This window comes from Microbacterium foliorum, from assembly GCF_003367705.1.
GTDB classification, from domain to species: Bacteria; Actinomycetota; Actinomycetes; order Actinomycetales; family Microbacteriaceae; genus Microbacterium; species Microbacterium foliorum.
In genome coordinates this window covers 3,509,326-3,565,648 of the sequence record NZ_CP031425.1, presented here as the reverse complement: position 1 = coordinate 3,565,648, position 56,323 = coordinate 3,509,326, and the positions used below count along the sequence as shown (strand labels likewise).

Below are 56,323 nucleotides of genomic sequence, written 5' to 3'. Positions count from 1 at the left end.
TGATCCTCGACATCGGGGGCTCGCGCGACGCGCGCCGGGCACAGCTCGAGACCCTGGTGAACGCGGCCGCCGCGAAGCTGGATGAGGGTGCCACGCAGGCATCCCTTCCGGCGATGTCGAGCTATGAGCGCAAGCTGGTGCACGACATCGCTGCCGATCAGGGCCTCGTTTCCGAGTCTTACGGTGAGGGCGCGGACCGTCACACGGTTCTCCGTCGCCGGTGATGTTCCACGTGAAACATCGGGTCGGACTCGCTCGGTGAGCGTTCTCGAGCCGGAACCGGCCGTCGCGGCCGAGTTGTTCGGCGACCGGATCGACATCGCCCGTCAGTTCACTGCGGCGCTGGCGGATCAGGGCGAGGAGCGAGGGCTCATCGGTCCTCTTGAGCTCCCGCGTCTGTGGACGCGACACATCCTGAACAGCGTGATCGCGGCCCCGCTCTTCCACGGTTCTGTTGCGGACATCGGTTCGGGTGCAGGATTACCCGGGCTGGTTCTGGCGATCGCGCGCCCCGACGTGCACTGGACTCTCATCGAGCCGATGGAGCGACGGATCACCTGGTTGAACGAGCAGGTGCGAGAACTGTCTCTCGACAACGTCGAGGTGGTGCGCGCCCGCGCAGAAGAGGTCGATCGTCCCGGCGGATTCGATGTGGTCACCGCTCGTGCTGTCAGCGCACTGCGAACCCTGCTGCCTCTGACCGCGCCACTCGTGCGCGATGGCGGCGAGCTCGCTGTTCTCAAGGGCATAAACGCTGCGAACGAGATCGACGCGGCGCAGAAGCAGATCAAGAAGTACCGGCTGTCGAATGTGCGCGTCGAGGTGCTCGGAGAAGGCGTCTTGCCTGAGATCACCAGAGTGGTGCGCGCCACCGTTCGGTGATCTGCGTCGTGACATGCACGCGTCTGACGTGCGAGTCGTCATGTGAGCGCCCAGGGGTGACTCCCCCTCAGTCCATCGCGTTCGCGTACTGTGCCGGTGATGGAGGGTGGCGCTCGCTCTGGGCAGAGGGACGAGTGGCGCGGAATCGTCGATCGGTTGATCCGGTTTCCGCCGTCGGCAGGTACTCATTCCCCTTGTGGTCTCAGGAACGATGCGGATGGATGGTGGCGTGACTGTCGCAGAGGCAGTGGGTCATGGTGGGGATCACTGACGGGGAGACACCGTGCTGTACCGGCCGCTTCGGTGAAGTGTCCGGCTACTACCGCGTGTCTCGGGGGAGCGGTGGAAGGACTGCTATCGCGGATGTTCCATGGCATCCCCGCGACACGAACAGGTACCGGTGAGGGATTGCTCAGCGGGAGGAAGTCAAGACTCCGAACGTCACGATGTTTCACGTGGAACATCGACTGCCAGTCGAGGTTCATGTTTCACGTGGAACATCACTTGCTCTGCTCGTTAATGATGTTTCACGTGGAACATTCAGTGGTGATGCGGCTGTTCGGAAGGTGCCGAACTAGTTTGACTACGCTGTCCAGCCATCCGAAGTACCTGGTCCGCAGTGATCCCCCGGTCGGTGTGGCCGGCGGATGCACCGCGCCGCACTCTGCTCGGCATCTCGCCGGCGGTGCAATCCGACATCGACGTCGTGTCGCTGTGTCGCCGACGAGTGCACACCACGTGGAGGGGGCGCGTTCCGTCGGGTCGCTGAGATAGCGGTTGGGATCCTGGGATGTATGCGCGCCTACGACGGCAGCGCACGACGCACGTGATCCTGCTCTGAAGATGGAGCATGCGCGAGCGCACGCCGTCACTCCGCGAGGGTTCCGAGGATCATCCGCCCCCGGCATGGTGACCTCAGACGTGCTTCGCGGTGGAAAGAAGACCGGGGATGTGTGTGACTAGCGACACCCAGGAGTTCGCCGTGGCGCAGGTGATTCCCTGGTCCGGCACCGGTCTGGGTCAGACGGCAATCGGTCTGTGGTGGCCTTTGGGCCAGGGCGGTGCCGCCGGCAGGTCTCGGTCCCGAGTCAGCGGAGCGTGAGGGACACGACCAGGGCTGTGGTTTCGACTTCTCATCGCGCTCACCGATCGGTTCTCATCCGATCGTGCAGGCGTGCTCCCGCAACAGACAGGAATGTTCCACGTGAAACATCCGGGTCGAGGTCGATAGTTCGGCGCGTCATGACATCGAGGGCGTGCGCTGAGGCCGAGGCCCACCGAAATGCGCTGTGATCGCGGCGCCGGCATCACCGCACCATGTCGGGAACACCGACAGCGCGTCGCACTTGCTGCACATCGTCGCCGTACGGCCGAGATTGCCTGTGGGTGTGCCGCGGATACTGATCACAGGGATGTCGGGAGTAGGCAAGTCGACGCTGCTCTCTGCGCTGGGGGATCGCGGCCATCGGGTGATCGACACGGACTATGGACCGTGGAAGACCGCAGATGGGTTGTGGGATGAGCCCCGAGTCTCTGAGCTGTTGGACTCTGTCGCATCTGTCGTCGTCGCGGGAACGGTGGAGAACCAGGGGAGGTTCTACGATCGACTCGATCACCGGGTGCTGCTGTCTGCACCCGAGGAGGTGATCCTTGCACGTGTCGCACATCGGACGAACAACCCCTACGGCCGCACTGAGAGTGATCGCCGAGACATCCGGCTCAATCTCCGCATGATCGAGCCTCTGCTCCGCACGCGCGCCACAATGGAACTCGATGGGACGGACCCCGTCGAGCGCCTCGCGGATCGCGTCGAAAAGCTCCTTCTCGAGTAGGTGTTTCACGTGAAACTGGTCGAGTGGGTCCAGTCGATTCGTCGCGCCGGCAGGACAACGCAGAGGCGCCGCCGTAGCCGACCACACCGCCTCCGCGCATGCACTCAGTTCTTCGTCCGATGAGACCGAGAGAGACATCCGACATGCCGGGAGAACAGTCAGCGGGGTGCGCTGCGAACCGATTGTCTCGGACAACGGCTCGCTGCCCCACCGATTTCACAGGTTCACCCTCGGTGTCTCAATCCCCGATCAGGGGAGGTTTTCCTGCTTCGTCGAAACCGACATGATGTAGGCGCCTTCTCCCGACGCGGGCCGAGAATGTCACGATGCACCAGGGCGCTCACAATCACTGTCGGCCGCAGCGATTAGAGTGGAAGGCGGCCCCGAAAGGAGTGGATGTTTCACGTGAAACAGCCCGAAAAGGCATCACCGAAGAGCGATTTCGGGATGGATACACCCCTCGCGCGGGAGATCGCCGACCTGTCCGCTCGTCGACGCGCTCTCGAAGGTGTGCAGCTCCACTTCGGGGGAGAGACTCGCATCCTCACCGTCTCGAACCAGAAGGGCGGGGTCGGCAAGACGACGAGCGCGGTCAACGTCGCAGCCGCTCTCTCCGGTCTCGGCGCGAAGGTTCTCGTCATCGACCTGGATCCTCAGGGGAACGCATCCACCGCCCTCGGCGTCCCGCACAACGCGGAGACTCCGAGTGTCTACGACGTGCTGATCGAAGACACCCCACTCGCTGACATCGTGCAGCAGAGCCCAGAGGATGAGAACCTCTTCTGCGCCCCCAGTACCATCCACCTCGCCGGCGCCGAGATCGAGCTCGTCGCTCAGGTCGCCCGTGAACACCGCCTTCGCCGGGCACTCGATGTGTATCTCATCGACAGCCCGATGGACTTCGTCATCATCGACTGCCCGCCGTCGCTCGGACTCCTGACCATCAACGCCTTCACCGCAGCGCGTGAGGTCTTCATCCCCATCCAGTGCGAGTACTACGCTCTCGAGGGACTGAGCCAACTGCTGGGCAGCATCCAGATGATTCAGAAGCACCTCAACCCGGACCTCCACCTCTCGACCATCCTCCTGACGATGTTCGACGGGCGCACCCGTCTCGCGCAGCAGGTCGCCGATGAGGTCCGCACCCACTTCCCGCAGCAGGTTCTGGACACCGTCATCCCGCGCTCCGTGCGGGTGTCGGAGGCACCGAGCTTCGGACAGACCGTGATCGCCTACGACGGGCAATCCGCCGGCGCCGTCGCCTACCGCGAGGCCGCCGTCGAGATCGCGTCGCGCACAGCGACGCAGAGCAAGGAGAAATGATGGCGAAGCGCACTGGACTGGGTCGGGGCATCGGCGCCCTCATTCCGACGGCTGATCAGTCGGAACGCCCCGTGGACGTCTTCTTCCCCGGAGCGAGTCTGCGCCCGAACCAGACGACCGCACCGGTCGAGCCCGCCGCGGACCTCGAGGCGGTGCCCGGCATCCACCTCATCCAGATCGACCCTCAGAAGATCGTGCCGAACCCGCGGCAGCCCCGCACGCACTTCGACCCCAACGATCTCGCGGAGCTCGTGCACAGCGTGCGCGAGTTCGGTGTGCTGCAGCCGGTGGTCGTTCGCAAGAACGCGGATGGCGAGTACGAGCTGATCATGGGGGAGCGGCGCACGCGCGCCGCGCGCGAAGCGGGATTGGACGCGATCCCCGCCGTCGTCCGCGAGACGGCGGACGAGGATCTGCTGCGTGACGCTCTTCTCGAGAACCTGCACAGGTCTGAGCTGAACCCGTTGGAAGAAGCCTCCGCCTACCAGCAGCTGCTGGAGGACTTCGGCATCACTCAAGAGGAGCTGGCCACACGCATCGGCCGTTCCCGCCCGCAGATCAGCAACACGATCCGCCTGCTCAAGCTGCCGGTTCCCGTGCAGCAGCGCGTTGCAGCCGGCGTGCTGACGGCGGGCCATGCCCGTGCGATCCTCAGCCTCGATACGCCGGAAGCCATGCAGCGCCTCGCCGACAAGGTCGTGAACGAGGACCTCTCGGTCCGCGCCACCGAAGTCGCCGCCAAGACGGAGCCGGCCACGACGACGCGCACCGCCAAGCCGACGCCCGGTGCTCGCCGCGCGTACCTCGACGAGGTCGCGGGCAACCTGGGCGATCGTCTCAACACGCGGGTCAAGGTCTCGTTGGGTGCGCGAAAGGGGCAGGTCATCATCGATTTCGCATCGATTCAGGACCTGAACCGCATTCTCACCGAGCTCGGCGAATCGGGCTACGGTTCGGCGTGACACGCCCCTGCAGGAGCTGACGGGACGTAGACTCCCGACATCGCGATGATGAGAGGGATGCCATGGCCACTGCATTGAATCCGGAAGGCGTCCGGCGCCGCGTCATCGCGGTCAGCATCGCCGCCGCCCTCGGCGGTTTCCTGTTCGGCTTCGACACGGCCGTGATCAACGGTGCGGTCGACGCTCTTGCGGGCACGACGTCGGGCTTCGACCTCGGCGTCGGGCTCAAGGGCTTCGCCGTCTCGTCCGCGCTGATCGGCTGCGCGGTCGGGGCGTGGTTCGCCGGGCCGATCGCGAACAAACGCGGACGCATCCCCGTGATGGTGGTCGCGGCGGCGATGTTCTTCGTCTCCGCCATCGGCTCCGGTCTCGCCTTCAGCGTGGTCGACCTCATCATCTGGCGGGTGATCGGCGGACTCGGCGTCGGAGCGGCATCGGTCATCGCGCCGGCCTACATCGCCGAGGTCTCTCCCGCGGCCATCCGTGGCCGGCTGGGATCACTCCAACAGCTCGCCATCGTCACGGGCATCTTCGCGGCCCTGCTGTCGGATGCCCTGCTCGCGAACCTCGCCGGCGCGGCGGACCAGCCGCTGTGGGGGCTCACCGCCTGGCGATGGATGTTCATGGTCGCGGCGATCCCCGCGCTCGTCTACGGGCTCATGTCCCTGAGGCTTCCCGAGTCGCCGAGGTACCTCGTGCGCAAGGGCGACCTGAAACGGGCGGGGGAGGTCCTGCATACGGTGACCGGCGCCGTCGACGTCGAGGCGAAGATCAAGGAGATCACCAGCACGATCGACACGGAGCGCAAGGAGTCCCTGAGCGATCTGCGCGGCAGCCGCCTGGGCCTGAAGCCGATCGTGTGGGTCGGCATCCTTCTCTCGGTCTTCCAGCAGTTCGTCGGCATCAACGTCATCTTCTACTACTCGACCACGCTGTGGCAGTCCGTCGGATTCGACGAGTCGAGCGCGCTGCTGACCTCCGTCATCACGTCGGTGACGAACATCGTGGTGACGATCGTGGCGATCCTGCTCGTCGACAAGGTGGGCCGCCGCATCATGCTGCTCGTCGGCTCCGTCGGAATGACCGTGACGCTGGGTCTGATGGCACTCGCGTTCTCGTTCGGCACGCTGGATGCCGAGGGCACGGCGACGCTGCCCGACCCCTGGGCCACGGTGGCCCTGATCTGCGCCAACGGGTTCGTGGTGTTCTTCGGAGCCACCTGGGGCCCGCTGGTCTGGGTGCTTCTGGGAGAGATCTTCCCGAACTCGATCCGCGCGGGGGCCCTCGCGGTCGCCGCGGCGGCGCAGTGGGCGGCGAACTTCTTCATCTCGACGACGTTCCCGATCTTCGCCGACATCGGCCTCACGTTCGCCTACGGCTTCTATGCGTTCTTCGCTCTGCTGTCGTTCTTCTTCGTCTACTTCAAGGTGCCGGAGACCAAGGGCAAGGAGCTCGAGGAGATGACGGACGAGTTGAAGGTGGAGCGCCGGGGCACCCGAAAGGCCACGTAGGCTGGAAGCATGACCGAGTCCGTTCCCCGTCGCGCCAGCCTCGAGGTGCTGAGAGCCGAAGCCTCGGACGAGCTCGCCGTGCTGATCCAGGAGCGCCTTCTCGGGGGCGAGGATCCGTGGGACTTCATGGAGGAGCTCCCCAGCGTCGATGAGCTCGTGGTCTTCCTTCTGCGGGCCGACAACATCACCGCGAACGACGGCGTGCGGCCCAACGCGGCTCGTCACTATCGCGTGCTGCGCCAGATCGCTCTGGAGTATCCGGAACTCACCCCGGCGGTCTGGCGTCTGCTCGACGAGACACAGCGTCACCGCCGTTGGGATCCCACGGTCGCCGACGCGTCCTGATCCGTCCGATGCCGCGCATGCTCGTCTCGTACGACCCGTCATGGCCTGCGCGTTTCACGTCGTTCGCCGCGGATCTGCGGCAACTCACCGGCGCGGACTGGGCCATCGAGCACATCGGGTCCACGGCGATCCCGGGCATGCGCGCGAAGCCGATCATCGACCTCGCGGTGAGGATCCGGGACATCGATGACTTCGACGCGCACCAGCCGGCGCTGGAGGCCGGAGGGTGGCGGCGCGGGAGCGCTGTCCGCTCGCATCCGGTCATGATCCGCGAGCGTGAGGGCGCTCGGGTCGCGATCGCGCACTTCTTCACGGCCGGGGACTGGGATGCCGTGCACCAGCGCATCCTGCGTGACTGGCTGCGGTCGCATCCCGACGACGCCGACCTCTACGTGCACGCGAAATGCGACGCCGTCGCGGCCGCAGCCCGAGGGACGTCGGAGTACAACGCCGCGAAGACACCGGTCATCCAGGAGATCGTCGACCGCGCTCGCGCGGCTCAGGGACTGCCCTCCGTGCCGGTCTCCGACAAGTAGCCGCGGCGGCCGCTCCCGGAGGACGGGAGCGCGAAGCAGCGTCCGCGCACGAGGGACGGGCGGATCCGCATACAGGAAAGGCCGCCACCCTCGGAGGGTGGCGGCCGTGAAAGATCCTGATCAGCCGATGAAAGCGGCGAGGTCCTTCTCGAGAGCGGGCTTCGGCTTGGCGCCGATGATGGTCGTCTTGACCTCACCGCCCTGGAACACCTTCATCGCGGGGATCGAGGTGATCTGGTACTTCATCGCCAGCTGCGGGTTCTCGTCCACGTTCAGCTTGAGGATGGTGATCTTGTCGGGGTTGTCCGCCTGGATCTGGTCCAGAACGGGGGCGACCATGCGACACGGTCCGCACCACTCGGCCCAGAAGTCCACGAGGACGGGACCTTCGGCCTGCAGAACGTCCTGCTCCCAGGTCGCCTGGCTCGTAGCCTTTGCACTCATCAGAGTTTCTCCTTGTTCGAGGTTCGCCTACTACAACAGCAGGCGTCGTGAAACTGTTCCCGACCGCTCAGGCCGTGAGGATCTCGGCGGCTTCCGCGGCCGGGACCTCGACGGAGGCGTCTTCGAGATCGGCGAGGAAGTGCTCGGCGTCGAGAGCCGCGACCGTGCCCGATCCGGCAGCGGTGATCGCCTGACGGTAGGTCGGGTCGATCACGTCGCCGGCCGCGAAAACCCCGGGAACCGAGGTCTTCGACGAGCGGCCGTCGACCCAGATGGTCCCCTCGGCGGTCAGCTCGAGCTTGTCGTGCACGAGGTGCGTGCGCGGGTCGTTGCCGATCGCGATGAACAGGCCGTCGAGGGCCAGATCGCTGAGTGTGCCGTCGACCGTGTTGCGCAGCTGCACTCCCGAGACGGCGTCACCGCCGAGGATCTCGGCGACCTCGCTGTTCCAGACGAACTCGATCTTCTCGTTCGCGAAGGCGCGCTCCTGCATGATCTTCGAGGCGCGCAGCGTGTCCTTGCGGTGGATGACGTAGACCTTGTCGGCGAAGCGGGTGAGGAAGGTCGCCTCCTCCATGGCCGAGTCCCCGCCGCCGACGACCGCGATCGTCTTCTCGCGGAAGAAGAACCCGTCGCACGTGGCGCACCACGAGACGCCGTAGCCGGACAGGCGCTCTTCGCCCTCGATGCCGAGCTTGCGGTACGCCGAGCCGGTCGCGTAGATCAGCGTCTGGGCCTCGTGCACCGTTCCGCTGCCGAGCGTGACCTTCTTGACGGTGCCGTCGAGATCGAGCTCGGTGACATCGTCGTAGACGACCTCGGTGCCGAACTTCTCGGCCTGCTCCTGGAATTTGGCCATGAGCTCCGGCCCCTGGATCCCCTCAGGGAAGCCCGGGTAGTTCTCGACCTCGGTGGTGTTCATCAGCTCTCCGCCGACCTCGACGGTGCTCGCGATGAGCAGCGGCTTGAGGTTCGCGCGCGCCGCGTAGATGGCGGCGGTGAATCCGGCGGGACCGGAACCGATGATGATGACCTGACGCATGTGCTCTCCGTCGTAGATGCTGAGACGCCGAAAGACGTTCGACTGCTTCAACCAATGGTAACCGCGCGACATTCCCGCGCGTGGGCGGTCAGCGGCCCGGCAGGAAGCGGCGCAGCATCGAGCCGGCGACCGTGAGCTCCGGAGCGCGCATCAGGGCCAGGATGCCGATGTAGACGACCACGACCACGGCTCCGATGATGCAGGTGCCGATCGCGCCGAGGAGCTGGCCGCTCATGGTCCAGCCTGCGGTGCCGCCGAGCAGCAGGAAGACTCCCCATCCGGCCAGACCAGCAGGTACGGCAGCCACCGCGAACCGGCCGATCGCGCTCATCCACGAGCCGATCTGCAGACCCCCGATCTTGCGGTGCAGCAGCCAGATGGCGATCACGGTCTGAACTGCGCTCGCGATCGACTGTCCGAGTGCGACCCCGGCGGCGAGCAGTGTCACGGGGATGACGTCAAGAGAGTAGAGCAGCGAGGCCAGCAGCGCGGTGCCGACGACGAGAGCGCACTGGAAGATCGTGAACCAGAACGGCGTACGCGTGTCGTCGTAGGCGTAGAACGTCCTCTGGACGATGAAGAGGATCGTGAGCGGGAGCAGGCCGATGAGATAGGCGATGAGCACCGGCGCGGCGCCGAAGGCCTCGTTCAGATTGCTCGAGAAGACGCGAGACGCCGGGAAGGTGGCGGCGGCGACCGCGGCGATGGCCGCCATGATGAAGAACACCAGAGTGCGGATGCTGCGGGTGATGTCCGCGCGCACCTCGTCGTGGCGGCCGGCCGCCGCATGCTCGCTGATCTGCGTGAAGTACGGAGTGCCGATGGACAGCACGATGACCGAGTACGGGAGCATGAAGACCAGCCAGGCGTTCGCCAGGACGGTGGAGGACGCCCCGGCACCGGAGGCGGTGGTGGCGACGCTGCTCTGGAAGAAGCCGGCGGCGATCCCTGCGAGCGCCATCAGCATCGTCCACCCCGCGAGCCGACCCACCGTGCCGAGACCCGCGCCGCGCCAGCGGAAGTCGGGACGGAGGGACAGTCCCGTACGTCTCCAGAACACCAGGAGCACGAGGGCCTGGAGAGCGATGCCGAGCGTCGCTGTGCCTCCGAGCATCGCGACCATCTGGGGAGTCCAGGAGGCGGCGCTCCGGGGCACCTCGTGGAACACGGCGCCGAGGGCGAGGAAGCCGGCGATCGACACGATGTTGTTGATGACAGGTGCCCAGGTGAAGGGGCCGAAGACGCGGCGGGCGTTCAGAGTCTCACCGAGGAGCGCGTAGACGCCGTAGAAGAGGATCTGCGGCAGACACCAGTAGGCGAAGGCGATGGCCAGCGCGCGTAGCTCCTGCTGCTTTTCGGATGTGGCGAGCCACACCAGGCCCGGTGCCGCGACCATGGCGATCGCGGTGCAGACGAGCAGCACCACGACGCCGAGGGTGAACAGCTTGGAGATGAACGGACCGCCGCCGTCGGGCTTCGCTGTGGCCTTGACTATCTGCGGGACGATGACTGCGGTCAGCACGCCGACAGAGATCAGTTGGAAGACGCTGTTGGGGAGCTGGTTGGCCACCGTGAATGCGTCGGCCGCCTGGGAGATGGAACCCAGCACTCCGACCAGGACGATGCTCCGCAGCAGACCCGTGACTCGAGACACCATGGTGCCTGCGGCGATCACGGCGCTGGCACGGCCGAGGCTACTCATCGCGCTCCTCGCGGGCTCTGCGCCCATCGACGTCGTCGACGTTCTCGACACTGCCGACCGTCTCGGGCACGTCGTCGGCCTCGTGGGGATCGGCGGCATCCGTCTCGACGCCCGCCTCTGCGTCGCTCTCGCGACGACGGCGGCGCACCGTGCGGATCACGCCGACGCTGAGCAGAAGCACGATCAGTCCGCCGAACAGGGCGAGGCCGATGGTCTCCCATTCGGCCCGCACCGAGACGCGGACCCGCTCGGGCTGGCTGATCTGCACGCCCGTCGGGCTCGACAGTTCAAGGGTCAGCGTGACCTCACCGCTGCCCACTCGCGCCGATACGGGCACCTTCACTCTGCCGTTCGAATTGGGCTGGATGGTCGCCGCCGTGACCTTCTGCACGTCGAGACGCGGATCGCTCGGACGCACCGAGAGCATCACGTTCACCGGCCACGGCAGATCGTTGCGCACCGAGAACGGCAGATCGGCGTTGGCCGTGAGCAGCTGGATGGTGCTGGACGGCGGGATGTCCACGGCGTCGAGCGTGGCGGTCGTCGCGATGTGCACCGCAGCGGTCGCCTCGTCGAACTTCTTCGCGGTCAGGCCCACGGCGGTCGCACGGAGGATCTGGATGCGCTTGGGGCTCAGCAGCAGCTGCCGATCGTCGAGGATCGAGGCGAAATCGTCGAGGACGACCTCGTCGGCGAGCATCCGCTGCAGGGCGGCGCCACGCGAGGTGTCCGGTTCCGCCACGAGAGAGACGGGGACGCTGGGCGTCGCGAGGACCTCGGTGAGCCCGAAACCGGGGGAGTCGACGGCGGCGATCGCCTCGCGCAGGGCGTCGGCCGAGCGGGTGTCGTCGCGATCGAGCCCCACGAGGAGGGGCGTGGCGGGGTTGGGGAGCGCCGAGAGGTACACCTGCGCGGTGGCCTCGGAGAGCAGTCGCTGGCGGGACGCGGCATCGTTCTCGCTCGCGGCGTCGGAGAGGGCGTCAGACGCGGCGGTGTCCGAGACGAGGATGTCGCTGGTGCCTGCGGTGGCTCGAGCTCCGGCAGCGCCGCCGAGACTGGCGGAGGAGAGGATCGTGACGCCACCGTCTCCGACGTAGCCGGCGAAGGCGTCGAGATCGGCCGCGGTGACGTCGCTGCGCGGCCACAGCACGCCCGCGGTCGCTCCGTCGACCGCACGCAGATCGGCATCGCTGGGGATGCTCGGGCTGCCGGGCGACGGGCTGGGCGTGCCCGACGACGAGGGCGAGGGCGTCGGGGCGTCGGAGGGCGTCGCGCCCGCAGGGGTGACGAAGTCGCTCGGGTTCACGAACGGCAGCAGCGAGGTCGGCTGCAGCAGTGAGGGGAGTCCGGCCTGCGCCTGAGTGGTCGCATCCGCGTCGCCGAACTGCAGGGCGAAGCGGTCGTTGGGCAGTTCATCGAGCTGGCGCAGCCATTCCCGGGCGCTCTGCGGCGCCGTCGAGCCGAGCACGTTGACGGCGGCGGTGATCGCGGGGTCGATCGCGAGGATGGCGCCTGTGCCTCTGACCCCGTCGATCGCCGCGGTGAGCGCACCGTCGGGTGCGGTGAGCACCGTCAGCTCCTCCGAGGTCAGCAGGGCGCCGCGGGCGGGGGTGGCCGTGATCGGCACGATCACCGCGATGGGAGGATTCGGCGTCGCGGTGACCACCAGCACGGAGGTCGATGTCACGGCATCCGAGTCGCTCTGTCCCTGCGTCTGCGCGCCGCTGAGCGTGGCACGCAGCGGGTAGACGCCGGGTGCCAGGTCGGCCAGTGCTTCGGGGGGAACGGCGATGGTCGTGGTCGCTGCTGACTCGGCGTCCACCGCTCCCGTGGCGTCGGTGCCGAGCTCGTCGAAATCGCCCGTCACCTCGTCATCGTCGAGCCAGGAGGTCACTGCGGCGGGGCTCGACAGAGCGGTGCGGTTGATCTCGACGGTGACGCGACCGGCAGAGAGCGACGACGACTCGTCGTTCTGCACGGTCAGCGACGCGGTGGTGCCGCTGCCGGGGGCGATCGCGCCACGCACGCCCGCAGAGAGGATCAGTTCGATGGCGGGCGCGTCGTCCGCGTCGGCATCGGTCGCAGCGACCGCGCTGCCCGTTCCCGTGGCGCACAGGCCGAGAACGATCGCCGGGATGACGGATCCGCTCGCGACGCGCTGCAGGCGCGTGCGGTGGCCGTTCTCGGGGGTGGTCGCGGTCATGGAAGTCTTCCTCGAACGCCGGGGATCTCAGGCTGCTCGTGAGTGTTGACCTTGTGATTCTAAGTGGCCCGCGGGAGGAGAACCCTGAAGACGCGTAGAGTGACGGCCGTGTCCGACACCCCGTTCCCTGTGCCAGATCCGATCCACAGCGCCGCGCTCGCGGCCGACCTCGACGCCGCAGACCTGCGCTCGGAGCCACTGCGCCGGCTGTGGGGAGAAGAAGAGGACGACGCGCTCGCGCGCGGCCTGAGGGAGCCGATCCTGCGCTCGATCGCGCAGGACGACGGACCTCTCGCGACCCTCGGCCGCCTGCTGGTGCTCGGGATGCCGCAGCCCCTGGCGGCGGTCGACGCGGCGCTGCCGACCCTCGGCGTGGACGGCCTCGTGGCTCTCGGACTGGCGCGGGTGGACGCGGCATCCGTGATCCCGACCGCTCTGCTGCGACCGCAGTCGTTCGTGGATGCCGACGGTTTCGGCGAATGGTGGATCGCCAGCGATCTCGATGAGGCGGCACTCGACGGTGCCCTGCCCGCCGACCACGTGCTCGGCGTCGGCGGCGCTTCTCGCACGCTCGCCGAGATCGTGATGCCGATCGAGGTCGACCGCGCGCTCGATCTGGGCACCGGATGCGGCATCCAGGCCCTCCTGGTCGCCCGGCACGCCCGCTCGGTCGTCGCCACCGACATCTCGGCGAGGGCTCTCGCCTTCGCGGAGCTGAACGCGCAGCTGAACGGGGTGTCGAGCATCGAGTTCCGCCTCGGCAGCATGTTCGAGCCGGTCGCCGGAGAGACCTTCGACCTGATCGTGTCGAACCCGCCGTTCGTCATCACCCCTCGCGCCGAGGGTGTGCCGGAGTACGAGTACCGTGACGGCGGCCTCGTCGGTGACGCTCTGGTGGAGCAGTTCATCGCCACCGCTCCGCAGCACCTCACGCCCGGCGGCTCGGCGCAGCTGCTCGGCAACTGGGAGTCCCGCGGAGGGCAGCGGGCGCTGACCGGTCGAGCGGGACTCGATCGGGTGTCGTCCTGGGTTCCCGACGAGCTCGACCTGTGGGTCGTGCAGCGCGAGGAGCTGACCCCTCTCGCGTACGCCGAGCTCTGGATCCGCGACGGCGGCACGACGCCACGGGATGCCGCCTTCACCCCGCTGCTGCGCGCCTGGCTCGACGACTTCGCCGCACGCGGGGTGACCGCTGTCGGCTTCGGGTACATCCTGATCCGACGTCCCGCGTACGCCGGTGCTCGGCTGCGCAGGCTCGAGCGGCTGCCGCAGCCGGTGTCGAACGTCGGGAGCGCGCTGCGCGACGGCCTCGCCGCACACGACCTGCTGGCCGGAGGCATCCCGTCGATGCTGCTGACCGCGGCGGATGTCACCGAAGCCCGCCACCTGCTGCCGGGCAACGACGACCCCAGCATCATCGAGCTGCGCCAGGGCGGGGGGTTCTCGAGAACGCTCACGGTCGACCCTGCGCTCGCCGCGTTCGTGGGCGCGTGCGACGGCGACCTCACCGTCATGCAGATCGTCGCGGCGCTCGCCGACCTGTTCGAGGTGCCGCTCGCCGACCTCTGGGCGGACCTCGAACCGCGCATCCGACAGCTCATCCTCGACGGCCTTCTCGTGGCGGGTGGTCGGTAGGGAATACCCACCGACATCCATGCGTTCGAATACACCATGAAGGCTTTCGGATTCCTCTCTTTCGGGCATTACGCCGATGTGCCTGGTTCAGCGACCCGCACGGCCGGCGACATGCTGAAGCAGACCATCGAGATCGCGGAGGGCGCTGACGAGATCGGCGTCAACGGCGCATCGGTCCGCGTGCACCACTGGGCCCGCCAGGCCGCCTCGCCCATGCCGCTGCTGTCGGCCATGGCCGCGCGCACGAAGCGCATCGAGGTGGGAACGGGCGTGATCGACATGCGCTACGAGAACCCGTTCCAGTTCGCCGAGGAGGCGGCCGCCCTCGACCTCATCGCCGACGGGCGCGTCGCGCTCGGCGTGAGCCGTGGGTCACCCGAGACCGCACTGCGCGGGTACGAGACCTTCGGTTTTCACGATGAAGAGGACCCCGAGCGCGGCAGCGTGATCGCACGCGAGAAGTTCGACCTCTTCCTACGGGCCATCGACGGTGAAGGCCTCGCCCCGGGAGATCCCCGCATGGTCGGCGCCGGACGCTACCTGGCGATCGAACCGCAGTCGCCGACGTTGCGCGACCACATCTGGTGGGGTTCGGGATCGCGCGCCACGGCCGAGGAGACCGGACGCAAGGGTCTCAACATGATGAGCTCGACGCTGCTCACCGAGGCGACCGGCGTGCCGTTCCACCAGCTGCAGCGCGAGCAGATCGATCTCTTCCGCGCCGCCTACAAGGAGGCCGGTCACACCGGCACTCCGCGCGTCTCGGTCAGCCGCAGCGTCTTCCCGCTGGTCTCCGACATGGATCGGGCCTACTTCGGTCTGCGCAGCGAGGAGAACGCCGACCAGATCGGTATCATCGACGGGTTCCGGTCGACCTTCGGCAAGACCTACGCGGCGGAGCCGGACGTGCTGATCCGGCAGCTCCTCGCCGACGAGGCGGTGATGTCGGCGGACACCCTGCTGCTGACCATCCCGAACCAGCTCGGGCCGGAGTACAACCTGCATGTTCTCGAGGCGTTCGCGACGCATGTCGCTCCCGCACTCGGGTGGAAGCCCAACACGGAGGGCCCGGTGCAGGGAGAGGCGATCTAGCGCGATCCGTTCGTGGTGTGGATCACCCTGAGCCGCTCGCACACGACCGGCATGGACGGGTCGAAGCCGCGCGGATCCTCCGAGTGCGCACGCCAGAACCGCTCATGCGTCTCGCGCCAGTACGCCAGAGTGCGGTCGCCCTCTCCTTCGGCGAAGGCGTGCGCCTCGGAGACGTCGCCGAAGGGGATGACGTCGACCGACACGGTCTCCACGAGAGCACGCGGTGCTCCGCGTCCGTCGAGAACGATGTTCAGCAGGCCGGGTTCGGGAACGGGGTCGTGCGCGTACTCGTAGTCCCAGAGGGAGGATGCCGTCGCGGTCTTCGTGCCGTCGAGCACGAGGGCCAGGAGATCGTCGGCCTGCGCCGGCGTCGCCCCGAACGCCCAGGCGTCGGGGGTGGCCTCGGGGAGCCCCGGCACAGCGGCGCGGCATTCGCGCCAGAACTCGTCGATGGCGAGAGGGTCGTTCATGCGGTCAGCCTATTCGTCGCTAGGGTGCAGGCTATGACGAACGAGCGCGGACCGGAGGAGGGGTGGGACTACTCTCCGCGTCCCGCCGACATGCGACTCTACGACGCGCGCACCTACACCGACCTCGGGACCCTCGACGTCGACGGTGAGACGTTCGCGATCCGCTGGAGTGACGACGGCGCGCATCACTACGACTGGATCTCCGGGCCCAACCCGGGGTACGGCTTCACGGTCGGCGGCGGTTCGTCGCCGCGCAGCCGCGAGCGGCACGTGGCAGAGATCCGCGACTTCCTGGCGGCCGTGGATCCGGCGACGGGATATCTCTGAGTCGGAGGGCATGCCCAAGGACTCGCGCGCAGCACCGTCTTCGCGGGCGGGGTCAGGCCGGTCCGAAGAGCTCCTCGCCGTGCTCGTGCAGCAGCCGGTAGGCGTCGGCGAACGTCTCGGGCTCGGGCTCACCGGGCGCGCCGTACTTCGCGATGAGCAGACCCAGCAGGCCGCGGGCGGGCGGAGTCAACGGCTTCAGCTCGGAGGGGTCGCCCGGTGTCGGCTCACGCGCCTCGGGATTCGGCGGCGTGTAGGCGGGCGTGGTGATCGGCCAATCGGCGGGGTGCCGCGGCTTGTCGAGGTTCACGACCTCGAAGAGCGTTTTCGCCGACTGATCCCTGTCGTTGAGAGGCTTCAGGCCGTGCAGGCGCGACAGGGTCGCGGTGACGGAACCGTGGTGCATCTCCTCATGCACGATGGTGCCGCGCTTCGTGTACGCCGACACCGCGATGGCCGGCACACGGCATCCGAGGCGGTCGAAGGTGAAGCCCATCTCGCCGGGCCCCGTGTCGGGCATCGGCGTCGTCGTGGCCGGAGGCGGCACGTGGTCGTAGCATCCGCCGTGCTCGTCGAACGTGATGAGCAGCAGGGTGTTGACCGCGTTCGACCCCTTCGGGGAGGCGCTCGTGCGCACCGCCTCGTAGATGTCGTGGATGAGTCGGTCGCCCGCGCGCACGTCTGAGATCGCGCTGTCGTAGACGGGCTCGCCGTCGGCCTCGCTCTCGCGCGGGGCTCCGAACGGCGGATGGAAGTCGTTGTGGTCGTAGACCATGCGCGGTTCGATGAACGCGTAGGCCGGAAGCGTGCCGTTCTTCGCGTCGTCGTAGAAGTCCTCCATCGTGCCGAAGTGCTCGGTGCGCCAGTACTTCTCGAGCACCGCCGCGTGCAGCATCCCGGTGAAGGACACGAGCTGCAGCTTGTCGATGTAGATCTTCCAGCTGACCTTCTCGTCTTCGAGGCGGTTGAAGACGGTCGGCGCCGCGGGCGCGTCGATCCATTTGCGGTATCCGCCGCCCGCCTGGTTGGTGACGAATCCGTGCGACGTCGAGGCGTGGAAGAAGGACCGGTTGCAGAACGTCTGCGACGGCACCCCCGCGAACCAGTGATCGAACACCGCGAACTCCGCCGCGAGCGTCGAGAGCACCGGGAGCATCTCGGGCGAGAAGGAGCCCATGATGTGCGCCGCCTCCTGCGGGGCGGGGTCGGCGCCCTTGCGAAGGCGACGGAAGTTGATGATGTAGTCCTCGAGGAACCCCGACATCGTGGCTTTCTCGCCGTGCGTCGGGGCGTTGAAGGGGGCCGTCATCTGGTCGACGAACAGGTCGGCGTTGCCCGGCGGGTCGACGGTGCCGAAGATCTGCGTGTTGACGTGCGGGTACTCCTCGCCGGGATCCGGGTCGGGCAGGCTCATGATCCGGTCGGTGTCGCCCGTGTACACATGCGCGTCGACCACCGTGCCGTCGCGGGCGGTGTTGCTGTGGGTGCCGAACGCGAGCCCCTCGAACCGCTCGCTCGCGGGCAGGTTCTCGGTCGAGTAGAGGTAGCCGAGCAGGTTGTCGAACGACCGGTTCTCGCCCATGACCACGACGAGGTGGTCGAAGCCCGGCTCGCTGCGGGGGGTGAGCGCGGCGAACGGATCGGGATCCGCGGCGAAACCACGCCGGTCTCCGGCGGCGACGCCGGCACCGATGGCCGCCCCGCCTGCCCCACCGATCACGGCACCGGCGAGGGCCGCGCCGCCCATCTTGAGGAACCCGCGCCGTGAGGGATCCTTCGTGCCCTGCGGCTCGTCTGCAGTCATGGAGCCGATCCTAGGCTCGGGCCGCGCCGCGCGCATCGTGTTGGCTACGGTGGGGGCATGACCTCTGCAGACGAGACCTCCATCGCGGCGCGCGTCCAGGCGGTCCACACCGACTTCACCCGACGCCAGACGCGGCTGTTCCTCACGTTCGCGCTGATCGAGGGGCCGGTGCTGCTGCTCCTGGCCGTCGCCATCTACGGCTTCGAGCTCATCGAACCGCAGATCGGCGTCTGGTTCCTCCTCGCCGTCGCCATGGTCGGCGGCTTCCTGCTGAGCGCCCTCCTGCTGCGGCTCGTGCAAGCGCGAGCACGCGCGGTCGCACAGGCACGAGGCGACAACCCGCTGTTCTGACCGCGCGCCCTTCGCGCCGACGCGCGGTGCGCGCTCCCCGGTACGCTGGAACCCATGCTCAACATGGCTGACGGCCTCGCCCGTCTCGGTGCGCTCGCCGAGAATCCGGTCGTCCGCACCCTCGCAGAGGCGTTCTCGGCTGCGGGCTACGATCTCGCCGTCGTCGGCGGCCCCGTGCGCGATGCACTGCTCGGTCGCCCCACGCACGATCTCGACTTCACCACGAACGCACGGCCCGACGACATCCTGCGCATCGTCACGCCGATCTCGACCGCCCAGTGGGACATCGGCCGTGCATTCGGCACCATCGGCGCGCGGGTGCAGGGCGAGCAGGTCGAGGTCACCACGTACCGCGCCGACAGCTACGACGGGGTCACGCGCAAGCCGACCGTCGAGTTCGGCGACACGATCGACGCCGACCTGCACCGCCGTGACTTCACCGTCAACGCCATGGCGCTGCTCGTGCCCGAGGTGAAGCTCGTCGACCCGACCGGGGGAGTGGAGGACCTCGTCGGCGGTGTCCTGCGCACGCCCGCCGATCCGCAGATCTCGTTCGGCGACGACCCGCTGCGCATGCTGCGGGCTGCGCGATTCAGCGCACAGCTCGGATTCCGGATCGACGACGGCACGGCCGAGGCCATCACGCAGCTGCGCACGACCCTCGGGATCGTGAGCCCCGAGCGCATCCAGTCGGAGCTCGTGCGGCTGATGCAGACGGACGACCCCGTGCGCGGCATCCGTGTGCTCGTCGACACCGGCCTGATCGAGGAGTTCCTGCCCGAGGTGAGCGCCCTGCGCCTCGAGGTCGACGAGCACCATCACCACAAGGACGTCTACGAGCACTCGCTGACGGTGCTCAGCCAGGCGATCGCGCTCGAACGGTCGCGCCACCCGGGCTCGGCCCCCGACGTGCCCCTGCGGATCGCCGCGCTGCTGCACGACATCGGCAAGCCGCGCACGCGCAAGCTCGAAGACGGCGGCGCGGTCACCTTCCACCACCACGACGTCGTCGGCTCGCGCATGGCCCGCAAGCGACTGCAGTCGCTGCGCTTCGACACCGCGACCACGACGAGCGTCGCCACGCTCATCGAGCTGCACCTCCGCTTCTTCGGATACGCCGAAGGCGCATGGACGGACGCCGCGGTGCGCCGCTATGTGCGCGACGCCGGAGACGAGCTCGAGCGCCTGCACATCCTGACCCGCGCCGACGTCACCACCCGCAACAAGCGCAAGGCCGGACGCCTCGCCTCGGCCTACGACGACATCGAGTCTCGTATCGCCGCGCTGCGCGAGCAGGAGGAGCTGGACTCCATCCGCCCCGAGCTCGACGGCAACCGCATCCAGAGCATCCTGGGGATCGGGCCGGGCCGCGAGGTCGGCGAGGCCTACCGGTTCCTGCTCGAGCTGCGACTCGACGAGGGCGTCATCGGTGCGGACGCCGCCGAGCAGCGCCTGCGCGAGTGGTGGGCCGCGCGGGCCTGAGCCCGGGCGCCCAGGCGAGACCCCTCACCCCTCCGACTCTTCGGTTTCGGCCACCTGGCCCAGTGCCTCCCGCACGAGGTGGGAGATGTCGATCGAGATGATCCGCTCGCTCATGATCAGCAGGCCTCAGGGTGCGGGGGACTCGGTCGGCTGCGGCTGCAGCTCGTCATCGGCGTCGGGGCTCGGCGTCGGGCTCTCCTGTGCGGATTCGATGCTCGGCGCCTTCTGGAAGGGAGGCTCGGGGCGCGTGATCGTCGACGTGTCCGGCTGGAACGTGTCGGTGTCGATGTCGGCCTCATCGAGCGGGTAGATGTTCCATACCGGCTTGCCGCGATAGTCCTCGACAGGGACGGTGGCGATGAGGCCGTCGTCGTGAAGACCGAACTGCGACTCGCCGCGGTCCTCGGTCGAGAACAGGTTCGCGCCACCGCTCGCTCCGTACAGATCGAGCGGTGTGCCTTTGCCGGTGAAGAGCTGCACCCGGTCGATCGGGTTTCCGTCTTCGTCGTAGGCGAAGATGTTGTTGATCTGCACGCCGTCGAGCATGAGGCCGCGGGGCGTGTAGCTCTCTCCGACGTATTCGACCTGCGGGGTGAACAGCGATGCCGCGACGGAGGGCAACAGGAGCAGGGCGACGATGCTCGCCAGGGTGCGGATGTGGCGCAGCCTGTTGGCCGGGAGCCACCGTCCTCGTCCCCACTGCACGCTGACGATGACGAGGCCCGCGAACAGGATCCAGGCCAACGGGGAGTCCGGCACGGCCCACCGGTCGAGGGGCCCGTAGGGGTACGGAGGAAGCAGGGCGATCGCCAGCGAGGCGGCCGCCCACAGGCCGAAGGCCCGCAGCACCCACCACACCGGGCGCAGGGCGATCAGCAGATCGAGCAGCCAGGCCCCGAAGGCGCTGCCACGGATGCTCGCGGCCGTCGCCGCGCGCCAGGTCGCGAATCGATCCCGCATCCGGAGTCGCTGCCCGTCCTCCGACCGCGGGGGAAGCCCCGCGGCCGACCGCAGCTCCTCGGCGTAGGCGGCGGGATCACCCAGTTCCAGGACTCCGTCGTTGTCGGCGGCCTGATCGGCGAGGTCGGCGGAGAGTCCGCTCATGATCTCATCGAGTTCGTCGGCGGGGAGGTCGTCGAGATGCGCGCGCACGGCCGAGGCGAACGCCCGGATCTGCTCGTCGATCGTGACGGCGGTGTCGTTCATCGGTTCTCTCCGATCGTGGGGTGCCCGGTGCCTGAGTCGGCGGTGAGGAGGGCGGACATCGCGCCGGCGAAGTCCAGCCAGGTGACGGTCTGGGTGTCGAGAGCCGCGCGGCCCTGGGGGTTGATCGCGTAGTACTTGCGATGGGGCCCGCCTTCGGAGGGGACGACGTAGCTCGCGACGCTCCCTGCGGCGTAGAGCCGACGCAGCGTGCCGTAGACGGATGCGTCGCCCACATCGCCGAGGCCGGCATCGCGCAGTCTGCGGACGATGTCATAGCCGTATCCGTCTTCGCTGCGCAGCACCGCGAGCACGGCGACGTCGAGCACTCCCTTGAGGAGCTGGGTGGTGTCCATCGGACCTCCTTCACTGCAGTGCACGCTACCACGCACTGCACAGTAGTGCGCGAGGCGCACCATATTCGCCTGTCGCCGTCGCCGGAATATCGCACCTTCCCCCCGCGCCATCCGGCTTCTACACTGAGGAAAAGCTCCGCCGACGACGATCGGAGATGCCATGGCGGCCCGGTGGGAGACGTCACGAGGGGGTCCACCCGAGACCTCGCGTCTGCTGGTGGAGCGTGCGCACGAGGAGCTCATCGCCGGCAACCTCGACGACCAGCGCCTGCAGCAGGTGCGACCGCTGGTGCGGGAGTCGTGGGTCCGTTCCTGGCAGGGCCGCGTGGGCCCCGAGGGCGTGCCGGGGATCGAACTCGAGACCGAGGAGCTCGAGGCGTATCGGCTCGCGCATCCGCTCGCCTCCGCGATGGACATGATCCGTGCCCTGCTCCTCCCCGGGCACGCGGAAGACACCGGAGTCGTCATCGCCGTCGGCGACCGGGCCGGCCGCCTGCTGTGGATCGAGGGCGACCGGGAGCTGCGAAAGCTCACCGAGGCCATGGGCTTCATCGCCGGAGCGAACTGGGCGGAGGATGCCGTCGGCACCACCGCCCCCGGCACGGCGCTGACGCTCGGGCAGTCGGTGCAGATCCGCGGCGCCGAGCACTACAACAGACTCGTGCGCCCATGGTCGTGCTCGGCGGCACCGGTGCGCGACCCCGAGACGCAGCGGGTGCTGGGCGTGATCGACATCACCGGTGGTGACGATGTGGTCTCACCGCAGGCGCGGATGCTCGTCGATGCCACCGCTCGGGCGGTCGAGTCCGAGCTCATGGTGGCCCGTCTGCGGGCGCGCGCCGACACCCCGCGGCCGACCACGATCGCCTCGCGGGCCAAGCCCACCCGCCGCGCCACCCTGCACGTGCTCGGCAGGGACAAGGCCCGCCTCGAGACCGAGACCGATCTCGAGGAATCCGTGATCGATCTCAGCGCCCGGCACGCCGAAATCCTGCTGATGCTCGCCGTGCACCGCCAGGGGCTGTCGGCCGAACGGCTGAGCGAGCTGGTCTACGGCCCGGGGGCGTCCGCCGACACCCTGCGCCCCGAGATGGTGCGACTGCGCAAGGTGCTCGAGAAGCATGCCCCCGGCCTGGTGCCGGAATCGCGGCCGTACCGGCTGCGGGTGGCGCTCGAGACCGATGCGCAGGACGTGCTGTCGCTGCTCGACCGTGGTGCGCACCGCGTCGCACTCACCGCGTACCGCGGGCCCGTGCTGCCGGAGTCGACCTCGCCGGGGGTCGAGGAGTTCCGCGAGACGGTCAGGGCGGCGCTGCGCGAGGTCATGCTGTCGGAGGCGAGCCTCGACGTGCTGCTCGCCTACGCCGACATCCCCGAAGGGCAGGCGGATGCCGCGGCACTGCGTCTCGCCCTCGAGATGCTCCCGGCCCGGTCGCCCCGACGAGGAGGACTCGTGTCGCGCATCGAGCGCCTCGAGAACGCCTGAATCCCCGCAACCCGGTGCAACGTTGCGCACCGGGGTGCAACGTCCGCCGACATACCTTCGACACATCAGCCGCAGCACCGACGCGCGGCCCGTCGAAGGAGTCACCGATGACCATCGTCGAAGAAGACGTCACCGCATCCCCGGCATCCACCGCGTATGCCGCCCCCGGCCAGCCCGGCGCCGTCGCCAGCTACCGTCCGCGCTACGGGCACTACATCGGCGGCGAGTTCGTCGACCCGGTCAAGGGACAGTTCTTCGAGAACGTGAGCCCGGTGAACGGCAAGACCTTCACGGAGGTGGGCCGAGGAACCGTCGAAGACATCGACCGCGCCGTGGACGTCGCCTGGAAGGCGTTCGCGAGCTGGGGCAAGACGAGCCCCGCCGAGCGCTCGGTGACCCTCAACCGGATCGCCGACCGCATCGAGCAGCACCTCGAGGAGATCGCGGTCGCCGAGACGTGGGAGAACGGCAAGCCGGTGCGGGAGACGCTGGCCGCCGACATCCCGCTCGCCGTCGACCACTTCCGCTACTTCGCCGGCGTCCTCCGTGCCCAGGAGGGCGGCATCAGCCAGCTCGACGAGAACACCGTGGCCTATCACTTCCATGAGCCGCTCGGCGTCGTGGGCCAGATCATCCCCTGGAACTTCCCCATCCTCATGGCCGTCTGGAAGCTCGCGCCGGCGCTCGCCGCAGGCAACTGCGTGGTCATCAAGCCGGCCGAGCAGACGCCGGCATCCCTGCTCTTCCTGTTCGACATCATCGGCGACCTGCTTCCGGCCGGCGTCGTGAACATCGTCAACGGCTTCGGGATCGAGGCGGGCGCGCCGCTCGCGCAGCACAAGCGCATCCGCAAGGTGGCCTTCACCGGAGAGACCACGACCGGGCGCCTCATCATGCAGTACGCCTCGCAGAACCTCATTCCGGTGACGCTGGAGCTCGGAGGCAAGAGCCCGAACGTCTTCTTCGAGGACGTCGCGCGCGACACCGCCGACCCGTTCTACGACAAGGCGCTCGAGGGCTTCACGATGTTCGCGCTGAACCAGGGCGAGGTGTGCACGTGTCCGTCCCGCGCTCTCATCCAGCGCTCGATCTACGACGGTTTCCTCGCCGACGGCCTCGAGCGGGTGAAGAAGGTCGTGCAGGGGAACCCGCTGGACCCTGCCACGATGATCGGAGCACAGGCCTCCAACGATCAGCTCGAGAAGATCCTCAGCTACATCGACATCGGGACCAAGGGCGGCGCGAAGCTGCTGATCGGCGGTGACCGCGTCGATCTCGGCGGCGACCTCAGCGAGGGATTCTATGTCGCACCGACCGTCTTCGAGGGCACGAATGACATGCGCATCTTCCAGGAGGAGATCTTCGGGCCCGTGCTCTCGGTCACCTCTTTCGAGGACTTCGACGACGGGATCTCGATCGCGAACGACACCCTCTACGGGCTGGGCGCCGGCGTGTGGAGCCGCAGCGGCGACACCGCATACCGCGCGGGGCGTGCGATCGAGGCCGGACGTGTCTGGACGAACACCTACCACCAGTACCCCGCGCACGCCGCCTTCGGCGGATACAAGCAGTCGGGCGTGGGGCGCGAGAACCACAAGATGATGCTCGACCACTACCAGCAGACCAAGAACCTCCTGGTCTCGTACGCAGAAGGCCCGATGGGCTTCTTCTGAGTCGGCGGCCGCCCTTCGTCTCGTCGCTGCGCTCCTCGCTCAGGGGGCGGGGCGGGGCGGGGCGGGGCGGAGCGAGACGGCCGCCTCCTGAGCGAGCGGAGCGAGACGAAGGACGGGACAGGACCATGGTGAAGACAGGCAGCTACCCGCGTGTGGACGTGACGGATGCCGCGGCATCGCTCGTCCGCGACCTGACGGTGCAGCACGGCCCCCTGATGTTCCACCAGTCGGGCGGATGCTGCGACGGCTCGTCGCCCATGTGCTTCCCGGTGGGGATGTTCCTCACCGGGCCGAGTGATGTGCTCCTCGGCGCGCTCGACGTGGGACTCGACGCACCGGTGGAGGTCTTCATGTCGGAGTCCCAGTTCGAGTACTGGAAGTACACGCATCTCACGATCGACGTCGTTCCGGGGCGAGGAGCCGGATTCAGCGTCGAGGGGCCGACGGGGATGCGGTTCCTGATCCGTTCGCGAATGTTGAATGACGCAGAGCTCGAGTACTTCGGGCTCACGTCGTCATCGACCTGACGGCCCCGGGATCGACGCCGTGAGCGCATGGCGGGGCCGTGTCGTGGAGAGTGCGCAAAGGCGGAGGGAGGATGATGTGCCCCGTGGACACATTCTCGGTCGCGAAGCTCGTCGCGGGGCGCCCCCTGGGGGAGCAGCTCTTTCACGTGCTGGCCGGGGCGATCGTCTCGGGCGAACTCGCCGAGGGGGAGCGGATCAACGACGAGAGCATCGCCCGGCACTTCCAGGTCTCGCGGATGCCGGTGCGCGAGGCCTTGCAGCGGCTGGACAGGCTGGGCCTCGTGCAGATCATGCCGAGCAGGCGCACCGTCGTCACCGTCGTCACCGAGCAGTCGATCAGAGAGGCTCTCTCCTACGCGGGCTACGAGGCCGGTGTCGCCGTACACGCCGGACTTCCGCGATGCAGTCCTGACGAGCGGATCGAGGCCGAGGCGCTGGTGCGCGCCGTGGTGGATGCGCTGGACGAGCCCGCTCGGGCCTCGAGGGCACGGCGAGACCTGTACGCCTACTTCTCGGAGCGTGCGGGCAACGAGCTCCGGCACGCCCACATGATCGACATGGAGTACGTCTTCGAACGCACCCTGCGTGATCTGGTGCCGTCCGTCGAGAACCTCGGCGAGGTCACGCGCGCATACGCGGACCTCGGTCGCGCGATCCTCGACGGCGACCACATCGAGGCCGAGCGACTGGCGCGCGCACTGCACGGGATCGGCAGCATCGGCATCGGCCGCGCCGCGGACTGACGGTCAGCGCGGCAGGCGGGGGACCGCCGCCACCAGCGCCCGGGTGTACGGGTCGCTCGGGGCATGCAGGACGGCGGATGTCGCGCCCTGCTCGACCACCCGACCGTGCTGCAGCACGACCGTGCGATCGCAGGCCGAGGCGATCGCGCTGAGGTCGTGCGAGACCATCACGAGCGACAGGCCGTTCTCGCGGCGCAGCCGGTCGAGCAGCTCCAGCACCTGCACCCGCGTCGTCACATCGAGGGCGCTGACGGGCTCGTCTGCGAGCAGCACCCGAGGACGCGAGACCACGGCCCTGGCGATCGCGATGCGCTGACGCTGACCGCCCGAGAACTCGTGCGGATAGCGGCGGGCGGTGTCGGCGGGCAGACCGACCGACTCGAGGGCCTCCGCGATGCGGTGCTGCGCGTCGGCTCCCGACGCGAGCCCCAGCGAGCGCAGGGGCTCGCCGATGATGCGGTCGATGCGCTGCCGGGGGTCGAGCGACGAGTACGGATCCTGGAACACCGGCTGCACGGCCGCGCGGAAGCGGCGCATCTGCGTGCGGTCGCGCAGCGACAGGGGAGCACCGTCGAACAGCATCTGTCCGTCGCGGGGCGCCGACAGCCCGAGCAGCAGCCGGAGGACCGTCGATTTGCCCGCACCGGACTCGCCCACGAGACCGAGCGAGTCCCCTTCGTCGAGGTGCAGCGAGACGTCGTCGAGCACGCGTCGGGAACCGTAGGCGAAGCCGGCGCCCCGCAGTTCGAGAAGGCTCATGCCCCGGCCTCCCTCTCGTCGAGCTTCTGGTCGAGCTTCTGGTCGAGGAACGCGTCGAGCGCGCGGGCGCTGTCGACCAGCATCCGCGTGTACGGCTCGGACGGCTCCTGCAGCACCTGCGAGACCGTGCCCGTCTCGACGACGAGACCGTCGCGCAGCACGACGATGCGGTCGACCATCCGCGACACGACGGCGAGGTCATGGCTTATGAACAGCAGTGCCATCCCGCGCTCGGCGACGAGGCGCTCGAGCAGACCCAGCACGGCATCCTGCACCGTCACGTCGAGCGCGGTGGTCGGCTCGTCCGCGATGAGCAGCTGAGGCCGGGCGGCGAGGGCGATCGCGATCGCGACCCGCTGACGTTGACCGCCCGAGAGCTCGTGCGGGTAGGCGCGGGCGATACGGGGGTCGGGCAGTGCGACCTCGTCGAGCGCGGCGGCGACGGCGCTCTTCAGCTCCGCTCCGCGCAGGCCGAGGTGGCGCCGCAGGGGCTCGGCGATCTGCCGTTCCACGCGCATCAGCGGGTCGAGGGCGGTGAGCGGCTCCTGGAACACGATCTGCACGACCGGCCCGCGCAGACCGCGCAGCTCGGCATCCGCGGCGCCGACGACCTGGTGCCCGTCGAGCAGGACCGACCCCGACGACCTCAGCGCATCGGGCAGCAGACCGGTGACGGCGAGCGAGGTGAGCGACTTGCCCGATCCGGACTCCCCGATCAGCCCCAGCCTCTCGCCCGGTGCGAGCGAGAACGAGACATCGCGCACCGGGGCGGCCGAGCCCGACCTCACAGTGAGGGAGGAGACGTCGAGAATGCTCATCGGCTCCTCCGGCGGGTCGGATCGGCGAGGTCGCGCAGACCGTCGGCGAGGAAGTTCACGCCGAGCACGAGCGCGATGATCGCGATGCCGGGGGCGATGGCTCCGACCGGCGCGGTGAGGACGGTGCCCTGGGCCTCCTGCAGCATCCGCCCCCACGAGGCGTTGGGGGGAGGGGCGCCGAGCCCGAGGTACGACAAACTCGCCTCCGCGAGCACAGCCGCGCCGAACTGCAGGGCGAGGCTGACCGCGAGGGTCGGGGCGATGTTGGGGAGGACGTGCTGAAACACGACCCCGAGCACGCCGGTGCCACTGGTGCGAGCGGCGGTGACGTACTGCTCCTGCAGCACCCGCCGAGCGAGGATGCGGGTGAGGCGCGCCACCACGGCGGACATCGCCAGGCCGATCGCCAGCACCGCCGACCACAGCGAGGCGCCCTGGATCGCGACGACCAGCATCGCCAGCAGCAGCACGGGGAACGCGATCACCACATCGAGCCCGGCCGAGAGGGTGTCATCGACCCACGGGCGGGAGAACGCGGCGAGAAGACCGATGATCGTGCCGAGCACGGCGGCGATCGCGACCGCACACGTGCCGACGATGAGCGCGATCCGGGCGCCCCACATGAGCTGCGACAGCAGGTCGCGACCCAGCCGGTCGGTGCCGAGCAGGTGCAGACCGCTGGGCCCCTCGAGGCGGCCGCCGCTGGTGTCGGCGAGAGGGTAGGGCAACCAGAACAGCGACACCAGGGCGACGAGCACGATCGCACCGGTGAGCACGAGGCCCAGGATCAGAGTCGCCTTCGGTCGCCTCCGCACGGCGACGGAGTCGGTGACGAGCTGGTCGACGACGCCGCTCATCGGTTGCCCGAGACGCTCGTGCGCAGACGCGGATCGATGAGGCGCTGCACGATGTCGGCCGCGAAGCCGACCAGCAGCACGAACAGGGTGCTCACGACGAGCACGCCCTGGATGACCTGGAAGTCGTGCTGCTGGATGGCCGACAGCAGCAGACTCCCCAGACCGGGAAGGGTGAACACGCTCTCGACGACCACCGCTCCGAGCAGTGTCGTCGACAGCTCGATGCCGAGGATCGCGACGACGGGCACCGCGCCGTTGCGCACGCCGTGACGCAGCAGCGCCTCGGACATGGCCGACCCGCCGGCGCGGGCGGTGCGGAGGTAGTCGCTGCCGAGCACGTCGAGCGTCGCCGAGCGGACGTAGCGGCTGAGCGACGCGCTCATCACGATCACGATGGTGATCACGGGAAGGGCGAGCGACCGCAGCGCGTCGGCGGGATCCTCCCAGTCGTCGCGGGGGAACCCTCCCGAGGGCAGCACCCCGAGACCGAGTGCGAAGACCCAGACCAGGACGACGCCGACCCAGAACACGGGCACGGCGACTCCCAGCTGCGCGAACCCCGAGAGCGCCACGCCGTACCAGCGGTCCGACTTCACAGCCGCGACGATGCCGATCACCAGCGACACGAGCAGGGCGAGGCCGAACGCGATGAGCGTCAGCGGGACGGTCACGGCGAGACGTGCCGCGATGTCGGGCCCGACGGGCCGAGAGCTGAGGAAGGACTCACCGAGGTCGAAACGCAGCAGCTGGCCCGCCCAGGTCGCGAACTGCTGCAGCAGGGGCTGATCCGAGCCGACCTGCGCCCGTGCGGCGGCGATCTGCTCGGGGGTCGCATCGACGGAGAGCAGGGCGTTCGCCGGATCGCCGGGCAGCAGCCGCAGCAGCACGAAGATGGCGATCATCGCGACGATCAGCGACACCACCAGGAAGGCGAGGCGACGGAGCAGGTAGGTGAGCATGGCTTCTCAGGACGACGGTGGGGAGGGGATGCCGACCCGCGGCATCCCCTCCGACATCAGGACTTGACGATGTCGTAGGCGAAGAACTGCGAGTTCAGGCCGTTGACCGGGTATCCGCTGAGGTCGCTCGAGGCGACCACGATCTGCGGGTAGAGGTACAACCATACGCTCGCCGCATCCTCGGCGATCTTCTCGTTGACCTGCTTCAGCAGCGCCGTCTGCTCGTCGGTCGTGGCGGCCTGCTCGGCCGCCGAGACCCACTGCTGCACCTCGGCGTCGTCGTAGCCCCAGTAGAAGTCGGGGTTGCCGTACCAGACCACATCGCGGTCGTTCACGTGCTCCTGCAGAGTGGCCTCGAAGTCCTGCTCTTTGAACACCTTGGTGTACCACTCGTCGGCGCTGATCGTGTTGATCTCGACCGTGATGCCGACCTCGGCGAGCTGCGACTGCAGGAACTCCGCGACGGCGGGGTGCGGGTCGTAGCTCGGGGTGTCGAGCGTGAACGTGAAGCCGTCGGCGTAGCCGGCCTGTGCGAGCAGATCCTTCGAGAGGTCGACGTCGTACGGGTTCACCGCCGTGAGGTCCTCGTACCAGGGGTCGGTCGGCGGGACCATCGATCCGATCAGCGTGCCGTAGTCGCCCCAGATCGACCCGAGGAGCTTCTTCGTGTCGATGGCGGAGTAGATCGCCTTGCGCACGAGGGCGTTGTCGAAGGGGGCGACGCGGTCGTTGAACGCGAGCAGCTCCTTCGTGGTCGACGTGCCCTCGCTGATCACGTAGTCGTCATTGTCGAACTGGGCGAGCGAGTCGGGGCTCTGCACGCTCGTGATCACGTCGATCTCGCCGGTGAGCAGGGCGTTGTTCTCGGCGGTGGCGTCGGTGAAGTAGGTGTAGACCACCTCTCCGTTCGTGGCCGGCTCGCCCCAGTAGTCGTCCCAGCGCGCGAGCGTGAGGGTCGAACCCTTCTTCCACTCGTCGAGCGTGTAGGGACCCGTGCCGTCCTCCGTGCCGGTGATGTCGCCGGCCTCGTCGTTGACGATCCAGACGTAGCTGAGGTTGTAGAGGAACGAGATCGACCGCTGCGACAGCGTGACGACGACCGTCCGGTCGTCGGGCGTCGCGATGTCGGCGATGGTCGTGAAGCTCGACTTGCGGGCCGAGACCGAGTCCTCGGCGGTGACCGCCTCGATGCTCGACTTCACGTCGGCGGAGGTCAGCGGATCACCGGAGTGGAAGCTCACGTCGTCACGCAGCGTGATCGTGTAGGTGAGGCCGTCGTCGGACACCTGGGCGTCTTCGGCGAGCAGAGGCTCGACTTCGCCGTCGTCGGTCAGACGGTAGAGGCCCTCGTAGACGTTGCCGGTCAGCGCCTCGGTCACACCCTGGCCGCCGCCCTGGGTGTTGCTGAGGTTGGTGGGCTCGTACAGCGACCCGATGAAGATGGAGGCGTCTTCGCTCGCGGTATCGTCGGCGGCCCCCGACGCGCAGCCGGCCACGAGGGCGAGCGTGGCGACGGCGCCGAGCGCGCCGAGGATGCGGGTTCTTCTCATGGGTGCTCCAGGGTGAGAGTGTGCGGCGTCACGCCGTGTAGATGTCGAAGCCGTCGCGGAAGACGACGTTCTTCTCTCCTGCGCGGATCGGCAGGGGGAAGCGGTTGGATGCCGGCGGCAGCGGGCAGTTGTACTGGGCGCTGAATCCGCACGGAGGCACGAAGGCCCGGTTGAAGTCGAGTACGACGGTGCCCTCGTCGTCGCGCAGCTGCACGAACAGGAAGCGCCCGGAGCCGTATGTCTCGGATCCGTTGGTCTCGTCGCCGAAGACCAGCAGCAGCGTGCCGCCGTCGTCGAAGGCGGCGAGGTCGTAACGGTGACCGTCGAGCTCGACGCGGATGTCGCCCGGCACGACGAGATCGCGGGTGCCTCCGTTGTCGCGGATGTGCTCGAATGACACCCGACGCTCACCCGAGACGGGCGTGAAATGGCCCTCGAGCACCCAGGCGGGGTCGTACTCGTAGGTGTCGATGCGGTCGAAGGCGCGGATCGCGGGTGCGTCGGCATCCCAGAGGCGCAACCCGTGCTCGGCGGCACCGGTCTCGATGTTGGTGCGCTCGATCGGGGTCACGGTGACGGTCTCGCGCACCGACCGGCGCTCGGCCTCGAGGTCGGGCAGCTCGCCGGTCCACCGGGTCTCGATCAGAGCGAGGTTGCCGGTCGCCGAGGTGACGGAGGCACGGCGGTCGGCCTGCCACTGGGTGTGTTCTTCGAGTTCGGACATCACCTTCCATTCTCTTGCATGCAGAAGGACCCAGGGCCGCGGCCGTCACCCGGGGTAATGACAGCGTTCAGCGTGTCGACGCGACGCGGCGCGGTGCGAGAGCACTTCCCCGCATGCACGAATGCGGCCTTGAGAATGACGATTAAGGGAGCATTTCGTGCGTCGCCGCACCGGATTCGACGTGTTCGGTTGACTATTCCCCACGCAATGGAATGCAACGTACACCGGTATACCATTACTCGTATACGCGCAGAGTCGTCAGTCCCCAGCTGACCCGCGCGTGGACGGTTCGACCGTCCTGCGGAGGGAGAGTCAGATCTTCTTCTGATCCCGAGGGGGGATGGGGTGGGCCGCTGTTCCCCAGACAGCCCCACCCCCACAACCCCGCCTCGGGCTCCCTTCTCAGAAGGATCTGGACCAGATCCAGAACACGACGAACCCGATCACGAACACGATCGGCAGCCAGCTGAAGCTCCGTTTGAGCCTGCGTCCCTCGTGTGCCACCCCCGGCGGCGGCGAGAGCATGCCGGCCGGCGGTGCGAACGGCAGTCGCGGGTCCGCGGACGACGAGGGCGCATCACCGCGGGCCGATGCGGCGGTCGTCGGATTCTCCTGCAGCAGACGCTCGTCTCGCCAGCGCTCCCACTGGTCGAGCTTCGTGATCACGGCGCCCACTGCACCGAACAGCCAGCCCCAGGTGGCCGGATCCAGCGTCGACGCCTTGCGCTGCGTGTAGAGGAACAGCCAGTCGTCGACGATCTCGACATCGAGCTCCGCGGCATTGTCGATGAACCGGGCCATGATGTCGGGCGTGAAGAGGTAGAGCGCGTCCCGCTCGTAGCCCTCCGGGCAGTACAGCGTGAAGTACCGATCGAAGTCGCCCTCGAGCGAGAGAATCTGCTCGCGCTGGAACGACGCGGGCAGATTCGACCCGAAGCCGTTGTTGCCCTTCGCGTCGAGCACGATGTTCGGCAGCGGCACGTCGAGCTTGACGGCGACATAGCCCCAGTGGTGCGTGGTCGAGTTCTTTCCCGACCCCGTCGTATACCGGTAGTTGGCGAACTCCACGAAACGCGGCACGGTGCCGCGCACGAGATCCGTGGCCTCGCGCGAGCGCCCGAGGCCGAACAGCATGCCCGGCAGGCGCGGATCGGACACCCGCGCCTCATACGACATGCCGTTCGCCCGGGCGAACGCATCGAGGCGATACCGCGCTACCCGGGCGCGGCGCCAGCTCACGACCCCGATCGAGATCGCGACGGCGGCCGCCGCGAGGATGCCGATACCGGCCACCGACGACGACCCCCCTGAGCCTGTGAGCAGTGAGAACATCGTCGCGCCGACGAACGTGAGGGCGACGAGGAACACGAGACCGAAGATCACGACGGCGAGAACCGACGAGGCCGAGAAGCCGGATGAGCCCCGGGCGCGGAGCTCGGCGGTGAACGCGCTCACGGCCCGCGCATCCACGGGATCGGTGAGCGGGCGCGCATCGAACGACGGAGCCGGCTGCGGTGTCGTCATCGGTTCACCTCGTCGGCATCCCAGGTCAGGTCGGCGTTCTCGGGGATCGGGAAGGCCTCGAGGCGCTCATCGGCGCAAATCGCGGCGATGAGGGCGCCGGATCCCGCGACGATCGTCGAGTCGTAGTCGATCTCGCACACGAGAACCCAGGCCCGGTCGTCGGGCCAGAGGATCGAGGGGGTCTGCGCCCGGGGGACGAAGCCGTGCGCCTCGCCCGGCAGGTCGCGCCACGGCACGTCCAGCACCCAGTCCGGGCGGGTGAAGTCGCTGATCGCCCCGCGGAACAGCACGTGATCGCGCCCGGGGAGGTGGAACCGCGGCCCCTCCGAGATCTCGCGTGACAGGATGCCCTCCTGCCAGGTCGGCGTGCGGAACGAGTTGTTCAGCGGGTCGTGGATGCTGCGATCGAGCATCGCCTGGTGATTCGGGTCGTCGGTGAACGTGAAGAACACCCGGGAGGGCGAGTGGCCGAGGAATCCGAGCAGATCACCCCGACCCTCCCAGAGCGCCGCGAAGCCGGCATCCGGGGTCGTGGTGTGGGAGACGAGGTGCGAGGCGATGATCGACAGGGTCTCCGGGGCGATCTCGCCCTCCATCGGCCCCGTGAACTCGCGCCCGTCGGGCGAGAGCCGCAGATTCCAGTCGCCGTCGGTCGGCGTGCGCACGATGCGCTGCCACTGGGCGAGCGGATGCAGGATCGTGCCGAACGCGGATGCCGTCTCGGCCCACGTCGCCGGCTCATCGATGTACTGGTCGAGCAGGCTCAGACGCTCCTCGTCCGGCATCCGCTCGTACTCCTCCTGCGAGGGCACAGCACGGTCGGGGAGGGAGCGCACGGTTGCCGGATGCAGGATGCGGGCGTACGACGCGAATCCGTGCGGGACGACGGCGTGCATCGTCGCATTCCACGGATCGTCGAGGCGCTCCCGCACCCAGTCCCCGGCCGAGGTGTCAGACATCCACTGCATGCGACCTACGGTACCGGCGAGCACATTCTTCACCCGAGGGCGCGGCGGAGGGGCCAGAATATGCGGAGAAGTGCGCGGTCCGTCGCAGACGGACGCGGGGAACGAGACGGTTCGGGAGGGCGTCCGATGATCGATGGAGTCTCAGTGGTGTCGGGCGAACGGGTCTTCCGTCGGCATCCGGCTCGGGCGGTGGTGAGCGCGATCCTGATCTCGGCGGCGCTGTCGGCGGCGACGCTGTTCATCCTCCCGCAGTTCCTGCCGCGTCGGATGGACCTCTCGACGCGGGGGATCATCGTGCTGGCGGTGGCGATCGCCCTGACCCTCGTGGTCTTCGTGTCGATCCTCTGGCTGCGCAACACCCGCATCGTCGTGCGCCCAGACCGGGTCGAGATCGGCCGTGCCGGGAACCGCGAGGTGTACGACCGCGCCACCACCGCCTTCCGCTCGAAGATCACCGAGCATCGCACCAACGGCCTCCGCAGCGGCATCACCCGTGCACTCATCATCGAGAACGCCGGCCGGGAGATCACGGTGGAGCTCCCCGGATTCACACGCGCGACGTTCAACGACCTGATGGCGACGCTCAACCCGATCGCGCCACCGGCCGCGGCTGACCCCGTCGCCGCGGCCAGGGAGAGAGCCCAGCTGCCCTCGTCGTTCACGGTCGATTCGACAGGGGAACGTCGGCTCGCGAACGGGCTGACGATCGGGGCCGTGATGTTGCTCGTCGTCGCCGCGGCCGTCGTCGTGCTCGCCCTGCAGCCCGGCTTCCTCGACGGAGAGCTCTCGGCGCTGGTGCTGCTGGTGCCGTTCGCAGGGCTCGCCGGCATCGTGCTCGCGATCGTGGCGTTCCAGCGACGGCGCGTGCTGAAGGCGATCCCTGCGCACATCACGGTGAGTCACCACGGCCTCCGTCTCGACGACGTCGATCTGCCGTTCTCGCAGCTAACCCGCATCTGGTTGACGCCGCCGGCGTATCCGGTGCGACGCATCCGGTTCGAGCGGGTGGCGGGCCGAGCGACCGTGCACGTGCTGGGGTCGTCCCGCGTGCAGATGACTCCGGAGTACACGACCCTCCTGCTCGCGCTGCGGGCCGAGACCGCTCAGCACCCCGAGATGCTTCGCCTCGACCTCGAATGAGGGTCAGACGAAACGGTGCCCACCGAGAGCGCCGACGCCGTTTCGTCTCACGACCTCCACCGCGCGACCGGCCGGGCCAGACGGTTGACAGGCGGTTCTGAGCGCTGCCGGGACGCCCTCCATAATCGGAGCATGACGTCCTCTGCATCCATCCCCTCGCTCGACGGCCGCCGCTTCACGATGGTCTCGTCGACCACCTCGGTCGTCGACGCCGACGCCCCCAGCGAGTTCGTCTACCGCGAGAAGGACGGGGCGATCTGGGGCGACTACTCGGGCGACACGGTGACCTTCGGCCGTTTCGTCGGCACCCGCACCGGCGACACGATCTGGGTCTCGTTCGTGCATGTGCTCGCCGCCGACGGCACCGTCGTCACCGGCAACGGCGAGAGCGAACTCGAACTCACCGACGACGGCCGCATCCGGCTCGTCGAGCACTACGAGATGCACGACCTGCCCCAGCTCAGCGTCTGCGAAGAGCCGGCCGCGGCCTGATCTCCCGCGTTCGGCAGGCGGTGGCGTGAGCGCCCTTCGTCTCGCTTCGCGGTTCCTGAGCGCCCTTCGTCTCGCTTCGCGGGGTGGGCGGCCTTCGCGGTTCCTGAGCGAGGAGCGCAGCGACGAGACGAAGGGCGCTCAGGGTGCGGGGAGTGTGGGCGTCGGACGCGCTTCGTCTCGCTGCGCTCGCTCAGCAGGCGGGGGTGGGCCGCCGCTCGGGAACCGCGCTTCGTCTCGCTTCGCTCGCTCAGCAGGCGGGGGTGGCCGCCGCTCGGGAGCCGTCCTTCGTTTCGCTTCGCGGTCCCGGAGCGCAGCGACGAGACGACGGGCGCTCAGCGCGGGGGAAGCGTGTCGCGACCCGGAGTCGCCGGCGTCCACCGCGTCATGCCCAGGGGCGTCGCCAGATCGCGCTCGGGCAGATCGCTCGGCAGCAGGTACGACCGGCGGATGACCTCGTCGAGCACGACGACGCTGACCACCGTGCGCACCTCGGGCAGCTGCGCGATGACGCCGGTCGTGAACTCGTGCACACCGCTGACGTCGACGGCCCGGATCAGCAGCATCGCATCGTGCTCGCCGGTCGTGATCGCGCACCATTCGATGTCGGGCATCTCGAGCACGCTCTCGCGGAACGACGCCCAGGCCTGCGGGTGCACCGTGACGAAGACGAGGGCGCCGATCGACAGCCCGGCCTTCGACTGATCGACCCTCGCGCTGAAGCCCGTGATCACGCCGTCCTGCATCAGCGACTCGACCCGCGTGTAGGCGTTCGCCCGCGAGATGCCGACCGTCTCGGCCAGTGCGGCGATCGAGATGCGACCGTTATCGCGCAGCGTCTCGAGGATTCTGTATCCGATGTCGTCCAGTGGGGCGCCACTTCGTCCAGATTGCCTCACAGCTTCGTCGCTCTTGGTGGACACAATGCTCCTCACGGAAGGGGTCTTGGACAGACTGTGATGCGGCCTGCATTCTTGCTGGACACATAGTCCCATACAATGCGAATCTGATCACCGGTCGTCCACCCGGCGTCGACCGAACCCGATGAACTCCTCGCCCTTGGAGGCCCCCATGTCGTCACGTCGCAGCACGTCCGTCATCGCGATCGGAGCTGTCGCGCTCCTCGCTCTCGCAGGTTGCTCCGGTGGCAACTCGGCGAACACCGGGGGCGACTCCGCAGGCTCCGACTCGCTCGTCATCGACACCGCGTTCTCGATCGAGACGACCGACCCCGGCCACACCTACGACCCGACCGGCAACATGATCGCGAAGGCGCTCTACGAGACCCTCGTCGACTTCGAGGGCTCCGACGTGTCGACCCCCGTTCCCGGACTCGCCTCGTGGGAGCAGAACGACGAGGCGACCGAGTTCACGTTCACGCTCGAGGGCGACCGGGTCTTCTCCGACGGCTCGCCGATCGAGGCCAAGGACGTCGTCTTCACCCTGCAGCGCATCCAGGGCATGACCGAGGCCAAGCCCAACTTCCTCCTCGGCGGACTGACGATCACCGAGGTCGACGACAAGACGATCTCGATCACCTCCGAGACGCCGCTGCTGCAGTTGCCGGCGATCCTCGCGAACCCGGCGCTGGGCATCGTGAACTCCGACGTCGTGATCGAGAACGGCGGAACGACCGACGGCTCCGACACCGCGCAGGAGTTCCTCGACGGCACGTCGGCCGGTTCCGGTCCGTTCGTGCTCGACACCCTCGACCTCTCGTCGCAGGTCGTGCTGACCAAGAGCGACGAGTACGACGGCGACGAGGAGGCCGCATACGGCCGCGTCGTCGTGCGCAACGTCTCGGAGAGCGCCACGCAGCTCGCGAACCTCAAGGGCGGCGACTCGATGGTCGCGATGGACCTGAACGGCGACCAGGTCTCGGGCCTCGGCGACGGACTGAACGTCGAGTCGGTGCCCTCCGGCCAGACCATCTTCCTGCTGCTGAACCAGTCCGAGGCCGTCGCGGGTGACCTCGCCAACGTGAAGATCGCCGAGGCGATCCGCTACGCCCTCGACTACGACGCGCTGCTCGAGCTCGCGGGTGCGGGCGCCGTGCAGGCGACCGGAGTCATCCCTCCCGGATTCGAGGGCGCACTCGACAGCGGCGTGGAGCAGGACCTCGACAAGTCCAAGGCCGCTCTGGCGGAGGCCGGCTACACCGGCCAGACCCTGAAGCTGCAGTTCCCGAACGACTACCCCGTCGGAGGTGTGGAGTTCACCCCGCTCGCCGAGCGCGTCCAGGCGCAGCTGAAGGATGCCGGCATCACGGTCGAGCTCGCTCCGGCGCCGTTCGCCACCGAGCTCGACGCCTACGTCAACGGCACCGAGGGCTTCGGTCTCTGGTTCTGGGGTCCCGACTACGCCGACTCCGCGAACTTCCTCCCGTTCGCTCCGGGCCTGAAGGTCGGACTGCGCGCAGGATGGGCCGCCGAGGCGAACCCCGAGATCGCGGGCATCGCTGCCGGGGCCGCCGCAGCGGCCGACGAGACCCAGCGCAGCGACGCCTTCACCTCGTTCGCCGAGGCGATGCAGGCCGACGGCCCCTTCGTTCCGCTGATCGTCCCGGGTCGCAACATCGCCACGGCTGACGCCGTCACCGGCGCCGTGTACAACTCGGTGTGGGAGATGGACATCGCCGAGATCACGCCTGCCGGCTGAGCGGAGCACGCACATGACGACGGTGGCCGTGCGACGGCAGGCACAGCGTCGCAGGTCTCCGCTCGTCGGATACCTGCTGCGCAGGATCGGCACCTCCCTGCTGCTTCTGGTGGGGGTCACGATCGTGACCTTCGCGCTGACGAATCTCGTGCCCGGCGACCCCGTGTCGGCGGCGCTGGGTGAAGGCGCGTCGCAGAACCCGGCGACGCGCGAGGCGTTCATCAAGGCGCAGGGTCTGGATCAGCCGCTCTTCGTGCAGTACTTCATCTACATGGGGAACCTGCTGCGCGGCGACCTCGGGCGATCGCTGGTGACCGGGCGACCGGTCACCAGCGACCTGGCAACGGCCGTGCCGGCGACGATCGAGATCGCGATCGGCGCCATCATCCTCAGCCTCGCCGTCAGCGTGGTGCTCGGCACCCTCGCCGCGTACCGTCGCGGCCTCGTCACCGACCAGGTCATCCGCATCGTCACACTGATCGGACTGAGCGTTCCGACCTTCTGGCTCGCTCTCGTCAGCTTCTACGTGTTCTTCCTCGAACTGCGGATCGCCCCGGGATCCGGGCGCATCTCGCCCTCGATCACCCCTCCGCCCCGTATCACCGGGCTCTACACCGTCGACTACCTGCTCAACGGCGACGGTGTCGGGTTCGCCGACGCGCTCGCCCACCTCGCTCTCCCGGTGATGGTGCTCTCGCTCGTCACGATCGGACTGCTCACCCGCTTCATCCGCACGTCGGTGCTCGAAGTGCTCGGCAGCGACTACGTGCGCGCGGCCAGGGCCAAGGGTCTTCCCGCGATGCGCGTGATCCTCGACTACGTGCTGCGGGGCGCCTCCCTGCCGATCCTCACCGTCGTCGGCGTGGCCTTCGGCTCGCTGCTGTCGGGCACGGTGCTCGTCGAGTCGGTGTTCGCATGGCCGGGCCTGGGCACCTACGCCTACAACTCGGCGGCGAATCTCGACCTCCCCGGCATCATGGGCGTCGGCCTCGTCGTCGGGGTCATCTACCTCCTCATCAACTTCGTCGTCGATCTGCTCTACGGCGTCCTCGACCCGAGAGTGAGGATCGCATGAGCCGCATCGACTCGGCATCCGGCCCCTGGCGGTTCCGGTTCCGCTGGCCGCGCGCCTGGCGCACGCCCCTCGGCGTGATCGGCACGGTGATCGCCGGCGCGTGGATCATCGTCGCCTTCACCGCCCAGTGGTGGGTGCCGTTCGGTCCGAACGCGCAGGTGCTCCCTCGCCTGCAGGCCCCCGGCATCGACACCCTGCTGGGCACCGACGGCAACGGCCGCGACATCTTCTCCCGCCTGATGACGGGTGCCACCGTGAGCCTGCCGCTCGCACTCATGCTCGTGATCGCGGCGATGGTCATCGGCACGGTGGTCGGCGCGGTCGCCGGCTACTTCGGCGGCTGGGTCGATGAGACGCTGATGCGCATCACCGACCTGTTCATGGCGTTCCCCACGGTCATCCTCGCGATGGTCGTGGCGGCCTCGCTCGGGCCGTCGCTGTTCAACGCGGTGATCGCGGCGATCGTCGTCTCCTGGCCGCAGTATTCGCGCGTCACCCGCAGCATCGTGCTCGGACTCCGCGGGCAGAACTACGTGATCGCCGGGCGCCTGCTCGGCCACTCTCCGCTGCGGACGCTGTTCGTCGACATCCTGCCGAACATCGCCGGCCCCGTGCTGGTGCTCGCGACGCTCGACATCGGCGCCGCGATCCTGCTGCTCTCGGGCCTCTCGTTCCTCGGCCTCGGCGCACAGCCGCCGACCGCCGAGTGGGGGTCGATGATCTCGGCCGCCATGCAGAACTTCGACGCCTGGTGGCTGGGTGTCTTCCCGGGACTCGCGATCCTCACGGTGGTGCTGGCCTTCAACTTCCTGGGAGACGCGATGCGCGACATCCTCGACCCGACGGCCGAGGTCACCCACGAGAAGCAGGCCGAGCACGTGGCATCCGCGAAGGGGGCGGCGGCATGACCGTCTCGACGACACCCGCGCTGAGCATCCGCGACCTGACGATCGACATCGGGCGTCCTCTCGTGCACGGCCTCTCGCTCGACCTCGAGGCCGGTCGCATCCACGGTCTCGCCGGTGAGTCCGGGTCGGGCAAGACGCTCACCTCGCTCGCCGTGCTCGGCCTGCTGCCCCGGCAGGCGCGCACCGGAGGATCCATCACGCTCGCGGGGGAGGAGCTGGTCGGCATGCGCCGTCGGGCGCTCAACCGCATCCGCGGCCGTCGCATCGCGATGATCTTCCAGGACCCGTCGGCGTCGCTGCACCCGCAGCTGCCGATCGGCCGGCAGCTGACCGACCACATGCGCGTGCACCTGGGCCTGCGCGGTGAGGCCGCGAAGGCCAGGGCCGTCGAGCTGCTCGAGACGGTGCAGGTGCCGAACCCGGATGCCGCGCTGAAGCGCTACCCGCACCAGTTCTCGGGCGGTCAGCGCCAGCGCATCGCGATCGCCTGCGCCCTCGCGTGCGACCCCGAGGTGCTGCTGGCCGATGAGCCGACCACCGCGCTCGACGTCACGGTGCAGGCCGGCATCCTTCGCCTGCTGCGCGATCTCGCGACCGAGCGCGACCTCGCGGTGCTGCTCGTCACGCACGACCTCGGCGTCATGAGCGCGATCGCCGACGAGGTCGCGGTCATGAAGAACGGACGCATCGTCGAGCGGGCCGACCGCGAGACGCTGTTCCGCGACCCGCAGCACGAGTACACCCGCACGCTGCTCGCCGCGCTGCCGGGGTCGAAGATCGAGATCGCGGATGCCGCTGAGGAGGCTGCAGATGAGTGAGGTCGCCGTTCTCGACGCGCAGGACGTCGTCGTGCGATACCCGGGCAGCCCGCCGGTGGTCGCCGTCGACGGCGTCTCCCTGACCGTTGCACCCGGCGAGACCGTGGCGCTGGTCGGCGAGTCGGGCAGCGGCAAGTCGAGCCTCGCGCGGGCGGTCGTCGGCATCGAGAAGCTCGCCGGGGGAGAGGTCCGCTTCCGTGGCGCCCCGGTGAAGCCGCTCGGCATCCGCCGCCGAGACCTCGCGCTCACCGGCATCCAGATGGTGTTCCAGGATCCCTCGACCTCGCTGAACCCGCGCCGTCGTGTGGGCGATCAGATCGCCGACGGCATCGCCACGGCCCGCGCCCGCGGCGCGGAGGGGTCGACCGTCGCCGAGTGGCTCGACCGCGTCGGGCTGCCGACCGAGGTCGCCACGCGATTCCCGCACCAGTTCTCGGGCGGTCAGAAGCAGCGCCTCGCGATCGCGCGGGCGCTCGCCGCCCGCCCGTCGCTGCTCGTCGCCGACGAGCCGATCTCGGCTCTCGACGCCTCGACCCAGACCAGCGTCGCCGGGCTGATGCGCGACCTGGTCGCCGAGGCCGGCGCGGGGATGCTGTTCATCTCGCACGACCTCGCGGTGGTGCGGCGCATCGCCGACCGCACCTTCGTGATGTTCGCGGGCCGAGTGCTCGAGGCGGGGGCCACCGATCGCGTGTGGTCTGCGCCCCGGCATCCGTACACCCAGGCGCTGCTCGCCGCGATCCCCGAACCCGACGGTGCCGGCCGCATCCCGGTGGCCCCGTCGACGAACGAGCGCACCGTCTGGTCGGAGATCGCCCCCGTCATCGATTGAGCTGCGCTCGCTCGCTCGCTCGCTCGCGCCGTCGGGAGGAAGACTCGCCCTCGGGAGGGTCCCTGTGGCTCGAGCCTCCTCCCGAGGGCGAGTTCTCCTCCCGAACGTCTCACCGATGCGTGGCCCGCTCGCTTCTGGATAAGCTTAGGCAACCCTTATCTGAGCGAACAGGTCTCTCCATGCCACTCACCCGCACCAGGGCGCTCGGCGCCCTCCTCGTCGCCGTCGTCTCCGCAGCGGCCCTGACCGCGTGCGCCCCCGCCACCGAGAACGCCGAGGGCGCCCCCGTGGTCGACTCCGACGCGTTCCCGGTCACGGTCGAGCACGCCTACGGAGACACCGAGATCCCCGAGCAGCCGCAGCGCGTCGTGACCGTCGGCGTCACCGAGCAGGACACCCTGTGGGCGCTCGGCGTGAAGCCCGTCGGCGTCACCGAATGGTACGGCGGGCACGACTTCGCCTCCTGGCCCTGGGCCGACGAGGCGCGCGGCGACTCGGAGCCCGAGGTGCTCACCACCACCGACGGACTCGACTTCGAGGCCATCGCCCTGCTCGACCCCGACCTCATCATCGGCACCAACGCGGGGATGACGGAGGAGGACTACGACCGCCTCTCCGACATCGCACCCACCATCGCGCACTCGGGCGACTACTCGATGTACTTCGAGCCGTGGGATGTGCAGACGCTGCAGATCGGCGAGGCTGTCGGCCTGAAGGACGAGGCGCAGAAGCTCGTCGACGACATCGACGCGCAGTTCGCGGAGGCCGCCGCCGCCCACCCGGAGTTCGCCGGAAAGTCGATCGTGTTCCTGCAGAACGCCATCTACGACGGCGCGGCCATCGCCTACCAGGACGGCCTGAGCACCGACTTCCTCACCGACCTCGGCTTCACGATCCCGTCGGACATCGACGCCTACGCGCCCGACGACACCTCGGGCGGACAGGCGACGATCCCGGTCGAGAACCTCGATGTGCTCAACTCCGCCGACGTGCTCATCTGGGGCACCGAGTCGGACGACGACATCGCCGCCCTCGAGGACGAGCCGTTCGTCACCGCGATCAGCGCCATGCAGAACTCGTCGGTCGTCTACACCGACGGCGTCACCGCCGGGGCGATCTACTTCACCTCGGCACTGAGCCTTCCCTACGTCCTCGACGCCCTCGTGCCCGCACTCGCGGATGCCGTGGCAGGCGACGGACCGGCGCGCACCGCCGAGTGACCGCACCCGCACGTACGAGCCGCGATCCGCACCGGGTGTCCACCCGGCGGGTCGCGCTCGTCGTCGCGCTCGCCGCGGTCACGCTGGTCGCGGCCGCGTTCGTCGGCCTGACCGTCGGGACCAAGATGGTCGGGCTCGACACCGCACTCGACGCGATCCTCCGGTTCGACGGCAGCGACCTCCAGCTGGTCGTGCGCGAGTCGCGCATCCCGCGCACCGTGCTCGGACTCGTCGTCGGCCTCGCGCTGGGAGCCGCGGGCGCCGTCATGCAGGGCCTCACCCGCAACGCCCTCGCCGACCCCGGCATCCTGGGCGTGAATGCCGGAGCCTCCGTGGCGGTCGCGATCGCCGTCGCCGCCCTCGGCATCCGCGACTTTCCCCACCTGATGGCGTTCGCCCTCGCCGGAGCGCTCGTGGCGACCATCGCCGTGGTGCTGCTCGGGGCCGCAGGCGGCGGCAGTCCGGTGACGCTCATCCTCTCGGGCGTCGCGCTCGCGGCCGTGCTCGGCGGCATCACCACCGCACTCGTGCTGCTGAACCCCACAGCCTTCCTGCAGATGCGCAGCTGGGAATCGGGCGCGCTCGCCGGACGCGACCTCTCGATCCTCCTCGCGGCCGGACCCATGATCGCCCTCGGGCTCGCCGTCGCGCTGCTGATGACCCGCGGCCTCGACGTGCTCGCCCTCGGCGACGAGACGGCGGCGGCGCTGGGCGTCAGGATCGGCCGGCTGCGTGCCGCGGCCGTCGTCGCCGTCACCCTGCTCGCGGGAACGGCGACCGCGATCGCCGGTCCGATCGCGTTCCTCGGCCTGGCCGCCCCGCACATCGCGCGCGGAGTCGTCGGCGCCTCGCAGAAGGCCATCGTGCCGCTCGCGGCGGTGATCGGGGCGATCGTCGTCGTGCTCGGCGACGTGATCGGCCGGGTGATCATCGCTCCGCAGGAGGTGCCGGTCGGCATCGTGATGGCGTTCGTCGCCGCTCCCTTCCTCATCGGGATCGGCCGCCGCAGGAACCCGGTGCAGCTGTGAGCGCCGACACCCGGATGTCCCTGCGGCAGGCGCGACGCACGCTCGATCGCCGGGGCCGCATCGCGATGAGCATCCTCGTGGCCGCGCTGCTCACCTCGTTCGTCGCAGGCCTGTCGATCGGCGACACCGTGCTGTCACCGATCAGGGTCGTCCAGGCCCTGTTCGAGACCGACGGCGGCATCCGCATGGTCGTGGTCGACTGGCGTCTGCCGCGGGCGCTCGCCGCGGTGTTCTTCGGAGCCGCGCTCGCGCTCTCGGGAACCGTGTTCCAGACCATCACCCGCAATCCGCTGGGCAGCCCCGACGTGATCGGCCTGACGACCGGCGCCTACACGGGCGCCCTGATCGTGATGACCGGCGGCAGCGGATCGGGGGTCGCCGTCGCGATCGGCGCGATCCTCGGCGGCTTCGGCACCGCCGCGCTCGTGGCCCTGCTCATCGCCGGTCGAGGAGCTCTCGGATACCGCATCGTGATCGTCGGCATCGGGGTGAGCGCGGTTCTCGCGGCGGTCAACGCCTGGATGCTGCTGCGCGCCCGACGGGAGGTGGCGGTCTCCGCGGCGATCTGGGATGCCGGATCGCTCAACGGTGTTGGCTGGGCGCAAGCCCTGCTGCCGATCGCGGTCGTGACGGTGCTCATGATTGTGCTGTGGCTCGCGCAGCGCGGACTGTGGCTGATCGAGCTCGGCGACGACATCGGCACCAGCCTGGGCGGACGGATGGGTCTCACCAAGGCCGGGCTCGTGGCCATCGCGGTCGGCCTGATCGGTGTGGTGACAGCGGTGATCGGTCCCATCGCGTTCATCGCACTCGCCGCTCCGCACCTCGCGAAGCTGATCGCGAAGAACGGCCCCGCGCACCTGATCGCGACCGCGCTGATGGGAGCGACGCTGCTCTCGCTCGCCGACATCATCGGACAGAACGCCGTGCCGAAGCACGCGCTGCCGGTCGGCGTCGTCACCCTCGTTCTCGGCGGGGTGTACCTGATGTTCCTCGTGGTGCGCACGGCGCGACGACGGTTCTGAGTCCGCGGCCGGAGGGTCGATCCCCGGCGGGCGTGTGACTATCATGTCTCGGTGCCGGACCGGGAAGATTTGAGAACTGTTCCACAGGCACCCCTCGAAGGGGTGCGCGTGCTCGACGTGTCCACGCTGTTCGCCGGACCGTTGGCGGCGACCTTCCTCGGGGATTTCGGTGCGGACGTCATCAAGGTGGAGCACCCGATACGTCCGGATGCCTCGCGGGGGCACGGACCCCAGAAGGACGGCGTCAACCTCTGGTGGAAGACGCTCGGGCGCAACAAGCGCACCGTGACGATCGACCTGAGCGAGCCCGCCGGCGCCGAGGTGCTGCTGCGCCTGGTGGCCGACGCCGACGTCATGATCGAGAACTTCCGCCCCGGCACGCTCGAACGCTGGGGGCTCTCGCCCGAACGTCTGCAGGAGGCGAATCCTCGGCTGGTGCTGGCCAGAGTGACCGCGTTCGGACAGTTCGGTCCCTACGCCGGGCGCCCCGGATTCGGCAGTCTCGCCGAGGCGATGAGCGGTTTCGCGGCACTCACCGGTGACCCGGAAGGGCCTCCCACGCTGCCCCCGTTCGGTCTCGCCGACGGGATCGCCGCTCTCGCCACCGCCTATGCCGTGATGGCCGCGCTGCGCAGTGCCGAGCGCGACGGCCGAGGGCAGGTCGTCGACATGGCGATCATCGAGCCGATCCTGATGCTTCTGGGTGGGCAGATCACCGCGTGGGATCAACTGGGCGTGGTGCAGCCCCGCACCGGGAATCGCTCGGTCAACAACGCGCCGCGCAACGTCTATCGGTCGCGCGACGGCGTGTGGCTGGCGGTGTCGACGAGCTCGCAGTCGATCGCCGAACGGGTGATGACCGTCGTCGGCCGCGCCGAGCTCATCGAGGAGCCCTGGTTCCGGTCAGGACACGAGCGTGCGCTGCACGCCGATGAACTCGATGAGGCGGTGCAGTCCTGGATCGGAGCTCACGACGCCGACGAGGTCGTGGCGGTGTTCGAGGCGGCATCAGCGGCCATCGCTCCGGTCTACGACGTACGCGGTGTCGTCGAGGATCCGCAGTATCAGGCTCTGGGCACGATCGTGCGCGTCGAAGACGAAGACCTCGGCGACGTCGCGATGCAGAACGTACTCTTCCGTCTTTCGCGCACCCCCGGGGCGATCCGCTGGGCCGGACGAGCCCACGGCGCCGACACCGATGAGGTGCTCCGGGGCGCCGGATTCTCGGATGCCGAGATCGCAGACCTCCGCGGCGCAGGGGTGGTGTGATGACCGCCCGCTACCGCACCGGACTCTACGTGCCGGGAGACCGCCCCGATCGCTTCCGCTCGGCGGAGGACAGCGGCGCGGGTCTGGTGGTGTTCGACCTCGAGGATGCAGTGGCACCCGAGCGCAAGTCGGCGGCGCGCGACGCCGTGGCCGAGTGGTTCCGCGACGGACGGAGGGGCAGCGCGGCCGCGCAGGTGCGTGTGAACGCGGGCGACGAAGAGGATCTGCGGGCCGTCTGCGCACTCGCTCCTGAGGTCGGCATCCGCTTGCCGAAGGTCGAGAGCACCCGCGATCTCGACCAGGCGGTCGCGCTCGCTCCGGGTCGACCGCTCATCGCACTGCTCGAATCCGCTCGTGGCGTCGTCAACGCCGTGGAGATCGCTCAGCATCCGGCCGTCGTCGCCCTCGCGCTCGGGGAGAGCGATCTGCGCAGCGAGGTCGGGGGAGGGGAGGCGATGATCACTCACGCGCGGCTGTCGATGCTGTTCGCGGCGCGCGCCGCGGGGCTGCCGGCCCCCATGGCGTCGGTGTATCCCGCGATCCGCGACCTCGAAGGGCTGGCCGACGACACCCGCCGCGCAGCCGATCTGGGATTGTTCGGCCGCATGGCCGCGCATCCGCTGCAGCTCCCGGTGATCGATGCGGTCTTCGCCCCGACGGATGCCGATGTGGCCTGGGCGCGGGAGGTCCTCTCCGCCGTTCGGCGGGGAGGAGTCGCGACGCTCGCCTCCGGCGAGATGGTCGACCCCGCGATGCGGGGGCGCGCCGAGCGGATCCTGGGGTCGATCGAACCGAGGTCTTGACAGCCGAGGGGAGTCCGCCTAGATTCCCTGGAGCCCAACCACCGCCGATTTGGAAACGTTTCCAAAATTGAGTGTTGGAAACGTTTCCGCTCGACGAGGAGGATCATGGGAACGAAGCCGACTCTGCACGAGGTCGCCGCCGCGGCCGGCGTCTCGCTGGCCTCCGCGTCTCGTGCCCTCACCGGTCGATCTGCGAGTCCGGAGATGGTGCGCAAAGTGCGCCTGGCTGCCAAGCGCATCGGCTACCTGCCCGACGCCACGGCTCGTTCGCTGCGTCTGGGCGGTCATCCGCAGGTCGTCTTCGCGGTCGACGACATCGGCAACCCGAACTACGTGCAGATGCTGCGGGCCATCGAAGAGGAGCTCGGGGAGACGACGCGCATCAGCGTCTCGGCGACCGGGCGCCGGCCCGATCAGACCGTCGAACTCGTCCGCATGCTGAGCATGGGGGCCGGTGACGGCCTGATCATCTCGCCCCTTCGCGTCACCCCCGCGCTTCGCCAGGCGCTCGCCGACACGGTCGTACCGGTCGTGGTCATCGGCACCCTGCACTCCGAGCTCAGCATCGACAGCGTCTTCGTCGACTCCGCGGTCGCCGTCGGGATGGTCGTCGACCACCTCGTCGAGATCGGGCGCACCCGGATCGGCGTGATCAACGGGCCGGGCAACACCAATCCGGGAGCAGCGCGCCGCGCCGGATTCGCCGCCGCCGTCGAGCGGCACGGCCTCGTGCGCACCGAGGCCCTGCAGATCACCGCGGCCGACTTCACCGTCGGCGCAGGGGTGGATGCCGCCGAGCGGCTGCTCGCCGCGACGACGGAGAGCGGCGACAAGATCGACGCGATCGTCTGCGCGAACGATCTGATCGCGATCGGCGCCATCAATGCGATCCGCCGTCAGGGCCTGCGGGTCCCGGAGGACATCGCCGTGACCGGCATCGACGACACCGACCTCGCCGCGCTCTACAGCCCGCCGCTGACCTCGGTCTCTCTCCAGTCCGAGCGACGGGGACGGATCGCCGCGCGCATGCTCAGCGAGCGCTTCGCCGATCCTTCGCGTCCGACGCGGCGGCAGACGGTCGAGGCCACGCTCGTCATCCGAGCGTCGACGATCGGGGAATCCGCGTGAGCACCACAGCTGCAAAGACCACCACCGCGAAGAGCATCGCGCCCCGGCCGGGCGGACTCGCCCGCTCGCGCCGCAACGAGGCGATCGGTCTCGTCATCCCCACATTGATCCCGATCCTCGCGCTCAGCGTGATCCCGTTGTTCATCGGCGTCGCCACGGCGTTCACCGACTCCCGCCTGGCCCGGCACCATGAGACGCAGTTCATCGGATTCGAGAACTTCATCAAGCTCGGCTCCGACACGCAGTTCTGGCAGTCGTTCGGCATCGGCATGATCTGGGCCGTCACCGTGACCGCCCTGCAGCTGATCGGCGGACTCAGCCTCGCGCTGCTGCTCAACACGGATCTGCGCTTCCGCGGCATCACCCGCGTGCTGGCGCTGATTCCGTGGGCGATGCCGCCCGTCGTCGTCGCCGTGATGTGGCAGATGATCTACTCGCCGACCAACGGGCCGCTGAACTGGCTGATCGAATCGCTGGGCGGGCCGGAGAACATCAACTGGCTGGGCGACTTCGGGCTGGCACTGCCTGCCGTCATCCTCGTCGGGGTGTGGGTCGGCATGCCGCAGAACACCGTGGTGCTGCTCGCCGGCCTGCAGCAGGTGCCGGGAGAGCTCCTCGAGGCGGCAGCCGTCGATGGGGCGAGCACGTGGCGCCGGTTCGTGAGCGTCACCCTGCCGGCACTGCGTCCCGTGATCTTCTCGATCGCCAGCCTCAGCTTCATCTGGAACTTCAACTCCTTCGGCATCGTCTACGTCATGACCGAGGGCGGTCCGGGCGGTCGCACCATGCTGCCGATGCTGTTCACCTACCTCGAGGCATTCAAATCCCGCAACACCGGAGGGGCGGCGGCGATGGGCGACGTCATCGTGATCTTCCTGGTCGTGATCCTGGTGATCGCCCTGTGGCGTCAACTGCGTCCTGAGAGGAGCCCGCGATGACTCAGAGCACCGTCACCCGCACCATGGTCACCCAGAACACGACGAAGAAGCAGCGCAGGTCGATGAACCGGCGCACGAAGAAGCCGCTGGTCCGCATCCTGCAGTACGTGGCACTCGCGGGGTTCCTCCTCTTCCTCGGATTCCCCCTGCTGTGGTTGATCTCGACCGCCTTCAAGTCCTCCGCCGAGATCAACTCGCTCGCCGTCAACCTGTTTCCGCTGCAGCCCACGATCGACAACTTCGTGGTGGCGCTGGAACGCCAGGGCCTCGTGCGTGCGGCAGGCAACAGCCTCCTCGTCGCGATCGCCACGACCATCATCGTCACGCTGCTCTCGATCCCCGGCGCGTACGTCATGGCGAGGTACCAGGGCAAGCTCCGCTCGATCGGGGTGGGCTACATCCTGGTGAGCCAGATCTTCCCGGTGATCCTCATCGTCATCCCGCTGTTCTTCATCCTGCGGTCCGTCGGCCTGGTCGACTCCCTGCTCGGGCTCGTGGCGGTCTACTCCGTCTACACCCTGCCGTTCTCGCTCTGGATGCTGCAGGGCTATGTCGCCGCGATCCCGTTCGATATCGAGGAGGCCGCATCGATCGACGGAGCCAACAAGGCGCGCACGCTGCAGAGAGTCGTGTTCCCGTTGCTGATGCCGGGGCTGGTGGCGACCGCGATGTTCAGCTTCGTCTCGGCGTACAACGAATTCTTCTTCGCCCTGGTGCTGCTGCAATCCCCCGAGAACTACACCCTCCCCATCGCGCTCAGCACGTTCGTCGGAGGCGAGGGGAAGGTCGCGGTCGGGCCGCTCGCAGCCGGAGCGCTGCTGTCGAGCATCCCGAGCATCGTGTTCTTCACGCTGCTGCAGAAGCGTCTCGCCACCGGCCTGCTCTCCGGCGCCGTCAAGGGCTGAGCTGAGCCCATGGACTTCCCGCAATTCCCATCACATAAAGAAAGAGGTATGAAGTGAAGAAGCTTCATCGCGCGTCCATCGCGCTCGCCGCAGCCGCGGTGACGGCGCTGACCCTCGCATCCTGCTCCGCGGGCGGCGACACGGCCGACGACGCCGGCGACGGCGAGCCGGTGTCGATCACCTTCCAGTCCTTCTCCGACCAGCCGGCCGCGATCGAGGCGACCAAGGAGATCGTGGATGCCTGGAACGATGACAACCCCGACATCCAGGTCGAGATCGTGCAGGCGCCGACCGACAGCCTGGACGACAAGCTGACGACGCAGTTCGCCGGTGAGGTGGCGCCGGACATCATCCACTACGAGGTGCTCGGCATCGTGCCCTTCGCGCGAGACGGCTACCTCGCCGACCTGAGCGAACTGCTCAGCAAGGAGACCATCGACGACATCGACCCCGGTGTGCTCGCCTCGGTCACCGTGGACGATCAGATGATCGGCGCCCCGACAGAGCTGCAGACCTACGTCGTGTTCGCGAACAAGAAGCTGCTCGAGGCGGCGGGCGTGGAGATCCCGACCGGCGACTCCATGACCTGGGATGAGCTCGACGAGATCGCCAAGGCCACGACGTCGGGCGACGTGCACGGCATCACCTGGGGGCTGAAGAGCCCCACCGCGGCGTTCATGAGCCTCGGCATGGGCTTCGGTTCCGAGTACTTCACCGGCGAGGGCGACGACATGAAGGTCGACGTGAAGGATGCCGACCTCGAGGTGCCGAACCGCGTGCGGTCGATGATCGAGGACGGTTCTGTCGACCCGATCGGCGTCACGCAGTCGGGCTCCGATGTGCTGGCGACGTTCTACGCCGGCAAGGCCGCCATGACGGTACAGGGCTCGTACCAGGTGGCGAACATCGCCACCGACGCTCCGGCCGACATGGACTGGGTCGTGCTGCCCCCGCTCGCCGGTTCCGAGGGCGCGGTGCAGGCCGCCAACCCGCAGACGCTGTCGATCAACATCGACTCGCCGTATCAGAAGCAGGCCGCGAAGTTCCTCGACTACTTCATGCAGACCGACAACCTCGTGAAGATGAACATCGCCGACGGACTCATCCCCACGACGATCTCGGCCCGTGAGGCTCTCGCCGAGCAGACGGCCGATCAGAACGGCTGGCCGGAGATCGTGCAGTCCGCCGAGGGCCTCGACGGACCGGTGTTCCTGCAGGCCAACGGTTTCGTGCGCTGGAAGGACACCGTCGCGACTCCGGCGTTCCAGAAGTTCCTGGGCGGGGAGATCGACGACAAGGGGCTGGCGTCCGAGCTCGACGACGGCTGGGCACAGGTCAACGGTTGACGACGGTGGGGCGGATGCATGCGTCCGCCCCACCTCTAGGAGAGGAATGGCATGAGCTGGATTCGGGAACGCACCGCGGCCGTACTGGCGGGGTCGGCCATCGGCGACGCCCTGGGCGGAGCGGCTGAAGGGTTCAGTCCGGAGAAGATCAAGGAGCGCTACGGAGGCCCCATCACGGGCATCGTGCCGCCCTACCATCCGGACTGGCAGACCGCTCGACCGGTCAGCCCGTATCACAAGGGCGACGGGCACATCACGGACGACACCCTCATGACACAGGCGCTGATCCGGGTGTACGCGGAGCGCCGGGACCACATCGACGCGTTCGCCATCGCCGAGTTGCTGGTGCCGCTGCTGCAGACCGAGATCCGCTGGATCCCCGAGCTCGAGCGCGAGTCGATCCTGCTGCAGCGCATCTTCCTGGCCGAGAAGTGGCTGGTCACCCGTCTGCAGTACGGCCATGTCGATCCACGGGAGGCGGGCGTCGGGAACGTGGTCAACTGCGGTGCCGCGATGTACATGGCACCCGTCGGCATCATCAACGCCGGCAACCCGGAGGCGGCGTACGCCGAGGCGATCGACGTCGCCGGGGCTCACCAGTCGAGCTACGGGCGTGAGGCCGCAGGGGTGTTCGCCGCCGCGGTAGCCGCCTCCGTGGCTCTCGATGCCACGGTCGACTCGGTGATCGACGCCGCGCTGCGCGTCGCCCACGACGGCACCGCTGCGGCGATCCGGGCGGTGGTCGATGCGGCCCGCGGCCTGGGGCCAGACGCCGATGAGGAGCAGATCGGGCTCGCCCTGCGTGATGCCATCCGGCCCTTCGACACCGTGGGCGACGCGTATCGCGAGCCGCTCATGGACGCGCGGGTGCCGTCCCGGACCAAGTCGATCGAGGAGCTGCCCGTCGCGCTCGGCTTCCTCGTCGCGCATGAGGGAGCGTTCCTGCCCACCGTGCTCGGCGCCGTGAACTACGGTCGCGACTCCGACTCCATCGCATCGATGGCCGGAAGCCTCGCCGCCGGCATCGGTGGTCAGGCGGTCATCCCGTCCGACATCCTCCAGACGATCGCCGCTGCCAGCCGGGTCGACTTCGATGAGTACGCCGCGCTGCTGTCGAGCGTCGCGGTGGATGTCATGCAGAAGGACGCGGCTCGGGCCGAGGCCGACCTGCGCCGCGTGGCCTCGCTCCGGGAGGCGTGATGCGCCTGACCTGGGCCCAGCCGGAAGACCTGCTGCCGCACGAGCTGGTGCAGGCGCACGCCGAAGGCAAGGACGTCGAGGCGATCGCCGCCCGCTGGACGGCTGCGGGCGGCGCACTCGACCCCGTGCGCGGCGGGGCGACGGCGACCGCGGCATCCGACGACCTCCGGACGCTGGCCCGCGCGCTGCTGATCGAACTCGACGCAGTTGCCGCCGAGGAGCCCGAGCTGGCGACGTGGGGCGAGGTGCTGGCCGTGCTCACCGGCGTGCCCGCACGGATCGCGATGCCGGATGACGCCGTGCTGCGGGCCCGCATCCACGGCGCGTGGGCCGGACGGTCGGCCGGCTGCCTGTGGGGCAAGCCCGTCGAGAAGATCCCGAGGGCGGGGATCGAGGAGATCCTGCGGGCGACGGGTCGCTGGCCGCTCACGGACTACTTCACCGCCCGCGGGCTGCCCGACGACGTCGCGCGGCGCTGGCCGTGGAACCGTCGCTCGGCGGTCAACTCCCTGGTCGAGAACATCGCCGGGATGCCCGAGGACGACGATCTCAACTACCCGCTCCTGAACCTGCGGGTGCTCGAATCCGCGGGCCGCGGGTTCACGACCGACGACGTCGCGCAGGCGTGGTTGGCTGACCTGCCAGCGGGACGCACCTTCACCGCCGAGCGGATCGCGTACCGCAACCTCCTCGACGGCTATCGCCCGGATGAGGCGGCTCGCGTGCGCAACCCGTTCCGCGAGTGGATCGGCGCCCTCATCCGCACCGACGTGTATGGCTGGATCAACCCCGGTGACATCACCGAGGCCGCCCGCATGGCCTGGACGGATGCCCGCCTCAGCCACACCCGCAACGGACTGTGGGGAGCGATGTGGGCGGCGGCGCTGACCTCGGCCTCGCTGGTCGCGGCATCCGTCGACGAGGTGCTCGATCTCGCAGCGACCGCCGTTCCCGCCGGGAGCGACCTGGAGGAGGCCATCGCCTTCGGTACCGCGCTCGGGCGGGGCGACCTCGACGACTCCGCAGCGATCGACGCGCTGCACGACGCCTACGGACACCTGCACTGGGTGCACACGATCAACAATGCTGCGCTCATCGCGTTCGCGCTGGCACGCAGCGGCGGAGATTTCACACGCGGCGTGCCGCTGGCGGTGATCACGGGGTGGGACACCGACTCGGCGGGAGCCACGGTCGGGTCGGTGCTCGGCGGGCTCGCCGGCGTCGACGGTCTGCCTGCCCGCTTCATCGATCCTCTGCAGAACCGCATCGCGACGAGCCTTCCCGGGCTCGACGGGGTCGAGATCGACGACCTCGCCCGCCGCACCCTCGCGCTGGTCCCCGCCCACTCCGCTCATTCCCAGAGACAAGGACAGTCATGACCCCTCCCACGCCCACCCTGCAGGACCGCGCGCGCGGTTCGCTCGCCGGGCTCGCCATCGGCGATGCGATCGGGCGACCGGTCGAAGGCTTCTCCGCCGCGGAGATCCAGGCCGCCCACGGACGCGTGACCGGCTACCTCGATCCGGAACCGGCCGGCAGCGACGACACCGAATACGCCCTGCTGACCGCGAAGACCGTGCAGCGTGTCGGCGTGAACGCCACCGCCGACGACTTCGCGCAGACCTGGATCGAGGACGTGCTCCCGCAGGCAGACGACTTCAAGGGCGGTGGGTTCAGCGAGATGGCCGCGATCGACAATCTGCGTCGCGGCATCCGCCCGCCCCTGAGCGGCGACACCATGCACGGCTGGAGCGACGGACTCGCGATGCGGGTCAGCCCGCTCGGCATCGTCGCCGACGGCGATGTCGAACTCGCCCGCCGCCTGGCTGAGGCCGACGGTGCAGTGAGCCACACGACCGAAGGCATCTGGGCCGGAGTGGTCGTCGCGGTCGCCGTGACTAGCGCTCTCACCGGAGCGGATGCTGCCGCCTGCTACGACGCCGGGCTCGCCGCGATCCCCGCGGACAGCTGGACGGCCCGCAACCTGCGCGATGCGCGCGACCTGGTCCGCTCCGGACTCGACGACGACGCGCTCGCGCTCGCGCTCCACGACCGTCTCGCCGTCGCCGACTACTTCTGGGCCGACCTCGCGCCCGAAGCCGTCGGCCTCGCGATGGCCTCGGTGCTGCACGCCGAAGGGCGCGCAGCCGACAGCATCCTGTTCGCGGTCAACATGGGACGCGACGCCGATACGACCGCTGCGATCGCCGGCTGCATCGGAGGCGCGATCTCCGGCATCGGCGATCTGCCCGAGGAGTGGGTGTCAGGGCTGCGGCCCGTCGTCGGTTCGTGCATCCGGTCGATGGCCGGAATCCACCCCCTGGACGCCGCCGACACCCTGACCCGCATCGTCGAGGAGGCGCGCGCATGACCACCCCCCTGATCGACCTGTTCACCCGGGGCATCGTCGCCGGGGAGTCGGCGTCCTCCATGAACGCGGACTTCCGCGTCTACGCCCTTCCCCCCAAGCGCGTGAACCGCGTGCGGATCCTGGCGAAGCTGGGCGACGAGGACCGCACCACCACCGTGCCCCGCCCCTTCACCCACGCCGCCCCTCCGACCACGCTGCACCCCGGCGCGGGTGAGAACGTCGAGTGGTTCGCGTTCTCCGCCCGTCAGCACGCCAGGGGTCTCGACCTCACCGAGTGGCGGCATCTCGCCGAGATCGAGGAGGACCCCGCCTCAGGGTTCCGCGCCCGCATCGGCACGAAGCTCGCGCTGCAGAACCTCCGCCACGGAGCCGTTCCTCCGCAGTCCGGGCACGACAACGCGCACTACTTCGACGACATCGCCACCGTGCGCGCGCTCGCCGCGGTCGCCGTGCACCGCGGGAACGGTGCGGTCGACGCGGCGGAGGCGGATGCCGCCATCACGCACTCGCTCGACGGCGTCTGGTGCGCTCGCGCCTCCGCCGTCCTGTTCGAGTCGCTGCTCGACGGGGCCACGGCAGCGGATGCCGTAGCCCTCGCGGTCGACGAGCTGCCCGAGGACACCTGGAGCCGGAGCATGGCCGAGACATCGCTGCGCGTCGCGGCGGAGGCGAACGGTCCTCTCGATCGGGCGCGACGCCTGAGTACGGAGGTCGGTGATTGGGTCTACAGCTACCCGATCGCGGCGCCCGAGACCTTCGGCTTCCTGCTCGCTCACGTCGCGACCGCGACAGATGCCGACGACCTCTTGCTCGGCGCGCTCGCACAGCCGCGCAACGCCGCATCGCTCCCAGCACTGGCGGGAGCGGCGGCGGCCGTGCTGTTCGGCGAGGAGTGGATCCCCGCGGGGCTCGATGCCGACGGCATCCGGCTCACGGGTCTGGGGATCCCGGACCTGGCTGGGCTCACCGTCAGGGAGGCCATCGCACGATGACCCTGTGCTCGGGAGGATCGGGGGTCCCGACGTGGGAGTGATCGTGCTCGGCAGCGCCAACCACGACACCTCGGTGTCGATGCCGCGGATC

General features: G+C 68.8%; 55 protein-coding genes (2 of these 55 running past the window's edge). 38 read left to right on the top strand and 17 right to left on the bottom strand.

Annotation, left to right across the window (positions count from 1 at the left end; translation table 11 throughout):
- From DXT68_RS16825 to DXT68_RS16790, 8 genes are all read left to right on the top strand, one after another.
- Positions 1-224 carry the end of a Jag family protein gene (locus DXT68_RS16825; protein ID WP_045254003.1) on the top strand. 268 nt of this gene lie to the left of the window's left edge, so only the last 224 of its 492 coding nucleotides appear in the window; its start codon lies beyond the left edge, outside the window; the stop codon is at positions 222-224.
- A 34-nt stretch (positions 225-258) separates the two neighbouring features.
- Positions 259-882 (top strand): 16S rRNA (guanine(527)-N(7))-methyltransferase RsmG, encoded by a 624-nt coding sequence (gene rsmG, locus DXT68_RS16820; RefSeq protein WP_045254002.1) that lies wholly within the window; start codon positions 259-261, stop codon positions 880-882.
- Between the two features lie 1,346 nt (positions 883-2,228).
- A complete protein-coding gene (locus DXT68_RS16815) occupies positions 2,229-2,714 on the top strand; it encodes an ATP-binding protein (RefSeq protein WP_244918549.1) in 486 nt (161 codons plus the stop codon).
- A gap of 447 nt (positions 2,715-3,161) precedes the next feature.
- On the top strand, positions 3,162-4,037 hold the full coding sequence (locus DXT68_RS16810; RefSeq protein WP_174233225.1) for a ParA family protein: 876 nt from the start codon (positions 3,162-3,164) through the stop codon (positions 4,035-4,037).
- Positions 4,037-4,999, top strand: coding sequence for a ParB/RepB/Spo0J family partition protein (locus DXT68_RS16805; protein WP_174233224.1), 963 nt, complete (start codon positions 4,037-4,039; stop codon positions 4,997-4,999). The genes DXT68_RS16810 and DXT68_RS16805 overlap by 1 nt, the downstream gene beginning before the upstream one ends.
- A 62-nt stretch (positions 5,000-5,061) precedes the next feature.
- Positions 5,062-6,510: a sugar porter family MFS transporter gene (locus tag DXT68_RS16800; RefSeq protein ID WP_045253999.1), complete on the top strand. Its 1,449-nt coding sequence runs from the start codon at positions 5,062-5,064 to the stop codon at positions 6,508-6,510.
- 9 nt (positions 6,511-6,519) lie between these two features.
- Positions 6,520-6,855, top strand: coding sequence for a hypothetical protein (locus DXT68_RS16795; RefSeq protein ID WP_045253998.1), 336 nt, complete (start codon positions 6,520-6,522; stop codon positions 6,853-6,855).
- 8 nt (positions 6,856-6,863) lie between these two features.
- The gene (locus tag DXT68_RS16790) at positions 6,864-7,391 is read left to right on the top strand and encodes a GrpB family protein (RefSeq protein WP_052677705.1); all 528 of its coding nucleotides are present in this window, start codon (positions 6,864-6,866) and stop codon (positions 7,389-7,391) included.
- Positions 7,392-7,511: 120 nt separating this feature from the next.
- Here DXT68_RS16790 and trxA read toward each other — a convergent pair whose 3' ends face one another.
- The 4 genes from trxA to DXT68_RS16770 form a co-directional block, all read right to left on the bottom strand.
- On the bottom strand, positions 7,512-7,835 hold the full coding sequence (trxA, locus tag DXT68_RS16785; protein ID WP_045253996.1) for a thioredoxin: 324 nt from the start codon (positions 7,833-7,835) through the stop codon (positions 7,512-7,514).
- Between the two features lie 67 nt (positions 7,836-7,902).
- Positions 7,903-8,877 (bottom strand): thioredoxin-disulfide reductase, encoded by a 975-nt coding sequence (gene trxB, locus DXT68_RS16780; protein ID WP_045254081.1) that lies wholly within the window; start codon positions 8,875-8,877, stop codon positions 7,903-7,905.
- An 88-nt stretch (positions 8,878-8,965) separates the two neighbouring features.
- Complete coding sequence (gene murJ / locus DXT68_RS16775) at positions 8,966-10,579, bottom strand: murein biosynthesis integral membrane protein MurJ (RefSeq protein ID WP_045253995.1); 1,614 nt, start codon at positions 10,577-10,579, stop codon at positions 8,966-8,968.
- The gene (locus tag DXT68_RS16770; RefSeq protein WP_052677704.1) at positions 10,572-12,782 is read right to left on the bottom strand and encodes a DUF6049 family protein; all 2,211 of its coding nucleotides are present in this window, start codon (positions 12,780-12,782) and stop codon (positions 10,572-10,574) included. Before DXT68_RS16770 ends, murJ begins: the two co-directional genes overlap by 8 nt.
- 99 nt (positions 12,783-12,881) lie before the next feature.
- Here DXT68_RS16770 and DXT68_RS16765 point away from each other — a divergent pair, with 99 nt between their 5' ends.
- Positions 12,882-14,417, top strand: a complete 1,536-nt coding sequence (locus tag DXT68_RS16765; RefSeq protein ID WP_115760530.1) for a DUF7059 domain-containing protein — start codon at positions 12,882-12,884, stop codon at positions 14,415-14,417.
- A 36-nt stretch (positions 14,418-14,453) separates the two neighbouring features.
- The gene (locus DXT68_RS16760) at positions 14,454-15,509 is read left to right on the top strand and encodes an LLM class flavin-dependent oxidoreductase (protein ID WP_045253994.1); all 1,056 of its coding nucleotides are present in this window, start codon (positions 14,454-14,456) and stop codon (positions 15,507-15,509) included.
- Here DXT68_RS16760 and DXT68_RS16755 read toward each other — a convergent pair.
- Positions 15,506-15,979, bottom strand: coding sequence for an ASCH domain-containing protein (locus tag DXT68_RS16755; protein ID WP_045253993.1), 474 nt, complete (start codon positions 15,977-15,979; stop codon positions 15,506-15,508). The genes DXT68_RS16760 and DXT68_RS16755 overlap by 4 nt on opposite strands.
- 33 nt (positions 15,980-16,012) lie before the next feature.
- Here DXT68_RS16755 and DXT68_RS16750 point away from each other — a divergent pair, with 33 nt between their 5' ends.
- On the top strand, positions 16,013-16,306 hold the full coding sequence (locus DXT68_RS16750; RefSeq protein ID WP_115760529.1) for a hypothetical protein: 294 nt from the start codon (positions 16,013-16,015) through the stop codon (positions 16,304-16,306).
- Between the two features lie 52 nt (positions 16,307-16,358).
- Here DXT68_RS16750 and DXT68_RS16745 read toward each other — a convergent pair whose 3' ends face one another.
- Complete coding sequence (locus DXT68_RS16745; RefSeq protein ID WP_045253992.1) at positions 16,359-18,107, bottom strand: alkaline phosphatase family protein; 1,749 nt, start codon at positions 18,105-18,107, stop codon at positions 16,359-16,361.
- A 57-nt stretch (positions 18,108-18,164) separates the two neighbouring features.
- On the opposite strand from DXT68_RS16745, the gene DXT68_RS16740 reads away from it, so the two are divergent.
- Together DXT68_RS16740 and DXT68_RS16735 are read left to right on the top strand one after the other, a co-directional pair.
- Positions 18,165-18,458, top strand: a complete 294-nt coding sequence (locus DXT68_RS16740) for a hypothetical protein (RefSeq protein WP_045253991.1) — start codon at positions 18,165-18,167, stop codon at positions 18,456-18,458.
- A gap of 54 nt (positions 18,459-18,512) precedes the next feature.
- Positions 18,513-19,940, top strand: a complete 1,428-nt coding sequence (locus tag DXT68_RS16735; RefSeq protein WP_045253990.1) for a CCA tRNA nucleotidyltransferase — start codon at positions 18,513-18,515, stop codon at positions 19,938-19,940.
- A 126-nt stretch (positions 19,941-20,066) separates the two neighbouring features.
- On the opposite strand, the gene DXT68_RS16730 is transcribed toward DXT68_RS16735, so the two are convergent.
- Together DXT68_RS16730 and DXT68_RS16725 are read right to left on the bottom strand one after the other, a co-directional pair.
- Positions 20,067-21,146, bottom strand: a complete 1,080-nt coding sequence (locus DXT68_RS16730) for a DUF1700 domain-containing protein (protein ID WP_045253989.1) — start codon at positions 21,144-21,146, stop codon at positions 20,067-20,069.
- Entirely contained in the window at positions 21,143-21,499 is a 357-nt protein-coding gene (locus tag DXT68_RS16725) for a PadR family transcriptional regulator (protein WP_045253988.1), read from the bottom strand. The genes DXT68_RS16730 and DXT68_RS16725 overlap by 4 nt, the downstream gene beginning before the upstream one ends.
- A 160-nt stretch (positions 21,500-21,659) precedes the next feature.
- On the opposite strand from DXT68_RS16725, the gene DXT68_RS16720 reads away from it, so the two are divergent.
- The 4 genes from DXT68_RS16720 (at position 21,660) to DXT68_RS16705 (ending at position 25,928) form a co-directional block, all read left to right on the top strand.
- Positions 21,660-22,985, top strand: coding sequence for a helix-turn-helix domain-containing protein (locus DXT68_RS16720; RefSeq protein WP_045253987.1), 1,326 nt, complete (start codon positions 21,660-21,662; stop codon positions 22,983-22,985).
- A 107-nt stretch (positions 22,986-23,092) separates the two neighbouring features.
- Positions 23,093-24,658: an acetaldehyde dehydrogenase ExaC gene (gene exaC, locus DXT68_RS16715; protein ID WP_045253986.1), complete on the top strand. Its 1,566-nt coding sequence runs from the start codon at positions 23,093-23,095 to the stop codon at positions 24,656-24,658.
- 125 nt (positions 24,659-24,783) lie between these two features.
- Complete coding sequence (locus DXT68_RS16710) at positions 24,784-25,185, top strand: DUF779 domain-containing protein (RefSeq protein WP_045253985.1); 402 nt, start codon at positions 24,784-24,786, stop codon at positions 25,183-25,185.
- Between the two features lie 83 nt (positions 25,186-25,268).
- The gene (locus DXT68_RS16705; RefSeq protein ID WP_052677703.1) at positions 25,269-25,928 is read left to right on the top strand and encodes a GntR family transcriptional regulator; all 660 of its coding nucleotides are present in this window, start codon (positions 25,269-25,271) and stop codon (positions 25,926-25,928) included.
- Between the two features lie 3 nt (positions 25,929-25,931).
- Here DXT68_RS16705 and DXT68_RS16700 read toward each other — a convergent pair whose 3' ends face one another.
- The 8 genes from DXT68_RS16700 to DXT68_RS16665 all read right to left on the bottom strand — a co-directional run bounded on the left by DXT68_RS16700 (position 25,932) and on the right by DXT68_RS16665 (position 34,078).
- Positions 25,932-26,687, bottom strand: a complete 756-nt coding sequence (locus tag DXT68_RS16700; protein ID WP_045253984.1) for an ABC transporter ATP-binding protein — start codon at positions 26,685-26,687, stop codon at positions 25,932-25,934.
- Positions 26,684-27,505 carry an ATP-binding cassette domain-containing protein gene (locus DXT68_RS16695; protein WP_045253983.1) on the bottom strand — a complete coding sequence of 274 codons (822 nt, stop codon included), beginning with the start codon at positions 27,503-27,505 and terminating at the stop codon, positions 26,684-26,686. The genes DXT68_RS16700 and DXT68_RS16695 overlap by 4 nt, the downstream gene beginning before the upstream one ends.
- On the bottom strand, positions 27,502-28,362 hold the full coding sequence (locus DXT68_RS16690; RefSeq protein ID WP_045253982.1) for an ABC transporter permease: 861 nt from the start codon (positions 28,360-28,362) through the stop codon (positions 27,502-27,504). Before DXT68_RS16690 ends, DXT68_RS16695 begins: the two co-directional genes overlap by 4 nt.
- Positions 28,359-29,321, bottom strand: a complete 963-nt coding sequence (locus DXT68_RS16685; protein ID WP_045253981.1) for an ABC transporter permease — start codon at positions 29,319-29,321, stop codon at positions 28,359-28,361. Before DXT68_RS16685 ends, DXT68_RS16690 begins: the two co-directional genes overlap by 4 nt.
- A gap of 56 nt (positions 29,322-29,377) precedes the next feature.
- Positions 29,378-30,871 (bottom strand): ABC transporter substrate-binding protein, encoded by a 1,494-nt coding sequence (locus DXT68_RS16680; protein ID WP_045253980.1) that lies wholly within the window; start codon positions 30,869-30,871, stop codon positions 29,378-29,380.
- Positions 30,872-30,899: 28 nt separating this feature from the next.
- Positions 30,900-31,595, bottom strand: coding sequence for a DUF1684 domain-containing protein (locus tag DXT68_RS16675; RefSeq protein ID WP_045253979.1), 696 nt, complete (start codon positions 31,593-31,595; stop codon positions 30,900-30,902).
- Positions 31,596-31,997: 402 nt separating this feature from the next.
- Positions 31,998-33,119: a hypothetical protein gene (locus DXT68_RS16670; protein WP_045253978.1), complete on the bottom strand. Its 1,122-nt coding sequence runs from the start codon at positions 33,117-33,119 to the stop codon at positions 31,998-32,000.
- On the bottom strand, positions 33,116-34,078 hold the full coding sequence (locus DXT68_RS16665) for a hypothetical protein (RefSeq protein ID WP_244268175.1): 963 nt from the start codon (positions 34,076-34,078) through the stop codon (positions 33,116-33,118). Before DXT68_RS16665 ends, DXT68_RS16670 begins: the two co-directional genes overlap by 4 nt.
- Before the next feature lie 135 nt (positions 34,079-34,213).
- Here DXT68_RS16665 and DXT68_RS16660 point away from each other — a divergent pair, with 135 nt between their 5' ends.
- Positions 34,214-35,227, top strand: a complete 1,014-nt coding sequence (locus tag DXT68_RS16660; protein ID WP_045253976.1) for a hypothetical protein — start codon at positions 34,214-34,216, stop codon at positions 35,225-35,227.
- Positions 35,228-35,359: 132 nt separating this feature from the next.
- Entirely contained in the window at positions 35,360-35,719 is a 360-nt protein-coding gene (locus DXT68_RS16655) for an avidin-fold protein (protein WP_230111399.1), read from the top strand.
- 332 nt (positions 35,720-36,051) lie between these two features.
- Here DXT68_RS16655 and DXT68_RS16650 read toward each other — a convergent pair whose 3' ends face one another.
- A complete protein-coding gene (locus DXT68_RS16650; protein ID WP_244918548.1) occupies positions 36,052-36,615 on the bottom strand; it encodes an Lrp/AsnC family transcriptional regulator in 564 nt (187 codons plus the stop codon).
- A gap of 172 nt (positions 36,616-36,787) precedes the next feature.
- Between DXT68_RS16650 and DXT68_RS16645 the strand changes: the two genes are divergently transcribed.
- From DXT68_RS16645 to DXT68_RS16555, 19 genes are all read left to right on the top strand, one after another.
- Positions 36,788-38,374 (top strand): ABC transporter substrate-binding protein, encoded by a 1,587-nt coding sequence (locus DXT68_RS16645; protein ID WP_045253975.1) that lies wholly within the window; start codon positions 36,788-36,790, stop codon positions 38,372-38,374.
- A gap of 13 nt (positions 38,375-38,387) precedes the next feature.
- Entirely contained in the window at positions 38,388-39,449 is a 1,062-nt protein-coding gene (locus DXT68_RS16640) for an ABC transporter permease (protein WP_045253974.1), read from the top strand.
- The gene (locus tag DXT68_RS16635; protein WP_045253973.1) at positions 39,446-40,357 is read left to right on the top strand and encodes an ABC transporter permease; all 912 of its coding nucleotides are present in this window, start codon (positions 39,446-39,448) and stop codon (positions 40,355-40,357) included. Before DXT68_RS16640 ends, DXT68_RS16635 begins: the two co-directional genes overlap by 4 nt.
- Positions 40,354-41,175, top strand: a complete 822-nt coding sequence (locus DXT68_RS16630) for an ABC transporter ATP-binding protein (RefSeq protein WP_045253972.1) — start codon at positions 40,354-40,356, stop codon at positions 41,173-41,175. Before DXT68_RS16635 ends, DXT68_RS16630 begins: the two co-directional genes overlap by 4 nt.
- Complete coding sequence (locus DXT68_RS16625; protein WP_045253971.1) at positions 41,168-42,007, top strand: ABC transporter ATP-binding protein; 840 nt, start codon at positions 41,168-41,170, stop codon at positions 42,005-42,007. The genes DXT68_RS16630 and DXT68_RS16625 overlap by 8 nt, the downstream gene beginning before the upstream one ends.
- A 179-nt stretch (positions 42,008-42,186) precedes the next feature.
- Positions 42,187-43,227: an ABC transporter substrate-binding protein gene (locus tag DXT68_RS16620; protein WP_045253970.1), complete on the top strand. Its 1,041-nt coding sequence runs from the start codon at positions 42,187-42,189 to the stop codon at positions 43,225-43,227.
- On the top strand, positions 43,224-44,255 hold the full coding sequence (locus DXT68_RS16615) for a FecCD family ABC transporter permease (RefSeq protein WP_045253969.1): 1,032 nt from the start codon (positions 43,224-43,226) through the stop codon (positions 44,253-44,255). Before DXT68_RS16620 ends, DXT68_RS16615 begins: the two co-directional genes overlap by 4 nt.
- Positions 44,252-45,280 (top strand): FecCD family ABC transporter permease, encoded by a 1,029-nt coding sequence (locus tag DXT68_RS16610; RefSeq protein ID WP_052677701.1) that lies wholly within the window; start codon positions 44,252-44,254, stop codon positions 45,278-45,280. Before DXT68_RS16615 ends, DXT68_RS16610 begins: the two co-directional genes overlap by 4 nt.
- Before the next feature lie 51 nt (positions 45,281-45,331).
- Entirely contained in the window at positions 45,332-46,549 is a 1,218-nt protein-coding gene (locus DXT68_RS16605) for a CaiB/BaiF CoA transferase family protein (RefSeq protein WP_082068908.1), read from the top strand.
- Positions 46,549-47,352 carry an HpcH/HpaI aldolase/citrate lyase family protein gene (locus tag DXT68_RS16600; protein ID WP_045253967.1) on the top strand — a complete coding sequence of 268 codons (804 nt, stop codon included), beginning with the start codon at positions 46,549-46,551 and terminating at the stop codon, positions 47,350-47,352. Before DXT68_RS16605 ends, DXT68_RS16600 begins: the two co-directional genes overlap by 1 nt.
- A 105-nt stretch (positions 47,353-47,457) precedes the next feature.
- Positions 47,458-48,480, top strand: coding sequence for a LacI family DNA-binding transcriptional regulator (locus DXT68_RS16595; RefSeq protein ID WP_045253966.1), 1,023 nt, complete (start codon positions 47,458-47,460; stop codon positions 48,478-48,480).
- Positions 48,477-49,418 (top strand): carbohydrate ABC transporter permease, encoded by a 942-nt coding sequence (locus DXT68_RS16590; RefSeq protein ID WP_045253965.1) that lies wholly within the window; start codon positions 48,477-48,479, stop codon positions 49,416-49,418. Before DXT68_RS16595 ends, DXT68_RS16590 begins: the two co-directional genes overlap by 4 nt.
- Complete coding sequence (locus DXT68_RS16585; protein WP_230111415.1) at positions 49,415-50,323, top strand: carbohydrate ABC transporter permease; 909 nt, start codon at positions 49,415-49,417, stop codon at positions 50,321-50,323. Before DXT68_RS16590 ends, DXT68_RS16585 begins: the two co-directional genes overlap by 4 nt.
- A gap of 53 nt (positions 50,324-50,376) precedes the next feature.
- Positions 50,377-51,669, top strand: coding sequence for an ABC transporter substrate-binding protein (locus DXT68_RS16580; protein WP_045253964.1), 1,293 nt, complete (start codon positions 50,377-50,379; stop codon positions 51,667-51,669).
- Between the two features lie 51 nt (positions 51,670-51,720).
- The gene (locus DXT68_RS16575; RefSeq protein ID WP_045253963.1) at positions 51,721-52,869 is read left to right on the top strand and encodes an ADP-ribosylglycohydrolase family protein; all 1,149 of its coding nucleotides are present in this window, start codon (positions 51,721-51,723) and stop codon (positions 52,867-52,869) included.
- Positions 52,869-54,248 carry an ADP-ribosylglycohydrolase family protein gene (locus DXT68_RS16570; RefSeq protein WP_045253962.1) on the top strand — a complete coding sequence of 460 codons (1,380 nt, stop codon included), beginning with the start codon at positions 52,869-52,871 and terminating at the stop codon, positions 54,246-54,248. The genes DXT68_RS16575 and DXT68_RS16570 overlap by 1 nt, the downstream gene beginning before the upstream one ends.
- Complete coding sequence (locus DXT68_RS16565) at positions 54,245-55,240, top strand: ADP-ribosylglycohydrolase family protein (protein WP_045253961.1); 996 nt, start codon at positions 54,245-54,247, stop codon at positions 55,238-55,240. Before DXT68_RS16570 ends, DXT68_RS16565 begins: the two co-directional genes overlap by 4 nt.
- Positions 55,237-56,232 carry an ADP-ribosylglycohydrolase family protein gene (locus DXT68_RS16560; RefSeq protein ID WP_045253960.1) on the top strand — a complete coding sequence of 332 codons (996 nt, stop codon included), beginning with the start codon at positions 55,237-55,239 and terminating at the stop codon, positions 56,230-56,232. Before DXT68_RS16565 ends, DXT68_RS16560 begins: the two co-directional genes overlap by 4 nt.
- Positions 56,233-56,236: 4 nt before the next feature.
- Positions 56,237-56,323, top strand: partial view of a ribokinase gene (locus DXT68_RS16555; protein ID WP_216822641.1) — the 5' portion only. Its footprint extends 870 nt past the window's final position; the window shows 87 of its 957 coding nt (coding positions 1-87); it begins with the start codon at positions 56,237-56,239; its stop codon lies off the right edge, out of view.

What these genes read in the sequence shown, in the direction of transcription:
- DXT68_RS16745 (WP_045253992.1), bottom strand. Translation starts at nt 18,107, where the DNA reads ATGACTGCAGACGAGCCGCAGGGCACGAAGGATCCCTCACGGCGCGGG.
- DXT68_RS16700 (WP_045253984.1), bottom strand. Translation starts at nt 26,687, where the DNA reads ATGAGCCTTCTCGAACTGCGGGGCGCCGGCTTCGCCTACGGTTCCCGA.
- DXT68_RS16685 (WP_045253981.1), bottom strand. Translation starts at nt 29,321, where the DNA reads ATGCTCACCTACCTGCTCCGTCGCCTCGCCTTCCTGGTGGTGTCGCTG.
- DXT68_RS16625 (WP_045253971.1), top strand. Translation starts at nt 41,168, where the DNA reads ATGAGTGAGGTCGCCGTTCTCGACGCGCAGGACGTCGTCGTGCGATAC.
- DXT68_RS16560 (WP_045253960.1), top strand. Translation starts at nt 55,237, where the DNA reads ATGACCACCCCCCTGATCGACCTGTTCACCCGGGGCATCGTCGCCGGG.
- DXT68_RS16720 (WP_045253987.1), top strand. Translation starts at nt 21,660, where the DNA reads ATGGCGGCCCGGTGGGAGACGTCACGAGGGGGTCCACCCGAGACCTCG.
- DXT68_RS16645 (WP_045253975.1), top strand. Translation starts at nt 36,788, where the DNA reads ATGTCGTCACGTCGCAGCACGTCCGTCATCGCGATCGGAGCTGTCGCG.
- DXT68_RS16795 (WP_045253998.1), top strand. Translation starts at nt 6,520, where the DNA reads ATGACCGAGTCCGTTCCCCGTCGCGCCAGCCTCGAGGTGCTGAGAGCC.
- DXT68_RS16805 (WP_174233224.1), top strand. Translation starts at nt 4,037, where the DNA reads ATGGCGAAGCGCACTGGACTGGGTCGGGGCATCGGCGCCCTCATTCCG.
- exaC (WP_045253986.1), top strand. Translation starts at nt 23,093, where the DNA reads ATGACCATCGTCGAAGAAGACGTCACCGCATCCCCGGCATCCACCGCG.
- DXT68_RS16770 (WP_052677704.1), bottom strand. Translation starts at nt 12,782, where the DNA reads ATGACCGCGACCACCCCCGAGAACGGCCACCGCACGCGCCTGCAGCGC.
- DXT68_RS16635 (WP_045253973.1), top strand. Translation starts at nt 39,446, where the DNA reads ATGAGCCGCATCGACTCGGCATCCGGCCCCTGGCGGTTCCGGTTCCGC.
- DXT68_RS16800 (WP_045253999.1), top strand. Translation starts at nt 5,062, where the DNA reads ATGGCCACTGCATTGAATCCGGAAGGCGTCCGGCGCCGCGTCATCGCG.
- trxA (WP_045253996.1), bottom strand. Translation starts at nt 7,835, where the DNA reads ATGAGTGCAAAGGCTACGAGCCAGGCGACCTGGGAGCAGGACGTTCTG.
- DXT68_RS16760 (WP_045253994.1), top strand. Translation starts at nt 14,454, where the DNA reads ATGAAGGCTTTCGGATTCCTCTCTTTCGGGCATTACGCCGATGTGCCT.
- DXT68_RS16750 (WP_115760529.1), top strand. Translation starts at nt 16,013, where the DNA reads ATGACGAACGAGCGCGGACCGGAGGAGGGGTGGGACTACTCTCCGCGT.
- DXT68_RS16730 (WP_045253989.1), bottom strand. Translation starts at nt 21,146, where the DNA reads ATGAACGACACCGCCGTCACGATCGACGAGCAGATCCGGGCGTTCGCC.
- DXT68_RS16620 (WP_045253970.1), top strand. Translation starts at nt 42,187, where the DNA reads ATGCCACTCACCCGCACCAGGGCGCTCGGCGCCCTCCTCGTCGCCGTC.
- DXT68_RS16740 (WP_045253991.1), top strand. Translation starts at nt 18,165, where the DNA reads ATGACCTCTGCAGACGAGACCTCCATCGCGGCGCGCGTCCAGGCGGTC.
- DXT68_RS16585 (WP_230111415.1), top strand. Translation starts at nt 49,415, where the DNA reads ATGACTCAGAGCACCGTCACCCGCACCATGGTCACCCAGAACACGACG.
- DXT68_RS16575 (WP_045253963.1), top strand. Translation starts at nt 51,721, where the DNA reads ATGAGCTGGATTCGGGAACGCACCGCGGCCGTACTGGCGGGGTCGGCC.
- DXT68_RS16690 (WP_045253982.1), bottom strand. Translation starts at nt 28,362, where the DNA reads ATGAGCGGCGTCGTCGACCAGCTCGTCACCGACTCCGTCGCCGTGCGG.
- DXT68_RS16675 (WP_045253979.1), bottom strand. Translation starts at nt 31,595, where the DNA reads ATGTCCGAACTCGAAGAACACACCCAGTGGCAGGCCGACCGCCGTGCC.
- DXT68_RS16710 (WP_045253985.1), top strand. Translation starts at nt 24,784, where the DNA reads ATGGTGAAGACAGGCAGCTACCCGCGTGTGGACGTGACGGATGCCGCG.
- DXT68_RS16570 (WP_045253962.1), top strand. Translation starts at nt 52,869, where the DNA reads ATGCGCCTGACCTGGGCCCAGCCGGAAGACCTGCTGCCGCACGAGCTG.
- DXT68_RS16565 (WP_045253961.1), top strand. Translation starts at nt 54,245, where the DNA reads ATGACCCCTCCCACGCCCACCCTGCAGGACCGCGCGCGCGGTTCGCTC.
- trxB (WP_045254081.1), bottom strand. Translation starts at nt 8,877, where the DNA reads ATGCGTCAGGTCATCATCATCGGTTCCGGTCCCGCCGGATTCACCGCC.
- DXT68_RS16695 (WP_045253983.1), bottom strand. Translation starts at nt 27,505, where the DNA reads ATGAGCATTCTCGACGTCTCCTCCCTCACTGTGAGGTCGGGCTCGGCC.
- DXT68_RS16660 (WP_045253976.1), top strand. Translation starts at nt 34,214, where the DNA reads ATGATCGATGGAGTCTCAGTGGTGTCGGGCGAACGGGTCTTCCGTCGG.
- DXT68_RS16665 (WP_244268175.1), bottom strand. Translation starts at nt 34,078, where the DNA reads ATGTCTGACACCTCGGCCGGGGACTGGGTGCGGGAGCGCCTCGACGAT.
- DXT68_RS16790 (WP_052677705.1), top strand. Translation starts at nt 6,864, where the DNA reads ATGCCGCGCATGCTCGTCTCGTACGACCCGTCATGGCCTGCGCGTTTC.
- murJ (WP_045253995.1), bottom strand. Translation starts at nt 10,579, where the DNA reads ATGAGTAGCCTCGGCCGTGCCAGCGCCGTGATCGCCGCAGGCACCATG.
- DXT68_RS16640 (WP_045253974.1), top strand. Translation starts at nt 38,388, where the DNA reads ATGACGACGGTGGCCGTGCGACGGCAGGCACAGCGTCGCAGGTCTCCG.
- DXT68_RS16600 (WP_045253967.1), top strand. Translation starts at nt 46,549, where the DNA reads ATGACCGCCCGCTACCGCACCGGACTCTACGTGCCGGGAGACCGCCCC.
- DXT68_RS16810 (WP_174233225.1), top strand. Translation starts at nt 3,162, where the DNA reads ATGGATACACCCCTCGCGCGGGAGATCGCCGACCTGTCCGCTCGTCGA.
- DXT68_RS16755 (WP_045253993.1), bottom strand. Translation starts at nt 15,979, where the DNA reads ATGAACGACCCTCTCGCCATCGACGAGTTCTGGCGCGAATGCCGCGCC.
- DXT68_RS16670 (WP_045253978.1), bottom strand. Translation starts at nt 33,119, where the DNA reads ATGACGACACCGCAGCCGGCTCCGTCGTTCGATGCGCGCCCGCTCACC.
- DXT68_RS16655 (WP_230111399.1), top strand. Translation starts at nt 35,360, where the DNA reads ATGACGTCCTCTGCATCCATCCCCTCGCTCGACGGCCGCCGCTTCACG.
- DXT68_RS16630 (WP_045253972.1), top strand. Translation starts at nt 40,354, where the DNA reads ATGACCGTCTCGACGACACCCGCGCTGAGCATCCGCGACCTGACGATC.
- DXT68_RS16735 (WP_045253990.1), top strand. Translation starts at nt 18,513, where the DNA reads ATGCTCAACATGGCTGACGGCCTCGCCCGTCTCGGTGCGCTCGCCGAG.
- DXT68_RS16725 (WP_045253988.1), bottom strand. Translation starts at nt 21,499, where the DNA reads ATGGACACCACCCAGCTCCTCAAGGGAGTGCTCGACGTCGCCGTGCTC.
- DXT68_RS16680 (WP_045253980.1), bottom strand. Translation starts at nt 30,871, where the DNA reads ATGAGAAGAACCCGCATCCTCGGCGCGCTCGGCGCCGTCGCCACGCTC.
- DXT68_RS16595 (WP_045253966.1), top strand. Translation starts at nt 47,458, where the DNA reads ATGGGAACGAAGCCGACTCTGCACGAGGTCGCCGCCGCGGCCGGCGTC.